This window comes from Flavobacterium sharifuzzamanii, from assembly GCF_003254585.1.
GTDB lineage: Bacteria > Bacteroidota > Bacteroidia > Flavobacteriales > Flavobacteriaceae > Flavobacterium > Flavobacterium sharifuzzamanii.
The window spans coordinates 1-57671 of record NZ_QJGZ01000039.1; the positions used below are offsets into that span (position 1 = coordinate 1).

Annotated in this window: 49 protein-coding genes (1 of these 49 running past the window's edge); 13 read left to right on the forward strand and 36 right to left on the reverse strand. The window is 33.2% G+C overall.

The window, feature by feature from the left end; translation table 11 throughout:
• Window positions 1-103 precede the first annotated feature (103 nt).
• Both DMA14_RS12815 and DMA14_RS12820 read right to left on the reverse strand, forming a co-directional pair.
• Window positions 104-1339 (reverse strand): ABC transporter permease, encoded by a 1236-nt coding sequence (locus tag DMA14_RS12815; RefSeq protein ID WP_111425050.1) that lies wholly within the window; start codon window positions 1337-1339, stop codon window positions 104-106.
• A 100-nt stretch (window positions 1340-1439) separates the two neighbouring features.
• On the reverse strand, window positions 1440-1934 hold the full coding sequence (locus DMA14_RS12820; protein WP_111425051.1) for a YkgJ family cysteine cluster protein: 495 nt from the start codon (window positions 1932-1934) through the stop codon (window positions 1440-1442).
• A 72-nt stretch (window positions 1935-2006) separates the two neighbouring features.
• Here DMA14_RS12820 and DMA14_RS12825 point away from each other — a divergent pair, with 72 nt between their 5' ends.
• Together DMA14_RS12825 and DMA14_RS12830 are read left to right on the forward strand one after the other, a co-directional pair.
• A complete protein-coding gene (locus DMA14_RS12825) occupies window positions 2007-2714 on the forward strand; it encodes a class I SAM-dependent methyltransferase (RefSeq protein WP_111425052.1) in 708 nt (235 codons plus the stop codon).
• Between the two features lie 16 nt (window positions 2715-2730).
• Window positions 2731-3276, forward strand: coding sequence for a YfiT family bacillithiol transferase (locus DMA14_RS12830; RefSeq protein ID WP_111425053.1), 546 nt, complete (start codon window positions 2731-2733; stop codon window positions 3274-3276).
• Between the two features lie 74 nt (window positions 3277-3350).
• On the opposite strand, the gene DMA14_RS12835 is transcribed toward DMA14_RS12830, so the two are convergent.
• The 8 genes from DMA14_RS12835 to DMA14_RS12870 form a co-directional block, all read right to left on the reverse strand.
• The gene (locus DMA14_RS12835; protein WP_111425054.1) at window positions 3351-3983 is read right to left on the reverse strand and encodes a 7-carboxy-7-deazaguanine synthase QueE; all 633 of its coding nucleotides are present in this window, start codon (window positions 3981-3983) and stop codon (window positions 3351-3353) included.
• Between the two features lie 103 nt (window positions 3984-4086).
• Window positions 4087-5754: a tetratricopeptide repeat protein gene (locus tag DMA14_RS12840; protein ID WP_111425055.1), complete on the reverse strand. Its 1668-nt coding sequence runs from the start codon at window positions 5752-5754 to the stop codon at window positions 4087-4089.
• 16 nt (window positions 5755-5770) lie between these two features.
• Window positions 5771-6694 (reverse strand): PstS family phosphate ABC transporter substrate-binding protein, encoded by a 924-nt coding sequence (locus DMA14_RS12845; RefSeq protein ID WP_111376542.1) that lies wholly within the window; start codon window positions 6692-6694, stop codon window positions 5771-5773.
• Window positions 6695-6696: 2 nt separating this feature from the next.
• A complete protein-coding gene (locus tag DMA14_RS22990; protein WP_111365906.1) occupies window positions 6697-6927 on the reverse strand; it encodes a hypothetical protein in 231 nt (76 codons plus the stop codon).
• Window positions 6927-7727, reverse strand: coding sequence for an energy transducer TonB (locus tag DMA14_RS12855; protein WP_111425056.1), 801 nt, complete (start codon window positions 7725-7727; stop codon window positions 6927-6929). Before DMA14_RS12855 ends, DMA14_RS22990 begins: the two co-directional genes overlap by 1 nt.
• A gap of 39 nt (window positions 7728-7766) precedes the next feature.
• Complete coding sequence (locus DMA14_RS12860; RefSeq protein WP_111425057.1) at window positions 7767-8327, reverse strand: ExbD/TolR family protein; 561 nt, start codon at window positions 8325-8327, stop codon at window positions 7767-7769.
• A 19-nt stretch (window positions 8328-8346) separates the two neighbouring features.
• Window positions 8347-8958, reverse strand: a complete 612-nt coding sequence (locus DMA14_RS12865; RefSeq protein ID WP_111376539.1) for an ExbD/TolR family protein — start codon at window positions 8956-8958, stop codon at window positions 8347-8349.
• A 42-nt stretch (window positions 8959-9000) separates the two neighbouring features.
• On the reverse strand, window positions 9001-9825 hold the full coding sequence (locus tag DMA14_RS12870) for a MotA/TolQ/ExbB proton channel family protein (RefSeq protein ID WP_008464979.1): 825 nt from the start codon (window positions 9823-9825) through the stop codon (window positions 9001-9003).
• A 381-nt stretch (window positions 9826-10206) separates the two neighbouring features.
• On the opposite strand from DMA14_RS12870, the gene DMA14_RS12875 reads away from it, so the two are divergent.
• The gene (locus DMA14_RS12875; protein ID WP_111425058.1) at window positions 10207-11724 is read left to right on the forward strand and encodes a helicase HerA-like domain-containing protein; all 1518 of its coding nucleotides are present in this window, start codon (window positions 10207-10209) and stop codon (window positions 11722-11724) included.
• A gap of 113 nt (window positions 11725-11837) precedes the next feature.
• Here the strand turns inward: DMA14_RS12875 and DMA14_RS12880 are convergent, their stop codons facing one another.
• Window positions 11838-13181 carry an FAD-dependent oxidoreductase gene (locus DMA14_RS12880; protein ID WP_111425059.1) on the reverse strand — a complete coding sequence of 448 codons (1344 nt, stop codon included), beginning with the start codon at window positions 13179-13181 and terminating at the stop codon, window positions 11838-11840.
• 217 nt (window positions 13182-13398) lie between these two features.
• Here DMA14_RS12880 and DMA14_RS12885 point away from each other — a divergent pair, with 217 nt between their 5' ends.
• The 5 genes from DMA14_RS12885 to DMA14_RS12905 all read left to right on the forward strand — a co-directional run bounded on the left by DMA14_RS12885 (window position 13399) and on the right by DMA14_RS12905 (window position 18809).
• Window positions 13399-13992 (forward strand): GNAT family N-acetyltransferase, encoded by a 594-nt coding sequence (locus DMA14_RS12885; protein WP_111425060.1) that lies wholly within the window; start codon window positions 13399-13401, stop codon window positions 13990-13992.
• 62 nt (window positions 13993-14054) lie between these two features.
• The gene (locus DMA14_RS12890) at window positions 14055-14846 is read left to right on the forward strand and encodes a helix-turn-helix domain-containing protein (RefSeq protein WP_111425437.1); all 792 of its coding nucleotides are present in this window, start codon (window positions 14055-14057) and stop codon (window positions 14844-14846) included.
• A gap of 75 nt (window positions 14847-14921) precedes the next feature.
• Window positions 14922-16430: a serine hydrolase gene (locus tag DMA14_RS12895; RefSeq protein ID WP_111425061.1), complete on the forward strand. Its 1509-nt coding sequence runs from the start codon at window positions 14922-14924 to the stop codon at window positions 16428-16430.
• Between the two features lie 326 nt (window positions 16431-16756).
• A complete protein-coding gene (locus tag DMA14_RS12900) occupies window positions 16757-18205 on the forward strand; it encodes a serine hydrolase (protein WP_111425062.1) in 1449 nt (482 codons plus the stop codon).
• Between the two features lie 160 nt (window positions 18206-18365).
• Window positions 18366-18809, forward strand: a complete 444-nt coding sequence (locus tag DMA14_RS12905) for a hypothetical protein (RefSeq protein WP_111425063.1) — start codon at window positions 18366-18368, stop codon at window positions 18807-18809.
• An 84-nt stretch (window positions 18810-18893) separates the two neighbouring features.
• Here the strand turns inward: DMA14_RS12905 and DMA14_RS12910 are convergent, their stop codons facing one another.
• The gene (locus DMA14_RS12910) at window positions 18894-21284 is read right to left on the reverse strand and encodes a penicillin acylase family protein (protein WP_111425064.1); all 2391 of its coding nucleotides are present in this window, start codon (window positions 21282-21284) and stop codon (window positions 18894-18896) included.
• A 107-nt stretch (window positions 21285-21391) separates the two neighbouring features.
• Between DMA14_RS12910 and DMA14_RS12915 the strand changes: the two genes are divergently transcribed.
• Both DMA14_RS12915 and DMA14_RS12920 read left to right on the forward strand, forming a co-directional pair.
• On the forward strand, window positions 21392-22948 hold the full coding sequence (locus DMA14_RS12915) for a hypothetical protein (RefSeq protein WP_111425065.1): 1557 nt from the start codon (window positions 21392-21394) through the stop codon (window positions 22946-22948).
• A gap of 361 nt (window positions 22949-23309) precedes the next feature.
• Window positions 23310-25106, forward strand: coding sequence for a hypothetical protein (locus DMA14_RS12920; protein ID WP_111425066.1), 1797 nt, complete (start codon window positions 23310-23312; stop codon window positions 25104-25106).
• A gap of 58 nt (window positions 25107-25164) precedes the next feature.
• On the opposite strand, the gene DMA14_RS12925 is transcribed toward DMA14_RS12920, so the two are convergent.
• From DMA14_RS12925 to DMA14_RS13030, 22 genes are all read right to left on the reverse strand, one after another.
• A complete protein-coding gene (locus DMA14_RS12925; RefSeq protein WP_111425067.1) occupies window positions 25165-25590 on the reverse strand; it encodes a YMGG-like glycine zipper-containing protein in 426 nt (141 codons plus the stop codon).
• Window positions 25591-26004: 414 nt separating this feature from the next.
• Window positions 26005-27279 (reverse strand): kynureninase, encoded by a 1275-nt coding sequence (gene kynU / locus DMA14_RS12930; RefSeq protein ID WP_111425068.1) that lies wholly within the window; start codon window positions 27277-27279, stop codon window positions 26005-26007.
• A 309-nt stretch (window positions 27280-27588) separates the two neighbouring features.
• On the reverse strand, window positions 27589-28638 hold the full coding sequence (queA, locus tag DMA14_RS12935; protein WP_111376525.1) for a tRNA preQ1(34) S-adenosylmethionine ribosyltransferase-isomerase QueA: 1050 nt from the start codon (window positions 28636-28638) through the stop codon (window positions 27589-27591).
• Between the two features lie 405 nt (window positions 28639-29043).
• Entirely contained in the window at window positions 29044-30273 is a 1230-nt protein-coding gene (locus DMA14_RS12940; RefSeq protein ID WP_111425069.1) for a 3-phosphoshikimate 1-carboxyvinyltransferase, read from the reverse strand.
• Window positions 30274-30371: 98 nt separating this feature from the next.
• The gene (locus DMA14_RS12945) at window positions 30372-30698 is read right to left on the reverse strand and encodes a nucleotide pyrophosphohydrolase (protein ID WP_012022600.1); all 327 of its coding nucleotides are present in this window, start codon (window positions 30696-30698) and stop codon (window positions 30372-30374) included.
• 3 nt (window positions 30699-30701) lie between these two features.
• A complete protein-coding gene (locus DMA14_RS12950; protein ID WP_111425070.1) occupies window positions 30702-32690 on the reverse strand; it encodes a DUF3857 domain-containing protein in 1989 nt (662 codons plus the stop codon).
• Window positions 32691-32693: 3 nt separating this feature from the next.
• Window positions 32694-34709 carry a DUF3857 domain-containing protein gene (locus DMA14_RS12955; protein ID WP_111425071.1) on the reverse strand — a complete coding sequence of 672 codons (2016 nt, stop codon included), beginning with the start codon at window positions 34707-34709 and terminating at the stop codon, window positions 32694-32696.
• 30 nt (window positions 34710-34739) lie between these two features.
• On the reverse strand, window positions 34740-36647 hold the full coding sequence (locus DMA14_RS12960) for a DUF3857 domain-containing protein (RefSeq protein WP_111425072.1): 1908 nt from the start codon (window positions 36645-36647) through the stop codon (window positions 34740-34742).
• Window positions 36648-36711: 64 nt separating this feature from the next.
• Window positions 36712-37164: a D-aminoacyl-tRNA deacylase gene (gene dtd / locus DMA14_RS12965; RefSeq protein WP_111425073.1), complete on the reverse strand. Its 453-nt coding sequence runs from the start codon at window positions 37162-37164 to the stop codon at window positions 36712-36714.
• Between the two features lie 92 nt (window positions 37165-37256).
• Entirely contained in the window at window positions 37257-38234 is a 978-nt protein-coding gene (gene rsgA, locus DMA14_RS12970) for a ribosome small subunit-dependent GTPase A (RefSeq protein ID WP_111425074.1), read from the reverse strand.
• Between the two features lie 140 nt (window positions 38235-38374).
• The gene (locus DMA14_RS12975) at window positions 38375-41770 is read right to left on the reverse strand and encodes a VIT domain-containing protein (RefSeq protein ID WP_111425075.1); all 3396 of its coding nucleotides are present in this window, start codon (window positions 41768-41770) and stop codon (window positions 38375-38377) included.
• 219 nt (window positions 41771-41989) lie between these two features.
• A complete protein-coding gene (locus tag DMA14_RS12980) occupies window positions 41990-43072 on the reverse strand; it encodes a bifunctional 3-deoxy-7-phosphoheptulonate synthase/chorismate mutase type II (RefSeq protein ID WP_026728420.1) in 1083 nt (360 codons plus the stop codon).
• Window positions 43073-43084: 12 nt separating this feature from the next.
• Window positions 43085-43942: a prephenate dehydrogenase gene (locus DMA14_RS12985; RefSeq protein ID WP_111425438.1), complete on the reverse strand. Its 858-nt coding sequence runs from the start codon at window positions 43940-43942 to the stop codon at window positions 43085-43087.
• A gap of 254 nt (window positions 43943-44196) precedes the next feature.
• A complete protein-coding gene (locus DMA14_RS12990; protein WP_111425076.1) occupies window positions 44197-45342 on the reverse strand; it encodes a pyridoxal phosphate-dependent aminotransferase in 1146 nt (381 codons plus the stop codon).
• A gap of 83 nt (window positions 45343-45425) precedes the next feature.
• Entirely contained in the window at window positions 45426-46265 is an 840-nt protein-coding gene (locus DMA14_RS12995) for a prephenate dehydratase (RefSeq protein ID WP_111425077.1), read from the reverse strand.
• Between the two features lie 536 nt (window positions 46266-46801).
• Complete coding sequence (locus DMA14_RS13000; RefSeq protein WP_111425078.1) at window positions 46802-47971, reverse strand: DUF1501 domain-containing protein; 1170 nt, start codon at window positions 47969-47971, stop codon at window positions 46802-46804.
• A gap of 12 nt (window positions 47972-47983) precedes the next feature.
• Window positions 47984-49381, reverse strand: coding sequence for a DUF1800 domain-containing protein (locus DMA14_RS13005; protein ID WP_111425079.1), 1398 nt, complete (start codon window positions 49379-49381; stop codon window positions 47984-47986).
• Between the two features lie 272 nt (window positions 49382-49653).
• Window positions 49654-49908 (reverse strand): hypothetical protein, encoded by a 255-nt coding sequence (locus DMA14_RS13010; RefSeq protein WP_111425080.1) that lies wholly within the window; start codon window positions 49906-49908, stop codon window positions 49654-49656.
• 7 nt (window positions 49909-49915) lie between these two features.
• On the reverse strand, window positions 49916-50293 hold the full coding sequence (locus DMA14_RS13015) for a hypothetical protein (protein ID WP_157957706.1): 378 nt from the start codon (window positions 50291-50293) through the stop codon (window positions 49916-49918).
• 119 nt (window positions 50294-50412) lie between these two features.
• The gene (locus tag DMA14_RS13020; RefSeq protein ID WP_111425082.1) at window positions 50413-52806 is read right to left on the reverse strand and encodes a ribonucleoside-diphosphate reductase subunit alpha; all 2394 of its coding nucleotides are present in this window, start codon (window positions 52804-52806) and stop codon (window positions 50413-50415) included.
• 264 nt (window positions 52807-53070) lie between these two features.
• On the reverse strand, window positions 53071-54048 hold the full coding sequence (locus DMA14_RS13025; RefSeq protein ID WP_111425083.1) for a ribonucleotide-diphosphate reductase subunit beta: 978 nt from the start codon (window positions 54046-54048) through the stop codon (window positions 53071-53073).
• A gap of 338 nt (window positions 54049-54386) precedes the next feature.
• Entirely contained in the window at window positions 54387-54956 is a 570-nt protein-coding gene (locus DMA14_RS13030) for a DUF3109 family protein (protein ID WP_111425084.1), read from the reverse strand.
• A 356-nt stretch (window positions 54957-55312) separates the two neighbouring features.
• On the opposite strand from DMA14_RS13030, the gene DMA14_RS13035 reads away from it, so the two are divergent.
• The 3 genes from DMA14_RS13035 to DMA14_RS13045 all read left to right on the forward strand — a co-directional run bounded on the left by DMA14_RS13035 (window position 55313) and on the right by DMA14_RS13045 (window position 56809).
• On the forward strand, window positions 55313-55891 hold the full coding sequence (locus DMA14_RS13035; protein WP_008465051.1) for a MarC family protein: 579 nt from the start codon (window positions 55313-55315) through the stop codon (window positions 55889-55891).
• A gap of 107 nt (window positions 55892-55998) precedes the next feature.
• Complete coding sequence (locus DMA14_RS13040) at window positions 55999-56202, forward strand: hypothetical protein (protein ID WP_095928256.1); 204 nt, start codon at window positions 55999-56001, stop codon at window positions 56200-56202.
• Window position 56203: 1 nt separating this feature from the next.
• The gene (locus tag DMA14_RS13045; protein ID WP_111425439.1) at window positions 56204-56809 is read left to right on the forward strand and encodes an FAD-dependent oxidoreductase; all 606 of its coding nucleotides are present in this window, start codon (window positions 56204-56206) and stop codon (window positions 56807-56809) included.
• A 171-nt stretch (window positions 56810-56980) separates the two neighbouring features.
• Here the strand turns inward: DMA14_RS13045 and DMA14_RS13050 are convergent, their stop codons facing one another.
• Together DMA14_RS13050 and DMA14_RS13055 are read right to left on the reverse strand one after the other, a co-directional pair.
• On the reverse strand, window positions 56981-57298 hold the full coding sequence (locus tag DMA14_RS13050) for a hypothetical protein (RefSeq protein WP_111425085.1): 318 nt from the start codon (window positions 57296-57298) through the stop codon (window positions 56981-56983).
• A gap of 143 nt (window positions 57299-57441) precedes the next feature.
• Window positions 57442-57671 carry the 3' portion of a nuclear transport factor 2 family protein gene (locus DMA14_RS13055; protein WP_111425086.1) on the reverse strand. The gene runs 136 nt beyond the window's last position, so the window shows 230 of its 366 coding nt (coding positions 137-366); its start codon lies off the right edge, out of view; its stop codon occupies window positions 57442-57444.

The window sequence follows — 57671 nt, forward strand, 5'->3', positions numbered from 1 at the left end:
CGCTCAGACTGGCAACCGAGGTTTTCTCCTTGATATATGCATGCAAAAAATAAACCCGACAGGTTTCCAAGACCTGTCGGGCTGTATATAATAGTTTATTAATCTAATCGAAACGAATGGCTTTTACAGGGGATATTTTTGTTATTATATAAGAAGGAATTAACAACACTAAGAAACAAACTGTAACAGTAAGCAGATTCAATAAAAGTATATAAGTCCAATTTAGATAGACTGGAGCTTCATTGACATAATAATTTTCAGGGTTGAGCTGAATTACTCCAAACTGCTGCTGGATTAAAAGAATTGAAATACCTATTAGATTCCCCCAGAATAATCCGCGAAGAATTAAGTAAAAGGCGTTATACAAAAATATTTTACGAACTGACCAGTTATTTGCTCCCATCGATTTTAGAATTCCTATCATTTGCGTTCTTTCTAAAATAAGCACCAAAAGCGCTACTACCATATTAATTGTCGCAACTAGAATCATGATCCCCAAAATGATTACAATATTAAAATCAAATAATTGGAGCCAATCAAAAATGTAGCTGTATTTTTCTATAATGGTTTTTGTATCGAGATTAGACGAAGTTGATTCGTAAACTTTGTTCCCTACTGCTTTAATTTCGTCAAAATCATTGACAAAAATCTCGAATGCTCCAATCTGATCCTCGCTCCATTTATTAATTCTTTGAATGTGGCGAATATCTCCTATAATATATGTAGCATCAAAATCCTGGAAACCTGAGTTAAATATTCCTGCAATTTTAAATCGTCGGATGTTTGGAAGCTTTCCTTGTTCTTCTTTTATAAAAAAGGTATTGAATTGGTCCCCGATTTTCAGATTCAAACGATCTGCCAAGAATCTCGAAATAATAACATCTTGATTCAATTGTTTTGAAAAATCTGGCAGCTTACCTTCTACAATGTACTCTTTAATATTGTTCCAATCGTAATCCGCCCCTACTCCTTTAAATATAATCCCTTCAAAAGCGTTTTCTGTTCGAATTATTCCAGCTTTACTTGCCACTGCTTGAATATGGCTTACTTCTGGTACTGACTTAAAATTAGGATAAAAATCTTGTTTCTTCGAAATTGGAACTGTGGTAACTTCTGAATTATTATTATCATAATTAGAAATTATAATTTGACCATTGAATGCAGAGACTTTATCACGAATCTTTTTCTGCAAACCAATTCCAGTTGCCACAGAAACAATCATCATAATAATTCCGATCGCTATTGCAGAAATAGCAATTTTTATAATAGGTGCCGAAATACTGCTTTTGTAATCTTTGGCAGTAATAAGTCTTTTGGCTATAAAATATTCTAAATTCAAATTATAAGTTTTCTCTAGGTTGATTAATTATTCCTTTCTCAAAAGTACACCTTAAAAAAGGAAAACTGTGATATTCTCGCTAACAATTGTTCGTTTCTATTTATAATGGTAATTTCTTTTTCATTTCCTCTACTATATTATATGCCGCTGGACAAATTTCGACATTTTTCAAAGTTAGGTTTGAAATCTGATAAAATTTATTCCTATCTGTATGAGGAAACTCTCGACAGGCTTTTGGGCGAACATCATAAATCATACAATAGTTTTCATTATCCAAAAAAGCACAGGGAACGCTTTTCAAAACATAGTCTTTATCCTCATCAATTCTTAAATACTGATCGATAAATTGTTGTGGCTTTTGTCTAAAATGTTTTGAAATTCGCTCAATATCTGCTAAAGTAAATAATGGCCCAGTTGTTTTGCAGCAATTAGCACATTTTAAACAATCCGTTTTCTTAAATTCAGCATCATGCAAATCCTGCATAATATAGTCTAAATTTTTTGGCGGTTTCTTTTTAAGCTTATCGAAATACTTTTTATTCTCGTTATGCTTATCTTTGGCTAACTTACTTAAGTTATTTAAAATCTGTTTCAAGTTTAAAATTTAAAGTTGATCTGCAAAATTAAGCAACTTTGAACTTGAAACCTTAAACTTTGAACTAAAACAATGAAAGATCTTTTTGGGAAAGCAATATTTGATTTTTACACCAAAAATTCGCCAGAAGATATTATCACCGAAACTTCGATTTCTGAAGAAGACGAAATGAGTGTTGAATATCTTTTCCGAACTTATAATGAAATGCCTAAAATTGAACAAAAGGCTTTACAATTGGCTAAAGGAAAAATATTAGATGTGGGATGTGGCGCCGGCAGTCATGCTTTATCGTTACAAAATGAACGCAATCTAGAGATAACCGCGATTGATATTTCAGAAAAAGCAATTGAAACCTGTCGCCTTAGAGGAATAATAAATGCTAAAGTTGAAAATATTTTAGATTTTGAAGGAGAAAAATTTGATACAATCCTCCTTTTAATGAATGGTACAGGTATTTTTGGCCAGTTAAAAAACTGTAACAAATACTTATCTAAATTAAAATCCCTTTTAAATCCTGGAGGGCAAATTTTAATTGACAGTTCTGACATCATTTATATGTTTGATGAAGATGAAGATGGCGGCAAATGGATTCCGTCTGAAAATGATTATTATGGTGAACTTGTTTTTAATATTAAATATAAAGGAGAAAAAGAAGAACCTTTTGACTGGTTATATCTAGATTATAATACGCTTCAAAATGCAGCAGTTGCAAATGGTTTAAATTGCGAACTTATCCTTGAAGGCGAACATTACGATTATTTAGCTAAACTTTCCATTTAAAACAAACCATAAAACCATGAATGAACTAGATTTAGAGAAATTAAAATATCCGATTGGAAAATTTACAGCTCCAGAACAATATTCAACAGAATATATTTCTGAAAAAATCAAAGAAATTGAAACTCTCCCTGAAAAACTAGCAAAGGAAACGATTCATTTAACCGACGAACAACTGGACACTCCTTATAGGCCTGGCGGATGGACAGTAAGACAAGTTATTCATCATTGTGCCGAAAGCCATATGAATTGCTACGTTCGTCTAAAATGGGCTTTGACAGAAAACAATCCTGTAATTAAACCTTATGACGAAGTTCTTTGGTCTGAATTAAGCGACAATCTGACAATGCCAATCCAACCAACTCTAGATTTACTGAAAGGACTTCATTTCAGATTGGGCTATATCATGCGAAGTTTATCAACATCTGATTTAGAAAAAACTTTTATACATCCTTCTGATAATTCAGAAATTAAACTCAAAAGAATGATTGGAATGTATGCTTGGCACGGAAACCACCACTTGGCACACATTACTACTTTGAAAAATTATAAAAATTGGCAATAACCAACTGTAAATTTTTTATACATCTGAATACTTTATAAACAAAAAAATCTCTTCAAATGAAGAGATTTTCTGTTTTATGGGATATTAAGATATTTATGTGTCTGCAATGAAACCCTCCATTTTGGATTATTCATAACATAATCAACAATAAGCGGAGTCATTTCTTCTTTTTTACTCCATTCTGGCTGAAGAAACAAAATCGCATCATCATTTACTAATTCTGCTTGTTCTTCCGCAAAAATAAAATCATGCTTGTTGTAGATAATCACTTTTAACTCATGAGCATTGTCATACACTGTTTGAGTTGGCAGTTTATTCTTTTTAGGTGAAAGACAAATCCAGTCCCAAGTTCCTGATAATGGAAAAGCACCTGAAGTTTCAATATGCACTTTTAAATTTTTCTCTTTTAAACGTTTTGTCAAAAAAGTCATATCCCATGACAAAGGTTCTCCACCAGTTACAACAACTGTATCAGCATATTTTGCAGCATTTTCCACAATTAAATCTACTTTCGTTGGAGGATGAAGTTCAGCATTCCAGCTTTCTTTAACATCACACCAATGACAACCTACATCACACCCACCAATCCTAATAAAGTAAGCAGCTCTTCCTGTATGTGAACCTTCTCCTTGAATGGTGTAAAATTCTTCCATCAACGGAAGCATGGCTCCTTTATTTACTTCTAATTGTATTTCTTTTGGTAACATTATACTATTTTAAAAGTGCAAAGATAGTCAATAAAATACGGAACAAAAAAACCGATAGTTTTTTAGAACTATCGGTTTTTATATTCTCTTTAAAATCTTCTAATTATTTTAAAGCTTTTATAGATTGTGTAGCATATGAATTAGCTGGATCTAAAACTAAAGTTTTATTAAAATACTCAATAGCCTTAGCTTTATCTGTATTAGCATAAGCAGCACCAATACCATTGTAAGCTTCAACAAATTTTTTAGCTACAGCTGGCTTAGCCACTTCTTCTGCACCTTTTGCTGAAATTTTAGCAACATACTCTTCGTAGTTTTTAATAATCATATCATCTTTATCTAATAAAGAGTTGATTCTAGCTTTATACAAATATGCTTCATCATAGCTAGGAGCAGTAGTTAAAATTTTATCGAAAACTGCATCTGCTTTTCCTAAAGCAACAGCATCACGGCTTTCTTTTGGTTTACTAGCATTACCATAGTATAAAGAAATTCCATAATAAACACTGTCATCTAAGTAATTTTTAGACTCAGGGTTGTTTGCTCCAAGTTCAAAAATAGACGCTGCCTGTGCATATTGTTTTTTACCGAATAATTCTTTTCCAAAATCTGCGAATTCTTCAACTACTAGAGGCTCTAATTCAATCGCTTTTTTGATATCAGCCAAACCAGAGTCAAAAGCTGCTTGATTTACTGTACCATCTGCTCCAGTTCCTTTTTTAATTTTAGAAAGTCCTAAATAGTAGTAATCTCTACCAATTACTTTGTTTGATGGTGTATTAATATAATCTTGAAGAGATTTAATAGCTACATCAACATTTCCATTTTCGTAAGCAGCATATCCTAAATATCTGAAAATTCTAGGATTTACTTTATCTTGAGCGATCATTTTGTTAGCTACAGTTTCTAACTGTTTGTAATCTTTAACTAAGATCAAGAAATCTGCATGACGCATTTTAGAATCAAGAGAGTAATCTGTCAAACTTAAGTACTTCTCATAATTTGTAATTGCATTTTGCAAGTTAACTTTAGCAGTAGAAGGTTTATTTCTTGCCCATTTGTAATATGTTTCAGCAAGCTCTCTGTAAACTGGCCCGTAGTTAGCATCTAATGCGATAACTTCATTGAATGATTTAATTGCTTCATCATAAGATTTAGCACCTTTTAATAAAACTCCCAATTGCATTTTTGCTCTCAACAAAGTGTTGTCAGCAGTAAAAGCATCACGGTAAGCTTTGTAAGCATCATTTTGGTTGTTTGCTCCGTAGTAAGCATCTCCAATCGCTAATAATGCTTGTGCATTTTGAGGATCAACTAATAAAGCTCTTTTCAAAACTTCAGTAGCATTTTTATAATCTGGATTCTCAGAATTCATGTAGGCTCTTGCGATGTAAATAAATTCATTTACATCTTTTTTCTTCATGTCTTTGGTTGCCAAAGCGAAATTAGCTTGAGCAGCAGCACTATTCTTAGCATCAAGATCTAATTGTCCTAAACCGATATAGCTTAAGTTTTTCTTGTCTGAAGCTTGCAATCCATTATTGTAATAGATTTTTGCAGAATCGACAACAGATTGGTTTAAATAAACATTACCTAAAACAAAATTTGCTTCCCCATCTGAAGGTTTACTTTTGATGATTGATTTAAGGATTGTTTTTGCTTTATCAAATTGTTCAGCATCAATTGCCTTCTTTGCTTGGTTGATATCTTGCGCTTTTGCTGCGGTAGCCGAAGCAACTAATGCAAGACTTAAAATTTTAAATTTATTCATCTTTATTGTAATTAATTTATTCTTTATCTTTTATAATTTCACTTCTAATCTTTAGTTTTCGCCCTGGAGTTTTATATGGCAGCAATCCAGATTTTAAAACTATTCGCTGTCCGATATCGCCTGCTATAAATGAAGCAAATCCCATTCCAAGTCCCGAATAACCTTGACAATTGATAATAAACAAATCACGTGCCAAAGGATATTTCCCAATTTCTAAGTCATTCTGAGTAGGACTGTAATATTCATTACTATTCAAACCTTTAACATAAAGGACGTTTATCTTATTAATAGTCTCAGTCATATCAGGTGTTGGCTGATAAAACCAATTAATACCAATAACCCCAATCATTCCTTCGTTTTCTGAAACAAATTTGATTACTTCATTATTTGTTTTAAATGAGAAAACTCCTGATTTAGGTATTTCCTTCACCTTCGCTAATTCCTTCATGTAACGAACAGTACTTGAATTAGGATTATCGAAAACTAGTCCTTTAATTTTACCATCTGTTTTACCTTGCATGAAATCAATAACACTTTTCAACGCAATTAAAGTATCATTATTGCTTTTGTTTGAAATAAAAGCAATAGCGTCATGGGCAAATGGAGTTACTCTCGGATTAATTTTACTTTTATCAAAACGAGCTCTTTCTTCTGCAGTTAAATCTCGAGTTGTAATTGCAACTTTAGTTTTTTGATTTAATAGATCATTAATTACTTCAGCTTCTGAATTTGGCTTTACTGTTATTTTTGCATTATAGTAAGTACCTTCAAAAACAGCAACCTGATCGTCTACAATTTGCTTTACTGTTTCGTCAACCGCAATATCAAGTGATCCTTTCAAAATGGTCTCTTTTTCAGTTTCACTTTTGCTTTTTTGGTTGCACATGGCAAACAAAAAGACAAAAACAACCAAACCCAAAGCCTTACTATATTTCAACATAATTATTCTTCTTTTGAATTAATTAATCTTAAAAATCTTATTCCCGAATATACAATTAGTAGTCCTCCAAAAGCATATCTGTATTTCCATTCCATGTTTAGCGGGAGTTTCTCCCAGAACATAATCATTAAACCGAGCACAAGATAAATTAAAAAAAACAGTATTCCTAAAACAAGAAGAAATCGCTCTTTGAGCGATTTCTTCTGAATATTATTAAGCATATCTTTTAACATTATTCTGCAGATTGAATAGTAATAGGAAGAGAGTATAATACCCTAACTTTTTTACCATTTTGCTCGCCGGGAGTCCATTTTGGACATTTTTTAAGAACACGAATTGCTTCTGCTCCTGTACCATAACCGATATCTCTTAAAACTTTAATATCTGTTAATGACCCGTCTTTTTCAACTACAAACGTAACGTAAACTTTACCTTTTAAACCTTCTTCTTCTGGAGTTTTGTAATTGTTTCCTACGAATTTGTAGAATTTATCAATACCTCCTGGGAAATCTGGTTTTACTTCGATACCAGCTGTATTATATACAGTATTATCTTCTTGTACCACCTCTGCTACTGGTCCTTTTCCAACTGGCTCATCAACAGTTAAAACTGCATCTGGATCTCCTTTGATAGTCTCAGCACCAACTTTTTTGTCTTTTAAATCAACAATTTTTGGTGGGTCTTCAGTTACTTCTTCCGCTTTTGCAACCACAGGTTTAACGAATTTAACCTGATCCACTTTAGGTGGCGGTGGTGGTGGCGGTGGCATATTAGGCTTAACTTCCTCTTTTTTAGGAGGTAGTTTTACTGCAGCCATCTTAACCTCTTTAACCTCTTCTTCTTCTGCTGAGTCTGGTAACAAACTCGCAATAAGAGGAGCGGCAATAGCAGCACTAAAGATAAGAGAACCAATAACAAGTGCTTTCACAGTTGTTTTTCCGTTTGATTTTCTCAGCTCGTATGCTCCATATATCTTATTACGTCCTTCGAATACGATATCAAGCCACTGATTTTTTATAATATCTAATTTCATACTTCTTGATTTTTAAGTCGATAAAATTTAAGATTGCTCTTATTTTTTATCTATCACTTTTGTTTCTTCTGGTGTAAACTCAGGAACAATCGCATACGTATCAACTCCAGTGATAGCCATTTCGTCCAAGATATCAACCAAATTACGGTAATTTGATTTTTTAGTTGGTTTAATGATCACAATGATTCCGTTTTTAGGTTTCCCTAAAGCTGCAGAATAAGCCAAAACATTTTTCTTTTGTTTTAGTAATTCTCTACGAATACCATCTTTACCATATGCAATATCTTTTGGTCCCACTTTTGGTGATGCCAATAATCCCATATAGTAAACCATTTTATTATCGCCACCTAACATTACTGTCATAGTACGATTCTCGTCTACTTTGGTATCCTCAGTTTTCTTATTTGGATCATCATCTTTATTTGGCAATGATAAATCCATCGATTGAGGTTTTGACAACGAAGTAGTTAACATAAAGAATGTAATCAATAAGAATGCCAAATCCACCATCGCCGTTAAATCGACTTTCGAATTCTGCTTTTTACTTCTTACTTTACCACCTTTACCACCACCGCCGTCGCCGGTATTTAATTCAGCCATCTTAGTGTATATTTTTTAATTAAAAGTCTCTTCCTCTCTTACCTGTAACTAAGTTAAAGGAATTGATTTTCTGATCTTGCAAAATATCCATAATTTTTCTAATTCTTGGATATTCTTCTTTAGCATCTCCTTTAATCGCAATCTGCAATTCTTTGTCATCCAAATCAATAGTAGCTCTTCTAGAAATTAGAAGCCATTCTTTTAATTGATTATCTAATGAGTCCAAAGGAATTCCAGGCTGGTTTGCTTTGGTTCTGTCCGCCGCTTTCATATCAATGATTTGCTTCAAACCTGTAATTGGCACACCAAAATCATCCATAAGAGCAAATTTGGTTTTATCTTCTTCTGAAAATTCAATACCATATTTTGCACCCATTCCTTCAAGAGTTCTTTTACGAACTTCTCTTCCTTTGATGTCAAAAAATACTTTCCCTTTTCCTACTGTAATAATAGCCAAATCAGTATCTGGCAGTTTACTTATCGCAACAGAAGCAGGCATATCTACAGGCAATGCCTCAGGCACTTTAGCAGTAGCGGTCAAAATAAAGAACGTTAGCAAAAGGAACGCTACATCACACATCGCAGTCATATCTGTCGATGTAGACTTTTTTTTCATTTTTATTTTAGCCATTATCTTTTATTTTATTTTTTTGATTATAAAATCAAAAATTAATTATTGTCTTAAACTTCCTCTGAATTTTCTGTAAGTATTAACGATTGTAGTACCAGCCTCATCGATAGAGTAAGTTAAATCGTCAATTTTAGCAGTAAAGAAGTTGTAAGAAACAATTGCTAAGATAGAAGTAGAGATACCTGTAGCAGTGTTGATAAGTGCCTCAGAGATACCTGTTGCAAGAGCAGCTTGGTCAGGAGTACCAGCAGAAGCTAACGCACCAAACGCTTTAATCATACCAGATACAGTTCCTAATAATCCTCCTAATGTACCTAAAGATACTAAAGTAGAGATAATAGTCATGTTTTTCTCTAACATTGGCATTTCTAATGAAGTTGCCTCTTCAATTTCTTTGTGGATTACTTCTGAAGCTTCTTCGCTGTTGAATCCTTCTTTTTTAACATCTTGGTATTTTACCAAAGCAGATTTAATTGCGTTTGCAACTGAACCTTGTTGTTTGTCACATGAAGCGATAGCAGCTTCGATGTTTCCTTCTTTAATACTACCTTGAACACTTTTCATGAATTTGTCAAGGTTAGTTTTTCCTGCAGCTTTACCGATAACAATAAATCTTTCAATAGAAAAAACAACAACCATTAAAAACATACCTAATAATACTGGTACGATGAAACCTCCTTTATATACTTGTCCTAATGTATTGATTGGATGTCCTGTTTCTGGATTACCTCCTTCGAAGTTCGCAGAATCCCCCATGATTACTTTCCAAATAAACACCCCTACTAAGATACACGCTACAATAATGATTCCTGTGATCATTCCTCCGCCATTTGAAGTGCTTTCTTTTTTAACTTTAACGTTTGCCATTTTTTTTAATTTTAATAGTTTTAAATAATTTTTATTTTTTAGTTATATTTAACTTGTAGAGGAGCAAATTTATACGTTTAGTTTAAATAAAAAAACTTTTTTTAATTTAATTGACCGAAATTTAACTTCAAATTAAAAAATATCTCATTAAATTGGTCACGTCATTTTTTAGATAAAACAAAAAAAAGGAGGATAATTAGAAAAATTACAACGTTTTAGTAAATATTCAAAGATTCCTTTGATATCTTCTTAAAAAGTTGCGAATTTTTTTTTTATTAAATTTTCAATCAAAAAAAGCTTTTTCTTACTAAAAAAAACCACATAAAAAGCACCCAAAAACAAAGCAATACTCATATAACAATCTAAATTACAAATAAAAACATGAATAAAAAAGAGAATTTTATTTCAGATATAACTACAGGGTATTCTTCGAAGGGAGACAGTATTATACTTGGAGGCGCAATGCTTGACGGTGAGCCAATTGCAGAAGCCCATGTAAAAATTCCGCTAAAAACTTTAAACCGACACGGATTAATTGCTGGTGCAACTGGAACAGGAAAAACTAAAACAATTCAGGTTTTTTCTGAGCAGCTTTCTAGTGCAGGAATTCCTGTATTAATGATGGATATTAAAGGGGATTTTAGCGGTATAGCCAAAGAAGGTAAAGAAGAAGGTTTTATTACAGAACGTCATGCTAAAATTAATATACCTTATAATGTATCTGCATTTCCTGTTGAGTTGATGTCTTTATCTAAACAAAATGGTGTTCGCCTTCGTGCTACAGTTTCTGAGTTTGGACCTGTTCTATTTTCACGAATTTTAGATCTGAATGATACTCAGGCTGGAGTTGTAGCGGTTATCTTCAAATATTGCGATGATAACAAAATGCCTCTACTTGATTTAAAAGACATTAAAAAAGTAATCAATTATATTACTGAAGAAGGTAAGGATGAAATTGCTGCTAGTTATGGTAAAATCTCAACTGCCACGACAGGAACCATTCTTAGAAAAATAATAGAATTGGAACAGCAAGGCGGCGACTTATTTTTTGGCGAACTGTCTTTTGAAACGGATGATTTAATGCGAATTGATGAAAACGGCAAAGGTTACGTTAATATCATCCGCTTAACGGATATTCAGGATAAACCAAAATTATTCTCGACTTTTATGTTGAGTCTTTTGGCTGAAATTTATCAGAAGATGCCAGAAAAAGGAGATGCAGATCAGCCTGAATTGGTGATCTTTATTGACGAGGCGCATTTAATTTTTAATGAAGCCAGCAAAGCACTTCTGGAGCAAATCGAAACTATTGTAAAGCTAATTCGTTCTAAAGGTGTTGGAATTTATTTTGTTACGCAAAACCCAATGGATGTACCAAGCGGTGTTTTAGCTCAGTTAGGACTAAAGATTCAGCATGCGTTAAGAGCTTTTACAGCAAATGATCGCCAGGCAATTAAAAAGACAGCCGACAACTATCCTACTTCTCCTTATTATAAGACTGATGAATTATTGACGAGTCTAGGAATTGGGGAAGCTTTGGTCACAGCGCTTAACGAAAAAGGCATTCCAACTCCGCTTGTGGCGACTATGATGCGTGCGCCAATGAGCCGAATGGATGTTTTATCTCAATCTGAAATTGATGAGATAAACGGCAAATCGAAACTAGTTAAAAAATATGCTGAAGAAATTGACCGCGAAAGTGCGTTTGAAATTTTAAACAAAAAACTGACGGAAGCCGCCGAGGTCGCAGCCCAGCAAGAAGAACAAGCTCCTGCCAAATCATCAAAAGCCGGTCCAAGCACTACAGAAGTTGTTACAAAATCTGTTTTGAAAGTCGTAACAAGCGCTACTTTTATAAGAGGTGTTTTTGGTGTCTTGACTAAAATCTTTAAGAAATAAAAAAACTAAACCATCTAAAATATAAAACCCGACAGATTCTTAAAAAATCTGTCGGGTTCATTATTATATGTAAAGTTTATATTTACTTATATAATTATAATAGGTATAAAAACTTAAGCCTGTTCTAATAATGCTAGAATTTTGTTTTCAACTTCTGAGCTGTCCCAGATCTTTTCTATATTTTCCATTCGAAGGATTTCTTCCATAATTCCGTTTTGATAATCCCCAATTGCCAAAGCTTCGGCATAAGGGCGATCACTAAAAGTAACGCGGCTGTAAAGCGGAATCCATTTGTCTGGGTGTTTATCTGAGAAAACTTTTTCTATTTTCTTTTGCAACAAGAATTTTTCATCAGCCGTTTTAGTACTCATTTCTAAGAAATTTCGATACGAAAGTTCTGCAATGGCATCTGCATTTGGTTTTCTTGAGATCTGATATTCTGAGAATATTTTTTTCCAATCGTCTTGGTACTTTTCAATCATTTCACTTAGAACCGTAATATCTTCAAAACCAGCATTCATTCCTTGCCCGTAAAAAGGAACAATGGCATGACAGGCATCTCCGATTAAGGCAATTTTATTTTCGTAAGTCCAAGGGAAACATTTCATGGTTACCAAAGTACTGGTTGGATTTTTAAAGAAATCATTTGCTAGTTCTGGAATTACTTCGATTGAGTCTGGGAAATTTTTCTCAAAGAAATCTTCAACCATTTTGCGGTCCGTTAATGATTCAAACGAATTTTCTCCTTCAAAAGGCATAAACAAGGTACATGTAAAACTTCCGTCAAGGTTAGGAAGTGCAATTAACATGTACTCTCCTCTTGGCCAAATGTGAAATGAGTTTTTATCTAGTTTATGAGTTCCGTCTGGATTTGCTGGAATGTTCAATTCTTTATACCCCATATTCAAAAATTCCTGCGAATAGTTGAACATGCTCTGACGCTGCATTCTGTGACGGATTCTAGAAAAAGCTCCATCGGCACCAAAAACCATATCGAACTTTCTTTCTTCCCACTCTCCTCTTTCACTTTCGCCGATATGAAGCGTAGCGTCGTTCAAGGTAACGTCCCAAACTTTTTGTTCAAAATGAAATTCGGCTCCAGCTTCTTCAGCAAGATCGATCATCTTTCTGTTTAGTTTTCCTCTTGAGATAGAATATATAGATTCGCCTTCTTGACCGTAATTCTGAAAATTTAATTTGTCTACCAAGTGAATGGCGCGTTTATCCATCGGAATTGCAATTTCTCGAACCGAATCTCCAACACCAACTGCATCCAAAGCCTTCCAGCCACGGTTGGACATTGCTAGATTAATAGAACGGCCAGAAAAATTTATTTTTCGGATATCTGGGCTACGATCATAAACATGAACGGTATGACCAGCTTTTTTAAGATAAATTGCCAGAAGTGACCCTACAAGTCCAGAACCAACTACAGCAATTTTTAATGATGTTTGCATCGAGGGAAAATCTAATATTGGGTCGTAAAAATAACTAATAATTGTACATGACCCTTAAAATAAATGAACAAATTGTTTGTAAATAGTGATTCACGTAAATTACCCTTTTTTAATATTTTAAAATATATAACAAAATGTTATTTTATTAAATTTATTTACAGAAATTAAACAATTAATTTTGTCTTAGATTTATTTCATTAGCTAAAACCTAAAATTTATGAACAGCGAAATTTTACAATCAGAGATTGTTCTAGAAAACGAAAAAGTTCTTTTAATCCCTTTTGAAAGCAAAAGAAATATAGAGCTCAAAGAAATCATTTTTGATGAGGAAATTTGGAAATATATGGGAATGTACGTTCGAAATGATCAAGACTTTGAAAACTATATTAAAAATACATTACAACAAAAAGCAGACGGAATTTGTTATCCTTTCCTTATTATAGATAAAGCTACAAACAAAGTTGCAGGAAGCACTCGTTACGGTTACTTAAACCATTCAAGCCAAAAATGTGAAATTGGCTGGACTTGGTACGGAAAAAAGTTTCAGGGAACTGGTTTAAATAAAGCATGCAAATATGAATTATTGAATTTTGGTTTTGAGAAAATTCAGTTTAGAAGAATACAATTCAGTGCTGATCTTGAAAACACAAGATCACAAAAAGCTATTGAAAAATTGGGTGCTGTAAAAGAAGGCGTTTTTAGAAACAATTATGTCGATTCTGAAGGAAAAAGTAAAGATGATGTTTACTTCAGTATTATATCAGAAGAATGGCAGAATACTAAACGAAATAATTTTAGGGAGTTTGTTTAAACAATACCCCAGAAAAACTTTATTTTAGTCTTCGATTTTAAATGATGAAATCGAAGATTAAAATGCAGTTATACTCCGAACATTATGTAAACCCTAAAACTGAACGATTCGTCAACAAAATCTGGTGCTTGGACAATAGCATAGGCGAAAGTTCAATAGAAAACAAACTGGTTTTACCAAATGGCTGTTTCAATCTTGCTTTTGTAACTGGAAATTCTATTGAAGTTCATACCAGTAAAGCCAAATATGAGATGAACGCAGGTGTTTACTTCTGTTCGCAAATGACTAATAAAGTTTTAGTCAACATCCATCCGAAAACTACAGTTACAATTGTTCAGCTTCACACTTGGACACTTTCAATGTTTCCAAAATACGATTTAAGCGATTTTACAGATTCTATTCTCAAAATTAATCCTGATGAACTGCCTTTTAAAATTCAGATTGATTCTGATATTGAAACTATATTAAGTATAATAAATACTTATTTTGAAGCATTGTCTGACTCGAATTTGGAGAAAAATGCAATTGAAAAAGTCTGCGAAATCATTAAAAGCAAAGAAGAAGTATCTGTTTCAGAAATTAGTGAAGCTTTAAAATCTTCGCAACGTTCACTTCAAATTAAGTTTAAAACTGCAACTGGCTTAACAATTAAAAAATACATTCAGATTTTGAAGTTCAGAAAAACGGTCGATCAAATGGTGAATTCTGATTTAGAAAAGCTAAAACTGACCGATGTTGCGCTTTATAATAAATATTTTGACCAATCACATTTTATTAAAAAATTTAAAGATGTGACTAAAACCACGCCGAAAACATTCGATCCCAATTCTTATTTTCTTTCTCATAAAAGATAAGTTTTCGCATTTGTACAATTTTGTGAGTTTTGATTGATTTACTTTTGCAGAATCATCAATCAAAATCAATTACAAATGAAAATCAATCAATTCTTTTTTCAGTTAAAATTTCTTTTAATTGGAATTTTATTCTTTCAAATCCAGCTTGGATTTTCTCAAGAAGCTAAAAATTCAGATCTATATAAAACCATTATGTCAAAAGACAGTCTTCTTTTTGACATTGGTTTTAATACCTGCGATGTAAAACAATTTGAAAATCTTTACACGGAAGATTTTGAATTTTATCACGACAAAGACAGTATTTCTGATAAGGCGAAGTTTTTAAAAACGTTTCAAAACGGAATCTGTTCTCCAACAAGAAAATATAATTACCGAAGAGAATTAATAGACGGAAGCACAGAAATTTATCCTTTATATAAAAATGGTGTTTTATATGGTGCTATTCAAATGGGAACACATCGTTTTTATGAAAGCTCTGCTTCAAATGCAGAACAGGCAGGAAGTTTTGCCAAATTTACCCATTTATGGCTTTTAAAAAATAAAGAATGGAAACTAGCTAGATCGCTTAGTTATAATCATCAAATGACAAGTTCTAGTGCTGGAATATCAAATCTTTTTGACCATGATTTGGAAACCGAAAAATGGCTGAAAGAGAATAATGTTCCCGCTTTAGGAATTGGAATTATTACTGACGGAAAACTAAAACAGGTAAAAGTTTTTGGCGAACTTAAAAAAGGTGTTTCCGCACCTTATAATACTATCTGGAACGTAGCTTCGTTAACAAAACCCATAACTGCCATAACCGTTTTAAAATTAGTAAGCGCAGGAAAATGGGACTTAGACGAACCGCTTTATAGATATTGGATTGATCCTGATATTGCAAAAGATCCTTATTTAAAGTTACTGACCACGAGAATTGTTCTAAGCCATCAAACAGGTTTTCCGAATTGGCGATCTTTTAATGAGTTTAATAAATTAGATTTCAAATTTAAACCTGGAACACAATACCAGTATTCTGGAGAAGGTTTTGAATATCTGCGAAAAGCACTAGAGAAAAAATTCCACAAAACATTGGATCAATTGGCTTCAGAATTAGTTTTTGAACCATTAAAAATGACCGATTCTCAATTAATCTGGAATGATAAAATAGATCTTTCGAGATACGCGGTCAATTACGACAAAAACGGAAATGCTTACGAACCAACTAAAAATAAATCTGCAAATGCTGCCGACGATTTATTAACTACTATTGAAGATTACGGCAGATTTTTATCTAGCATAATGAACAATGAAGGATTAGGCAAAAAAGTTTTTGACGACATGAAATCGCATCAGATCTCGACTAAAAAAAATAAATATTTTGGCTTAGGCTTCGAAATTTACGATTTAGGAAATGAAAATTATGCTTTGTCTCATAGCGGTGCAGACAAAGGAGTTCAGACTATTTTTGTTTTGCTTCCCAAAACAAAACAAGGTTTAGTCATTTTTACCAATGTTGATGACGGCTATAAAGTTTATGAAAATATTGTGGTGCATTACTTGGGAGAAAATGGGCAGAAAATTGTTGATATTGAAACCAAATAATTTCCACTTCAATCAGATATTAACTTTAATCTGAAGACATGCTAAAATTATTTATCCTTCTATTAGTATATATAAGTAAAATTTTAACTGCTTAATTGCATTAAAAATATTTGTTAGTTATGAGCATAGGCCAACTTTTAAAGTAACTGGTCTGTGCTCTTACTTTTTTATATTCTGAAAAAAATAAAAAAAATGGATTAATCGTGAAACCAAATCGCAAATCAATCGTCTAAGACTTTAGAGCATCTTTTTTATTTCATTTAAGAAGTTTCAATCATCAATCAAAAACGAATCATTCATTAATCTTAAACCATAATCAATCTATTATGAAAAAATCAATCAAACTTATTGCACTTTTTGTTGCTTTTCAATTTTCATCCTTTAGCACTTTTGCTCAAGATAAAGCACAACAAATTGAGCAGCTTTTAAACAAATACAACGAATACGGACAATTTAACGGTTCGGCTTTGGTGGCAGAAAACGGAAAAGTAATTTTCAAAAAAGGTTTCGGTTCTGCCAACATGGAATGGAATATCCCGAACCAGCCTGACACTAAATTTAGATTAGGTTCTATTAGCAAACAATTCACCGCACTTTTAATTGTAAAACTGGCTGAGGAGGGAAAAATAAAACTGGATGTACCTATTACTACTTATCTTCCAGATTATCCAAAAGAAAATGGCGATAAAATCACAATCCATCATTTATTGACGCATACATCTGGGATTCCAAATTATACCAGCGCTCCAAACTTCCTTAAGGATAAAGCAAAAAATCCTTATACGCCCGAAGCTTTTGTAAAAACTTTTTCTAGTCTGCCACTTGAGTTCGCTCCAGGTGAAAAGTTCAATTATAGCAACTCAGGTTATTTCTTATTAGGTTACATTATCGAAAAAATTACGGGTAAAACGTATGAGCAGAATTTACAAGAAACTATTTTCATGCCTTTAAAAATGGTTAATACTGGTTACGATCATAGTGAAGTTATTATAAAAAACAGAGCTGCTGGTTACGAAAAAGAAGGTAAAAAATTTGTAAATGCCTCTTACATTGACATGAGCATTCCGTATGCTGCAGGATCTTTATATTCTACTGTAGAAGATTTGTATTTATGGGATCAGGCGCTTTATACTAATAAATTACTTTATGAAAAATCAATGGAATCTCTATTCAAACCTTACATTAAAGCATGGAATGGTTTTTACGGATACGGATGGTCAACTTATGAAGTGCCAAACGGAGACAGCAAGCTAACTGTTGTTGAGCACGGAGGTGGAATCAACGGATTTAATACCATTATTTCGCGTATTCCTAAAGATAAAAACCTTGTTGTTTTGTTGAATAATACTGGCGGAACTGTTTTAGGCGAAATGAATACTGCAATTCGCAATATTTTATACAATCAGCCATTTAATCAGCCAAAAAAATCTCTGGCTCTTGATCTATTAGACGTTTATACTGAAAAAGGTGCAACAGCAGGAACAGAAACTTACAAAAAGCTAAAAACCGATCCAACTTATGCTATTAAAGAGGGCGATATGAACCGAGTTGGATATCAATTATTGCAAACTGGAAAAAAGAAAGAAGCCATTGAAGTTTTTAAAATCAATGTTGATACTTTTCCAAAATCTGGAAATGCTTATGATAGTTTAGGCGAAGCTTATTTGGCTGATGGAGATAAAAAACTGGCAATGGTTAACTACAAGAAATCTGTTGAACTAGATCCTACAAATGAAGGTGGAAAAAAGGTTTTGGAAGAACTTTCTAAAAAATAAAGGCATACTATTGTAGATCAAATTCTTAAAATGGCTCCGAAAAAGTAGATTTAAAATCTATTTTTTCGGAGCTTTTTTTGTTACAACTTGGGACATTCAAACCTGATGATTTATTTTTCTAAAGTACTATTTTAGCTCACCCAAAATAATTGAATAACCTATGAAAAATCTAAAAAATCACGGTTTCTTAGCTGTATTATTATGCCTTTTTATTTCTTCTAAATCTTTATCTCAAAACAATCAGCCGCTGATGCCAAGTCAGCAAAACAAAATTATAATTGATAAAATTGTTGAAGCAACTCGCTATAAAAACTATGTTATTGATTTTTGCCTTTCAAAAATAAGTGAAGCAACAGCAAAAGAAGGCTGGAACGAACAAAAAGCAATGGAAATTACCCAAAGCATCAATTACAAAAATTTCAGAGATGCGATTTACAACAGTCTTGTTGTTTTTGATGAAGTTGAACTGGAAACTTTATTGAAAGCCTATGAAAAAGACTCAGCTTATCAAACACAAAATGTAATGACCAATAATAAAGTGCTTATTAATAATCTGAACATTTTTGCTGATGATATTGTGAAGGGGAAATATATTTCTAAATAAGGTGCTAAGTTTTTTTTAGCCTTTGTCAAAGTTTAAAACTTTGACAAAGGCTAAAACTTGAAACATTAAACTTGAAACAAAATTTTATTCTTTCGGTTTCAAAACCAATTTTGTAGATGTTTTTATAATCTCCTCTTTATTCAATTTCATTTTTCTGAACTTTCCTGCGTTGTACATTTCGGCTTGATCGCTATAATGTTTACTGAAAGGATTTCCAGATTGTCCTGTTGGCAAAATACTCCAGCTATTTTCTACATCGGCAAAATCGACAATTCTTCTTGTTGAAGGTCCGCCTCTGGTATAATACTTTCCTTCATCATTAAATCCGAAGAATAAATTATTAATTACTTCATTTGAACCTGGAGAATTAAATGGTCCAACATTAAATAATCCGCGAAGCGCTTTAACTTTTCCTAATGGATGTTCGTGTTCTACAGTATGCACTTTCCCCCAATTCCATTCTGAAATATTTTCTCCTAACTGATTTTGCAAAGCAATAACAGCGTCATGAAAAGATTTTGAAACAACTTCTTTTCTTGTTTCTTTTACATTTTTGGTTTTGATATTATCCCACCAAACCGAATTTTCATTTTTAATTTGATTCGCGATAACTTGCTTCCCTAAAGAAATTCCTAAAAATAAATTGAAATTGTCTTTGCCCATCTCGTCCTCAAATGTATTTTTCAAATACAAATAAATCCATTTATTATACATCGTTGGCGCAATGTCGTCAATATTTGTTGTTCCTTTCCAAGACTTTAAAACTCCCAAAATCTCTTTTTCATTATAGGAAAGCGGTTTATTATCTAAAGCTGCAATTAAGTTTTTAGTCGTTTCGACAGCAACATCAGAAGTATTATCGTAAATCATTTTACTGATGGCTACTTTGTCCCAATCTGATTTTGCATCTAGAATTCCAGAAATTCTTTTGGCGCGATCTTCTGGCAAATAATATCCTGGATATAAATAGCCATTGTCTATAGCTTCCGGCTGATTATTCGCAGAATATACATATCCCCATTCTGGATTTTCAGCTGATGGATTTTTTTCAAAATCTAAAAACTTCGTAATATCATCTTTTCCGCTTGAACCGTCCAAAATCAAATGTGTATTAACACCTTCATTATGTCGGTACAATTTCCCGCTTGCCCACCAAGCTACATTCCCTTTGGCATCGCCATACATTACATTCAATCCAGGCGCGGCGATTAAACTAACAGATTTTTTAAAGTCAGTTGTATTTTCAGCATGCGAAAGACCATAAGCCGCGTCTAAAATCAAGATTGGTTCTCTTGTATACGTCCAAGACATTGCGATTGGGTTTTTCTTTTCTAAACGATCTATAAAATCATTCATAACTGGGCCATGACGCGTAATCTTTATTGTCAAGACAACATCTGAAGAATCTTTTACTTTAATTGTTTTTTTTCTGATTTCGTATTTGCTGAAACCTGTCGGTGTCTGATATTGAGAAGCATCGTCTATTTTGTTTTTTTCTTGATAAAAATCGATATCATCATTTTCAAACATGGTCAAACCATAAGCATAATCCCTATTGTGCGCCAAAAGCGGAAATGGAGTTCCTGCCAAATAACAGCCATATAATTCATGTTTTGGAGTAACAATATGCGCTTCGTACCAAGTTGCAGGTTGCGAAAATCCAATATGCGGATCATTTGCAAAAATAACTTTTCCCGTTTTCGATTTATGAGGCCCAACAACCCAACTGTTGCTTCCAACAAATGGAGGAATCGGAGACTGATCCAGCATTCCGGTTATAGATTTTGAGATCTCCGTGTATTCTTCAGTTTTCTCTTTTGAGATTTTAATTCTAGTATTGTTGAATTCTCCTTCAATACCTAAATCTTTCAAATAAGCAACACCATATTTGTTTTTTATGTCTGTCAACAGCGGATCTGTTTTCTGCGCCATAGCGAAACTAAAAGACATGTATCCGAAAATATTATAAACGTCTTTTATGGTAAATTTTTGCTTTTTTACACCAACCAAAGTAAATTCTATTGGCGTAACACCTTCATCCAAGTATTGATTAATTCCATCCAGATAGGCTTGAGTCAGTTTATAGCTTTCGCTGTTTTTATCCAATTTTACAATGGCTTTCGCCGAAGCTTCTTCAATTCCTATTCCAGCAAAAAACTTGTCGTTTTTAAGCGCAACACCACCAAAAATTTCAGAAAGGCGTCCCGGCGCAATTCGGCGTAACAATTCCATTTGCCACAATCTTTCCTGCGCATGCACATAACCAAGTGCTCGCATAGCATCTTTTTCAGAATCTGCATAAATATGAGGTACGCCAAAATCATCAAAATAGACTGTGGTTTCTTTTTCCAGATTATTCAATTGTACAGAACCTTCATATTTCGGTTTTAAATGAAAAATATAAGCGCACAAACCAATCGCAAGAATCACAATAAGAACCAATAATGTCAACAGGATTTTTTTAATTATTCTCATATTCTAAAAAAAATGAAATTTGTAATGATATAACTTTTCCGCAAAATTTTATAAGAGACAACCGTCTTTAAAACTCTAAATTTATGTATTTAAAATTAATACTATAAATGTCCATCTATAAAAAAATAGCTATTGTAGTAATTTCTCTGCTTGCCATTGTAATTCTTGCCAATATCGGGTTGAATTACTGGATCAAAAAACAGCTTCCGATCATTATTCACGAAAAAAATAAAACAGCTTATAATATCAATTACGAAAAAATTGAAGTCTCTCTTTTTTCCAGGAATATCAATGCGCAGACTTTGCTTGTAAGTCCTAAAAATGCGCCAAAAGACAGCAAAAATGGGCTTTTTTCAAAAATCGAATCCATCACCATAAAACATTTCAATATTTGGGATCTGGCTTTTCGTGATATCATTCAAGCAGAAAGTATTATAATTAATAAACCGCGAATCATTTTATACAAAAAAGGTGAAAAATTAATCAATAACAGCAAAAGTATTGAGAAAGAAATTGTTGATCCTTTTAGAAAAATTATTGCAGTTTCTAATATCTACCTCAACGAAGGATCTATTGATGTTGTCTCTTTAGATACAGAAAAACCTATTTTCAGCATAAAAAAAATCCTTTTAAAACTAGAAGGCATTTTAATTACTGATGCTACTTTAAAAGAAAAAATTCCAATTCGATACAAAAAATATGCTCTTGTTTGCGACAGCTTGTTTTATAGACCAAATGGTTTCTATTATATCAATATCGGAAAAATAAGCACTGAAAAGAATTTTTTAAAAATTAATAATTTCTCAAATCTTCCTCAATTTGAACGACGAGAATTTGTACAACGTCTTGAAAAAGAAAAAGACATTTACAATCTAAAGTTTGATTCGGCACAAGTTGCAAAAATGGATTGGGGTTTCAAAAATGACCATTTTTATTTCAAAGCAAATTCGCTTGTAATTCATCATTTTGATGCCAATATCTACCGCGGAAAAATGCTAAAAGACGATCCAAGCAAAAAATATCTTTACAATCATTTATTGCGAAATCTAAAATTTCCGCTTCAAATTGACACATTGCAAGTTTTAAAATCGAAATTGGTTTATGAGGAAGAACTAGATTTTGCTAAAGGCCCAGGAGTTTTAACTTTCGATAAATTCAATCTGCAAGCGACCAATTTAAAAAGCGGTTTTGGCTTAACAAAAACAGATGATGTAAAAATAAAAGTCAAATGTATTTTTATGAAAAATTCCCCTCTTGATGTCGATTGGAGTTTTAATGTTCTAGATAAAAGTGACGGATTTCATATTCAAGGCGTGATTTCGAATTTTAACGTTCAAGGAATGACAAGATTCACAAAGCCATATATAAACACGACTTTTACTGGAACTTTCAATAAATACCGTTTTAATTTCTACGGCAACGATAATGGCTCAAAAGGAAATGCTTCTCTGGATTATGATGACCTAAAAGTCAAATTATATAAAAAGAATAAACCAGAAAAAGAGGCAAAACTCAAAACTGCTGTTGCCAATTTATTAGTCAAAAACGATTCGAAAGACGGAGCCAAAACAGCCGAAGTTGAAGTAGAACGGCTTCAAGATAGATCGTTCTACAATCTTTTGTGGAGAAGCATTGCAGAGTCTTTGAAGAAGATTTTGATTTAATTTTTTTTCGCCACAAATTACACGGATTTGCACAAATTGCTTTTTAAAATCTTTCTAGCCAAAATTCAATTTCGAAGGATTTAAATTGTCAACATAGCCTGCGGTTTCAACCGCAGGAACGTAATGGATTTTCATTATGCATTTCCAAAAAAACGTTCCCCGTGGTTGAAACCACGGGCTATTTTTATTTATGATTCGTAATTTGTCGCCAATAATTACACGAGTTTTTATTTGGCGCATTTAAAAAATCAATTCGTGTTAATTCGTGTAATTCGCGGCAACCAATCTGCAAACCTGACATTTATCAGGTTTTAGGAGAAAATATTTTTTTTCATTTGTCTCTATTTTAATCCGAATACAAATGACAAAAAATAATCTGCATACTTTTCATATTCCGGTAATGGGACTTGCTTATACCATAGACAGTCCGATTCGAGTAGCGCAGTACGGAATTTCATCGGTTGTTGCTTTAGCAGACGATGATCTGATTGAAAAGATGCGTAATTTTTACAGCACAAAATTCAACATTCCTTACAAAGAAATTACTCAAAAATTTCACGACTACCGCGCTGAAAGAATTACCTCTTATTTAAATTTAGTTGATAAAATCGTAAAAGAAAAATTCGAAAAATTCAAAACAGAATTGGCAGAAAGCAAAACTGCTTTAGAAAATTTCATGGAAATGCTGCCGAATACTTCTGATATTAAAAAGGGATTTCAGAATCTATTGGATGACGGAATTGCTTTTAAAGAAAACATTCAAAGTTATATCGAAACCCACCTTTTTCCAGGAGAAATTGATGTCAACATCATGACGAAATTAGACAAAGATAATTTCATCAAAAACGAACAGCTTCCAATTGAGTTTAATGATGCTCATGCTGCTTTAAGAGGTTTTGCTAATAGCAATCTGGAATCTTCTGTTGTACTTTCTGCTGGAATGAATCCGAGATTGTTTGGTTACTTTGAAAACTTCAAAGATTTTTTCCCGAATGAAAATAACGAACTGAAAAAGAAAATCATCCTAAAAGTAAGTGATTTTAGATCAGCAATGATTCAAGGAAATTTCTTGGCGAAAAAAGGACTTTGGGTTTCAGAATATCGAATCGAATCGGGATTGAACTGCGGCGGACATGCTTTTGCAACTGACGGACTTCTTTTGGGTACTATTTTAGAAGAATTCAAGCAGAAAAAAGATCAATTGATACAATCTGCCCACGAATTAATGATTAAAGCTTTACAAGCCAAAAATCAGCCTGTTCCTGAAAATCCTTTAGAATTAAAAATTACGGTTCAAGGCGGTGTTGGAACTGCAGCTGAACATGAATTTTTACTAGACGAATACAATGTTGATTCTGTAGGTTGGGGCTCACCTTTTTTATTAGTTCCAGAAGCAACATCTGTAGATAAAGAAACTCGGAATTTATTGATGAATGCCAAAGAAGATGATTTTTACTTAAGTAATATTTCGCCTTTGGGAGTTCCTTTTAATACTTTGAAAGGAACAACTAATGAATTTTTAAAACAAAAGCGAATCCATGAAAACAAAGCCGGAAGTTCTTGTCCGAAGAAATTTTTAGCATTAAGCAAAGAATACGACCCACACGGAATTTGCACGGCTTCAAAAAAATATCAGGATATAAAACTCGAAGAATTAGAAGCAAAAAAAGATTCATTATCTATTAATGAGTTTGAGAAAAGCAAAATCAAAATCACCGAAAAATCGTGTTTATGCGTTGGTTTAGCCAATGCTTCTTATCTAGAAAATGATATAAAAGTTAAAGGCCAAGCTCAAGGTGTAGTAATTTGCCCTGGACCAAACTTAGCTTATTTTGATCAGGAAGTTTCCTTAAAAGATATGATTCAGCATATTTATCAAGGAAAATCAATTATTAGAACTGAACGTCCAAACTTGTTTATAAAAGAACTTAAAATGTATGTTGAATATTTTAGAAATGAAATCCAATCTGTTTCTGGAGAACTAACAGCAGCTCAGCTTAAAAAATGGAATACTTTTAAATCTAATCTGTTGGATGGAATTGAGTATTATAAAAATTTATTTGAATCGACGTCAGTCTTTAAGGGTCATCTTGATCAACTCGATTCTTGTAAATCAGAATTAGTTGGTATAAAAATTCCCGTTTCAGAGTTGGTTTAAAATTGAAAACCCCAAATTATCATCTAATTTGGGGTTTGTTTTATCTATAGAATTTAAACTATTCTTTCTTCTTGTTTTTGCTATCAATAACAGCTCCTGTTCCAGTTCCGACTGCAGCTCCGGCTAAACCACCAATAATGGCACCTTCACCTTTTTTCTTACTGACAATTGCGCCAGTTGCCGCTCCCACTCCAGCACCAATTACAGCCCCTTTAGCGGTTGCGCTCCAACCTTTCTTTTTAGCTGGTGCAGCTGCTGTTGCATCTTGTTGATGTACTACAACGACTTTCTCTTTTTGAGCTTCGATCTTCTCTTCATTCATTTTAGCCATTTCAGTTTTCATCGAATCGATAACACGCTGTTTGTTAATCTCAACTTTCATTGAATCAATGCTGGCTTGTTTGGCTTTATTTATATCTTCTTTGCTTTGTTGCTGGCAAGAAGTTAAAAATATCACGGTCAATAAAATATATAAGCCTTTCATGATTATAAGTTTTTAAATAATTATACATCACAAAGTTCTTAATATCTGCCATAATAGTTATTACAGAATTTTTCAGAAAGTTTATAAGATTTGAAGATTTCATCGTATTTCTCGCTAAATTATTTTTTTAAGCTGTATGATTTAATCTCGCAATCCCGATAGCTATCGGGAGAAGTTTTTAATCTTTTAAATTTAATAGCGTCCAGCTGTAGCTGGATGAAAAAGCGATCAAAAGAAAAAGGCTTTAACCAAACTGAACTCGTTTGGCTAAAGCCCTCTTAACTTAATCTTTAATACCTCCAGCTAAAGCTGGAGGCTATTGAGAAAAAAATCTTTTTAATCCTTTTAATCTGTGGCTTCAAAAAACTTTGCGTCTTCGCTCCCGATCGCTATCGGGATTGCAAGATTACTTTTTTATTTCCCTAAAATTCCTTTTTTCAGGATTTGTCCAAAATCATACATGTCTTCATAAGAACAATATAAAGGAACAGGTGCCAGACGAATTACGTTTGGTTCACGCCAATCTGTAATTACTCCGTTTTTCATTAAATAATCAAACAATGCTCTTCCTTCTCCGTGAAGAAAAACAGATAATTGTGAAGCTCTTTCTTCTGGATTTGTTGGTGTAATGATCTCAAAAGTACTTTCTACTTCTTTATCAATTTCGTGAAGAATAAATTCCAGATATGAAGTAATATGATCACGTTTTGCAATCAAAGCATCCATTCCAACCTCAGCAAACATTTCTACAGAAGCCAAATATGGCGCTAAAGATAGAACTGGTAAGTTACTAATTTGCCATCCATCTGCTCCGTGAACAGGATCAAAATTTGGTTCCATTTTAAAACGACGCTCTTTGTTGTGTCCCCACCATCCTGCAAATCTTGGCAGATTTGAATTATGATGTTTTTCGTGAACAAAACATCCAGAAGCATTTCCTGGCCCTGAGTTCATGTATTTATAACTACACCAAGCAGCAAAATCAACATTCCAATCGTGAAGTTCTAATTTTATATTTCCAGCAGCATGTGCTAAATCCCATCCTACTTTTGCTCCAACCTTTTGCCCAGCGGCAGTTATGGTTTTAATATCAAAAACTTGTCCGGTATAATAATTTACTCCACCAATTAAAACTAAAGCCAATTCATCACCAACTTCTTCAATTTTTGCTAAAACATCTTCTAGACGAATATTATGTTCTCCTTCTCTACGTTTAATTTCTACAATCGCATCTTCAGATTTGTATCCGTGAAAGTTAACTTGGCTCTGAAACATATATTGATCTGATGGAAAAGCTTTTTCTTCGCAGATAATTTTATAACGTTTGCCTTTTGGCTGATAAAAAGAAACCATTAATAAATGAAGATTTACTGTCAAAGTATTCATCACCGTAACTTCAGACGGAAGTGCTCCAACAATCTTACTCAACGGTTCAGCAAATCTTTCCTGATAATCCCACCAAGGTTTTTCAGCATAAAAATGGCCTTCGACAGCAAGTTCTGCCCAATCATTCATTACTTCGTCAATATATGCTTTAGTACGTTTTGGCTGTAATCCTAAAGAATTTCCTGTGAAATAAATTACTCGTTTATCATTTACTTTAGGAAAAATAAATTCTTGTTGATAGTGATTTAATGCGTCTTTCGAATCTAGCTCTCGTGCAAATTCGCGTGTATTTTGAAAAGTCATTGTGTTTTTGTTTTGGATGCTAAAATAACAAAAATTGTTTGTTTTGTTTCAGATTGATATGCTTTGTGTATTTTTTAACGCAAAGTTCGCAAAGTCTTTTTTTATCAAGGCTAACGTTTACAAACGCTAAGTTCGCAAAGCTTTGCGTTCTTTTTGTTTCTGGCAAACACATACTGAGCAAAAAACCTTTGCGCTCTTTCCGTTTAAATTTCTCAACAAATGTCCAACTTGAAACCTGAAACTTGAAACAAATAAAAAACCCGACAGGTTATAAAAACTTGTCGGGTCTTTTTATATGACAAATGCTAATTACAAGATTAACATCGCGTCTCCGTAAGAATAGAATTTGTATCCTTCTTTGATTGCTTCTTCGTATGCTTTTTTCATTAAATCGTGACCACAGAAAGCAGAAATCATCATTAATAATGTTGATTTTGGTGTGTGGAAGTTTGTAATCATACAGTTTGCAATACTGAAATCGTGAGGAGGGAAAATGAATTTATTCGTCCAACCTTCGTATGGATTCAAAGTATTAGCAGAAGAAACAGAACTTTCAATTGCACGCATAGAAGTTGTTCCTACAGCACAAATACGTTTTTTCTTTGCTTTTCCTTCGTTTACAATATCACAAGCTTCTTGAGTAATGATTAATTCCTCAGAATCCATTTTGTGTTTAGATAAATCTTCAACCTCAACTGGGTTAAAAGTTCCTAAACCTACGTGTAAAGTTACTTCAGCAAAATTCACTCCTTTGATTTCTAATTTTTTCAAAAGGTGTTTTGAGAAGTGTAAACCAGCAGTTGGTGCCGCTACAGCTCCTTCTTCTTTTGCGTAGATAGTTTGGTATCTTTCAGCATCTTCAGCAGTTACTTCTCTGTTGATGTATTTAGGAATTGGAGTTTCTCCAAGTTCTGTCAATTTGTTTCTGAATTCTTCATAAGATCCATCGTATAAGAAACGTAATGTTCTACCACGAGAAGTTGTATTGTCAATTACCTCAGCAACTAACGAATCGTCATCACCAAAATAAAGTTTGTTACCAATACGGATTTTTCTAGCTGGATCTACTAAAACATCCCAAAGGCGTTGCTCTGAATTTAATTCTCTTAGTAAGAAAACCTCAATTCTAGCTCCAGTTTTTTCTTTGTTTCCGTACAAACGTGCAGGGAAAACTTTTGTATTATTAAGAATTAAAACGTCTCCGTCATCAAAATAGTTGATCACGTCTTTAAACATTTTATGTTCGATTGTGTTTTTTTTACGGTCAATTACCATTAAACGAGACTCATCTCTGTTTTCTGCTGGAAATTCAGCCAAAAGTTCTTTCGGTAAATTGAAATTGAAGTGTGATAATTTCATATTTGAGTTGTTGATTTTAGAGTGTAGCTTTTAGATTTGTTTATCCAAAAATTTAAATCGGTTGCAAATATACGATTGTGAGATAGGCGTTGTCAAGTGTTTTGATGTTTATTTTCAAAAGTCCTTGATTTACTGCACTTTCAGATTGACTTAAAAAGCTATTCTTTAAGTCAATTTTAACTTTTTCGAACTATATAAGAAATATAAGTTCATTTAAAGCAAACCTATAATTTGGCTAAATCCGAAAAAAACATCTTTGAAAACCTCAGTTAAAGCTGAAGGCAATTCATTTACGAAAAAAAATATCTAAAATTCAACCATAAAAAAACCTCTGGTTGAAACCAGAGGCTATGTTTTATTATGCTTGAATTTAAATGAACTTATATTTCTTATATGGTTCAAAAACTACAATTCTGAGATTTGAAAGTTCAAGGCTTTTAAATCGTTCCAGAAATCTGGGTAAGATTTGGAAACTACTTCAGCATCATCAATAATAATTGGAACTTTAATTGCTAAAGGTGCAAAAGCCATTGCCATACGGTGATCGTTGTATGTCGCGATATGAATATCATGCTTAATATCTCCCGAACGCTCTAAAGTCAAACTGTCATTAGTTACAGAAATATTTGCTCCTAATTTTGTAAGCTCAATTCTTAAAGCTTCTAGTCGGTCAGTTTCTTTAATTTTTAAAGTATGAAGTCCTGTTAGGTGACACCCAATTCCTAAACCTAAACAAGTTACTACAATTGTTTGAGCGATATCTGGTGTATTATTTAATTCAAAATTTACATCTTGATAATTAAATCCTGCTACTTTTTCCAAAGTCATTTTGTTGTTTTGGAAAGTCGTTTTTACACCCATTTTTTCGTAAAGAGAAACTAATTCAGAATCTCCTTGAAGACTGTTTTCTTTGTAACTGCTCAAAGTAATTTTTGCTATATCGGCCAAAGCAACTAAGCTAAAGAAATATGAAGCAGAGCTCCAGTCAGACTCAACAACCATTTCTTTAGTTTCAACTGATTCTTTAGGAAATACTTTAATTACATTTCCTTCAAAACTTGTTTTAATATCTAAATCATTTAGCAGAGCCAAAGTCATTTTGATATAAGGAATTGAAGTAATTTCTCCTTCCAAAGTCAATTCTAAACCATTATCTAATTTTGAAGCCACTAATAAAAGCGCCGAAATATATTGGCTGCTGACATTCGCTGCCAAGTTTACTTTTGAAGCGGTAACTTTTTTTCCTTTAATTCGAATTGGCGGATAACCTTCTTCTTTTTCATAAGAAATCTCAATTCCCAATTGTCTCAAAGTATCAACCAAAATTTTTATCGGACGTTCCTGCATTCTGCTAGAACCTGTCAAAACGACTTCTCTACCTTCGTTAACCGAAAAATAAGCCGTAAGAAAACGCATTGCTGTTCCTGCGTGGTGAATATCTACAATTTCGTCATTTCCCGCCAAGGCTTTCTGCATTACTTCGCTGTCGTCTGAATTTGAAGTATTGGCTAAAGTAATATTTGGAAATAATGCTTTTAATAACAATAAGCGGTTCGTTTCACTTTTAGAACCTGTAATATTTAGTTGCGAATCATCAATTGTGAATGGTGAATTCGTCGTTAATTTTAAATTCATGATATTAGTTATGAGTTGCGAATTATGAGTAACATAATCCAAGCGTGCAATTTACCACTCCTCGCCCGTAAATCAAAATTCACGCTGAAATTTCACAATTATTTCAATTTATCATTGTTTTTGTGACGATCTTTATCTCTAACTGATTTTAGATCCATTTTTTTGTCAAAAGCAGCCTGTAAATCAATTCCTGTTTGATTGGCTAAACAAAGCACTACGAAAACAACATCTGCCAATTCTTCTCCTAAATCTTTGTTCTTATCACTTTCCTTTTCAGATTGTTCTCCGTAACGGCGCGCAATAATTCTGGCAACCTCACCAACTTCTTCTGTAAGCTGTGCCATATTTGTCAATTCGTTGAAGTAACGAACTCCGTGTTCTTTTATCCAGGTATCAACATCTAACTGTGCATTTTTCAAATCCATCTTCTATATCTTTTTAAGAATTATTTTTTCATTTTGGCTTGCGATCATCTTTTGAAAAAACTCTTTTATCATTCCGTAATCCGCTGCTGCAAAAATACTATTGTTGATTTCTTTTTGGCTTACAATTTGAATTTTGTTTTCTGTAACTGAAAAATTTAAGATAAAGGACATCTGTTTATCTTCTGACATTATCTTTACTGGTTTTGGAATAGATTCTACAGCATAGCCTTCTGGAATCTGAATACTAAAATTGTACTTTTCCATGTTTTTATATCCGAAATAAACTGGCATTTGTCTTTTTTCTTGATTGAAAGGATTTTTACTTCGCGTAAAAAACAATAGTGGATTGACAAAAATCTTACCCTGGATAATATCCGAACGACTGCCTGAAGCAAAAGAAAAAGTTTCAATAACAGACTGATCTAAATTTGATTTCTGATTCTCTATTTTATAATTTGAAATCTCTACATCTCCCAAATTATTTTCAAATTTTTCTAAATAAGCGTCTTCAGTTTTAGTTTTGTTTTCTTCTCTAAAACTATATGCATCATATTCTGTTCGCTGAACTCTACCCTGCCCGTTCATTTTTCCATCAGGGTCAATTTTGACTACAAGGCTGTAAATCTCTTTCGACTGTATTGCAGGATCTAATTCAATTTCTTGCGAATTTCCATCTTTCGTAATTAGCCTCCCTTTCCAATTTAAAACATTTAATGGCAAAATGTTAGGAGCTGTAAGCTTACGAGTTGCATCCAAAAGAATTCTTTTACCATCAATTTCGGCTGCCGCTATAACGTAATTGAATCCTGTTCTTGTGGGATAAACCGGAAGTCCATTTTGAATTGTACTTACCAAAACAGGATTTGCTTCTATACCTGCTGCGCGAAGCATGTTTATCAAAATAAAATTTATTTCTGCAACATTTCCAGTTTGTTCTTTATAAGCTTTTTCAACTCCTTTTTCTGTGTAACAACTATTAATTTCGTTCCAATTCATTCGATTTTTGACATACGTAAAAATTAGATTCAATCTTTCTTTTTTATCCTCTACGTTAGTCAATAATGTATTCAAATCATCTGTAAATAAAGCGCCTTGATTAAGCTGTTTTCCAAAACTTTCGTCTTTAAAAATAGTTTTCGCAACACCTTCCCAAGTTAAACTGTAGTCTTTTACAGGCTGATCAGGAAGACGAACCCTTTCAAGTTCTTGCTGAATGCTTCCACGATAATTTTCAAGATTATTAATATAAGGTTCTTCTTTTAATGCTGGAACGTCTTTTCCTGTATAAAAAGTTTCAATTTGTTTATAGCTAAATGAACTTGTCTGACTGTAAGCATTATCAAAACTCTGACTACCATTTGTAAATTTAGATTCGGTTTCAAGCGGAATTCCTCCAATTAAAAGCGGTTTATAAATGTAAAACTCTGGAATCTGTGTTTTATAATAAAAATAGTTAAGAGGAATGTCAAACTGAATATCGAAATCAGGAAATTTCACAAGATTTTCTGACCTTAAAAGATATTTGTACTCAATAATAGACCCTACTTTTACATTTGGCAAAGTAATCGTCTTTTCTTTCCAATACTTATTAATCTTGGTTTTAAATTCTCCCTGATTATTTAGTTTTGTTTTTACAATGTTTCCATTCTCTAAATTGTAAGTCACTGCTTCTGAAAATTCTAAACGATCCTCATTTAAGTTTTCATACCCGATATAATAACGCACTTTCTGGTCTGCCCAACTTAAACCTTCTTTCTTATATATTTTGATTTTTACTTCACAGATATGATTAGCATAAAATCCAACGTCTTTGTTATAACCAAAATAAGTTCTTCCCTTTTTAAACAAGATAGCAGCGGGTGCGCTGCTATCTTTAGGGTGAACTTTCTCATTCAATTCTGCGATTGTTACTTTGCCCAATTCATAATTTTGAGCTTGAATTGTTATTGTACTCCAAAAAAAGGCAATACATATTAGGAGAAATCTAGACATAATTTAAATACGTTTTAAAACGATCTTTTCAGTTTCTTTTGCAATCATTCCCTTATAATACTCTTTTAGCATATCGTACTTTTCGGCAGAAACAATCGCTTCATTAATCTGATGCAAAATAACCAATTGTAAAGTATCTCCATTCGCTACGATATTAAATTTAAAAGCGCCAAGGTTATCTTCCATAGTCATTGCCGCAGGAGCTGGTAATGTTTCAACTGTAAATCCTTCTGGAATTTTAATTGTAATATTATACTTATCAGCAAAAGGATAACTAAAATCAACTGGATATTCTCGTACTTCCTGCTTGAAAGGGTTTTTATCGTTCGTAAAAAATAGCATCGGATTTACGTATATTTTATCGCCAATCAACTCACATAAATTATTTCCTGTAAAAGAATACGTTTCTATAATAGGAAGAAGTATATCTTTTTCATTTGTTTTTGAGTACTCGCTAATTTCTATTTTATTATTTTGGTTTTCTAGCTTTTCTAAATACTCTTCTTCTTTTAAGCTTTCAATATTACTTCGTGTAATCATTGCATTGTAATCCATGCATTGTCTTCTTGTTTTTCCAGTAATTTTTCCAGTACTATCAATACTATAATTCATAAAAACATTATCAGCAGAAGTTTTTTCTGGCATCAGATTAATTTCTTCTGATGATCCGTCTTTTCTAATCAATCTTCCTGACCAATTTAAAACTCTTAACGGTAAAACATTTGGAATCGAAAATTTTTCTGAAGCATCTAGTAAAATATTTCCGTTCGGAGTTTCGACAGCAGCAATTACATAATTAAATGCCGTTCTGTTTGGAAACAGAGCAATTCCGTTGGAACGCGTACTAACTAAAACTGGATTTGCAGTTAAACCAGAATAACGCAGCATTGCTGTAAGCATCAAATTTATATCGGCAATATTTCCTGTTTTTTCCTTGTATGCTTTTTTAACACCATTATCACAGCTATAACCTGTATAATTGTTCCATTTTACGTTTGATTTTACATGATTAAAAATAACCCATATCTTTTCTTCTGGAGTTTTAGTATCTGCAAGCAGCTTTTTCACATCCTCTTCAAAATATCCCGTTTTATTTAATTCAGGGCCAAAATCGTCATATTCATAAATTGTTTTTACAACAGAATTCCAATCTGAAGAATATTCTTTCATTGAAGAATTTGGAAACTTTGTCAATGATAACTCATGAGAAACCGCTGACATATAGTTTTCTATATTATTTACATAAGACTCATCTTTCATTGCCGGTAAATCTACAGCAGTAAAAATGGTTTGATTCTCTATGTAATCATGTTTCTCTGTTGAAAAAGAAGTAGGTGCAGAACCAGGCCCAAAGTTTCTTTCTTTAACATTAAAAGTTATAGATTTTGGATTTTTTAATGTAGTTACTTTTGGAAAAATATATCCTTTTTGTCTTGAATTAAAAACATAATATTCAGGAATAAAAGTTGAGAATTCTGAATAATTAACAGGAATACTAGATTGAAAAGACCATTCTCTAATCATTCTATCACTAGGACATTTTATAGTGTATCGAAACTCTATTACAGACCCTTCTTTTACATTTGGCATTGTCATTTTCTTCTGACCTCTAAACTTATTCAAGACTTCATCAAAAACCCCATCGCTCTTTAGCTTTGTTTTCTCAATTTTACCATTCACTAAATTATATGTAACGGCATCATTAAAAAAAACTTTTTCTTTTAAATTAGTAGTATTGTAATACCATATTTCCTGATTAGCCCAATCGTATCCTTCTTTTTTATAAATTTTAATTCTAGTTTCCACATCAGTTAATGTGACAAAACCATCATTAGGATCATATTCAACTCTTGCGGTCCCTCTTTTATACAAAATCGCTGCTGCAGCTGTAGAGTCTTTCGGATGCACTTTTTGTTCTAATTCTGCAATGGATACTTTTCCTAATTTAAATTCCTGCGACATCGCTTTCGAAGCGATCAGTAAAATCACAGTTAGACTAAATAACTTAATAATTTTCATTGGTAATTTTTGATTTGCTTGGTTTACTTGTTAGTTTTTGGTCAATATTATTTTAGCGTTATCGTTTCGAGAAACTTGTTCCATAAACAAGCGATACTCATCGTATTCTTTGTTCGAATATTTTCCTTTATTCAAAAACATTGATCTTTTATAAGTCAATTTATTATTATCTTTTTTAATAATTTCTGTTTTGTACTCACCAAATTTTCCTTTTAACTCGTAGTTTGAAGGAAGAAATTCGATGTTATAACCTTCTGGAAGATTTATCTCGATTTCATCTGTATCTAAATAGCCACGCTGAATTTGAAATGGATTTTTACGGTTTCGAATTCTTTTTAAATTTCCTGTATACTGATTAAAAGCATCAACTACAAAGATCATTTTATTACCCGTCAGCGCTCCATAATTTGCAGCACTTAACTGAACGTCTTCAGTAAAACGAACATTTTCTTTATCGTTGGTAAAAGTTATTTTACCCAATTTCAAATTGCTGATATTATCCCAATAATCTTTGTAATGCTCTTCTTTTTCGTTTGGTTGCATGGTCTCAACGCGTAATTTAGTAGCATACTGGCTTCCCTCAGACGCTATTTTTAATGTTCCCGAAAAATTTCCGGCTCCATCAATTGTGTAAACTCCTTTACCAGCTTGAGTATTTCCTTTGTCATCATAGATTTTTGTACGAACAATTTCTCCACCTTCTGGCTTTACAACCAAAACATCACGATCATCGGTAAAAGTTCCTTGATAACCAAATGGATCATCCTGGCTTGTGCACTCTAGCCAGATGTATTTATCTTTATTTGGAATTGCGAGAATCATGTGGTTTCCTTGCATCGATACAAAATCAGACTGAATATCTGCTTTGTAACGATCACCATATAAAATAGTATTATAGGACGGAACATCTACAACTTGCAAAAGTGCTTTTGTATAATTTGACAATGCTTTACAATCTCCGTATCCTAAACGATCAACATCATTGGCTTGCATAGGTTTCCAGCCACCAATACCAACTGCGATGTTTACATATCGGGATTTTTTCTGCACATAATCGTAAATGATTTTGGCTTTCTTGACAGGATCTTTTTCATCCCCAACAAGAGCTTTGATTTTTGTTTTGGTTTCTTCGGGCAGAATAGTTGTGCCTGTTAAGATTTTATCACCATACCATTTACCAAATGCTTCCCATGTGGTAGCATTTCCGTCAACTCCTTCCAAATGGAAATTTTCTAATCCCATCATAACTTTAGGAAAAAGATCTGAAGGAGAAGGACTAAGATCTTCTTGTTTTTGAGCAACTATATTCGTTGCTGTATAACTTAAATTGGTATCGGTATCGGCCGTTTTTTGTATATTAAAATTTTCAAATCGGAACTCTTTTTTCTTAAAGCCCAATCCTTTCGGAAAAGTAACATTCAAAATACATTTTTCTACGCTCAAGTTGTAGCCATCAATAAAATACCATTGCGGTATAAAAGCAGTATTTGAAGTTTCGGTCTCGCACGAAAAAGCAATTGTAAATGGATACGAAATTGGAGTATAATCCAAATAAAGCACGCGATTATCTGAAAAAAGAGTACTTCCGCTTACTGCACTTTGATCTCTAAAATCTTTTCTTTTTATTTTTTTGATTTCATTTCCTAAAGCATCATAAACTACGGCTTCAATATTATTTATTGACGTTGTTTTATCATAATGACTAAAGGCATCAATATCTTTTAAACCTTTTTCATTTAAAACCGAAACGACCCTTTGAATCTTGATATTCATACTTCTTTGTGAAGCAATGACTATATCCATTTGGTTTAAACGTAGAACAGCATTCCCATTTTGTTTTAAACTATCAGGAACGGCAGCTATAGGATATATATTCTTCTGGGCAGAAATATTGGCAGTAAGTAATATAAAAAATAATGTGCAAAACAGGTTTTTCATTAGTAGGTATTTTCGTCAAATATATATTATTTTCAGAAATCCTTAACAAATGTTTAATAATATTTTACTCCTTGTTTTTGCTATCCATTACAATGGTAACTGGTCCGTCATTTAGAAGACTGACTTTCATATCTGCACCAAAAATTCCGGTTTGCACTTTCTTTCCAAACTCTTTTTCTATTGCTTGAACAAAGTTCTCGTACATTGGAATGGCAAAATCTGGTTTGGCTGCTTTTATATAAGAAGGACGGTTTCCTTTTTTGGTTGATGCGTGAAGTGTAAACTGACTTACAACAATAATATCGCCGTCAATATCTTGAACCGAACAGTTCATGACATCATTTTCGTCGCCAAAGATTCTCATTTTTATGATTTTTCCAGCGAGCCAATCAATATCTTCCTGAGTATCGGCTTCTTCAATTCCAACTAATACTAATAATCCTTTTTGAATGTCTGCTGTTTTTTGGCCATCAACTGTTACTGATGCCTGGGAAACTCTTTGAATTACTACTTTCATTTATTTAAGTCTGAAAGCCGAAAGTCAAAAGTCAAAAGTCTAGTAGGTTGTAAAAAACTTTAAGACTTTTGGCTTTTGACTTTTGACTAAATTTATTTTCTCGTTTCATCACTCGCTGCACGATCTTCACCATATGTATCAGTACGATAGTGCTCATCGTCGCCTTCAAGGATTTTAAGATAACTGTTGTAGCGTGACCATGCAATTTCATCTTTTTCTAAAGCAGCTTTTATGGCACAATGCGGTTCTTCTTTGTGTAAACAGTTGTTAAACTTACATTGGTCTTTTAATCTGAAAAACTCTGGAAAATAATCGGTGATTTCTGTTGGTTCCATATCAACAATTCCGAAACCTTTAATTCCTGGAGTATCAATAATTCGGGCATCAAAAGACAAATCGTACATTTCGGCAAATGTTGTAGTGTGCTGTCCTTGTTTGCTTTGTTCCGAAATTACTGTTGTTTTTAAATGAAGACTAGGTTCCATTGCATTCACCAAAGTTGATTTTCCAACTCCAGAATGTCCAGAAAACATACTTACTTTTCCAACCATCATTTCTTTCAATTTGTCAACACCCTTATTTTCTGTCGAAGAAATTCGGAGACATTTATATCCAATTTCCTGATAAATGTGTTGCAAATAAAGCTGATCGTCTAAAGTCTGTTCTGTTAAAGTATCTATTTTATTAAAAATCAAAATAGCTTCAATTCCGTATGCTTCGGCAGTAACCAAAAAACGGTCAATGAAACTTGTAGTCGTTGGCGGATTATCAATTGTAATCAACAAGAAAACTTGATCAATATTGGAAGCAATAATATGAATCTGCTTCGATAAGTTAACCGATTTACGAACGATATAGTTTTTTCTTTCGTGGATATTATGAATCGTTCCCGTAACAGAATCAGAAGTTTCTTCCAATTCATAATCAACTATATCGCCTACAGCAATTGGATTGGTACTTTTTATACCTTTTATTCTAAATTTCCCTTTCATACGGCATTCTATAAAATCTCCTTTTTCAGATTTTACGGTGTACCAGCTTCCTGTAGATTTATAAACGGTTCCTGTCATTCTTTAATTTTAGATTTCTGATTTTAGATTTTAAATTACGTTTTAAAACCTAAAAAATAAAAGGCAAAATTACGTTTTTAGAATGGAACAACGCAATTTCGCCTTTTAAATTTGAAAGACATATCCTTAATTTGCAGACTTTACCAAACTATTTCGGCTAAAGTTTCATTTTCCTTTACCTTTCCTAACTGAATTGTTTTTAAAGTTCGAGATATTTTACCAGCTTTAGTGGTATAAATTTCAACCATAATAGTTGCTGGACCATTTTCGGTTAATTCAGTTTCTCCAAAATAGTTACTTTTAATTTGGTATTTGCCTTTTACTGCATTTCTGATCATATATTGTTCTGGACCATAACCTTCTGTAAAATCTTTAGAAAATCTTCCTCCAATTTGTGTAGAAGTGTGGCTGTAATAGCATTCTTCTCCAGTTGGTTCAATTACATGTAAATCTAAATCGACATCCATTTGGTTCCAGTTCATTATGATTCTGATATCAACTGGCATTTTAGTAATATATTTTTTGTCTAGCTTTCCTGTTTTTAATCCAGAATGCTCAGACATTAAACGATTAATATCCATTAAAACAATATCCTCAACGCCTTCATACTGTCCGCTCATTTCTCCATAATAATTTACTTCAAGTGATTTTATCAATTCATCAAACGCCTCTTGATACTTTCCTGCATCTTCAAGCGTTAAGGCATAATCTCTAAGACTTTGTGGCTCATGCTCTCTCCATTTTACAACCTGTTTTGCTGTAAACGCGGCATCATTATAATCTTTCCACTGACGTAAAGTATAAGTCAAAGTTTTATATAACTGATGATTCTCTAAACCTAAATCAGCAATGTTACTGACAATTAGCAATGCCTTTTTAATGTCGCCCTGATTGTAGAAAAAATGAGCCACATCAAAATAAAAACTCGGATTTCTTTCCTGCGCTTTTCGTAAATCAAGATACAAATCGTATTGCTTTTCTTTTGGCGCTGATGCTAGTGCTTTTAAATACAATCGATCTGGATTCCAGCTTTTTGTTTGAACAACTCCACTATTCGAAGACTTCTTTTTAGTTGTTATAATAATAACTCCATTTACTCCCCTGCTGCCATAAGTAGAAATTCTTGCAGCATCTTTTAAAACCTCTACCGTTTCGATATCATCTGATTCTAAATCGGTCACTTCACCCTCATAAAACTGACCATCAACTATAATTAAAGGTTTTTTTGAATCTCCAGCTAAATAACCTTTACTGAAAACTGAATCTTGCAAAAGATCTTTGTTTTTTGAAGTGCCTTCTGCGATCGCACCAGTAACATCAGATTTTTTTTGAGTTCCGTATCCTACAGTTATTGTGTCTTGTAATTTAGTAAAATCCGGATCTCCCTTAATTACTTCACTTCCAACTTTTTTATCTTTTATATCAATAATTTTTGGTGGATCTTCTGTAATCTCTTGCGATTTTGCTACAACTGGCGCTACAAATTTTACCTGATCAACTTTTGGCGCAGATGGCGGAGGAGGCGTATTATATACTGCATTATCTTCCACAACAACTGTTGATACTGGTGCAGCTCCAACTGGTTCATCTACTGTCAGTACTGCGTCAGGATCTCCTTTAATAGTCTCAGATGCTACTCTGCTTTCCATATTTCTAGCTCTATTTCTACCATTTGGAGGTGGCGGTGGCGGTGGAACTTGTCTATTGTACTTATACTTAGATGCTATTTTTTGTCCATTATACTTAGTATTCTTTTTCCACCAAGCATTTATATTTCCAAAGTAACTTTCAATACTTTCCCAATTATTTTTTTGCAGCGCTAATGCAGCGTCATGTTCCTGCTTTTTAATTCGATCAAATTCTTCACGCAATTCTGCTGGCGGCAAAATATCATACATAATATAATCACTAACATTTTCGAGAACAATCAATGACGTATTTTTGGTTACAATTCCGAATTTCTTCCCTAAAATCTCTATTTCATCTGCGTTTTTAGTGTATTGCAATTCAAGATTAGCAATTTTTTTCTGTGCCCAAAGTTTTTCAACATTGATACCAGTAGTATTCTGGATAGTTGCATCTAAACTTATTTTTCGCTCTAAAACAGCTTCATTATAGCCAAATAACAACGTAATTTCATTTTTCGGATTTAAAGAAATTCCCGAAAAACTAAAATTTCCTGAAACCGAAGTTCCTTCCATCGGAAATAAATCAGTTACAGTCAGATTTTCCTTTATGCCTAGAAATTTCAAATTTAAATTTGTCAATTTATCCAAAGCCGTTTCAGCATTAATCTGATTTAAATTAATGAAATTGCCCCCAGTTTTCATTGAAGAAAAATTCAGAAAAGCAAAATCCGCAGAAACTGAGGAAGTAATGGTGTAAACAGACTTTTTGGTTTTTGGCAAAAGATTTTCACTTAAAGATGATAATCCATCTGTAAAAAATAAATATTCATCTTGATTTTCAAAATTGATTTGCGAATAACGCGTTCCACCATCGTATTTTGTTTTTTCTAAAACTGATTTTAGTTCTGACCAATTTCCGTTCAAAATCACGAACTCTTTTTGTTTTTCGAAAGTATAGTTCAGAAAGTACAAAGTCACTTTTGTGTTTTTTATTTTCTGAAAATAATTTTCTAACAAATCTAATTCTTTCTTTAGATCACGATTCTGGCAACTTAAAGAATTATCCCAAATCAAACCAATTGAAGCTGGAGTTTTTTTAGCTGTTTTATTTCCTTCAATAAAAGTATTTCCGTAGAAATAATATTGACCTCCAGCATCCTGCATTACAACACTCGGAATATTTTGCTGAATCGGAATTTTAAAAACTAATTTTTCTTCAGGCTGGTAATTTTCTTTTTTAAGCGAAGCTTGAAAAGATTGATCCCATTTTGAAAACACAATTTCTTTTCCTGAATTTTCGGCAACAGTTGGCGTATTTGAAGCCCCTAAAACCGAAACATTAATTTCAAATTTATCCAACTTTTTTGGATAACGGCTCAAAAGCTGATACGACAAATTATCTTTATCCGAAGCCGAAAGTTCTTCTTCATAACCAATAACAACGATTCTTTCTCCATTTGGCATCAAAGGATAAATTCTGGTTTTAAAGTTATTCCCATCGACTTTTTCCAATAAACCTGGATCAACACGGCGATGTTCAATTGCTTCAAAGACTTGTTTCCCTTTATTTTTATTTACTGGAACAGCTTCGCGAAGTTTCCCATTAATATCAATCGCGTATCTCGAAACGGAAACATTTTCGGGAAGGGGAAAAATAAGTTCAGCTTCCATATGTCGTGTACCCGAATTAAAAAAATGCATTTCAGCTGTCGTGTAAGCAATATTGCCAACGATTTTCACATTGACTTTCAACTGACTCATTCGCACCTTCTCAGCTTCTTCCCCTTTAACGGTAAGTTCAGGACTTTGCGCAAAAGTTTTTGTGCCAATAAAGACTAGGAAGAAAAAGAATACGTTCAAATTCAGTTGAAAAATGTGTTGTACAGACGAAAACAATTTTAATTTCATGATACAAAAATTAAGGTTCATAATGTTATAGAGAACAAAAAACATTAAAAGGTTGGGAAGATAATATTTATTTTCAAAAAAAAATCTCCAAAGCCCGAAAGCAATGGAGATTTAATATAAAAAACAATCTAATTTTAAATGTGTGATATAATTAAATTCAACAACAAAGTTTTTAAAAAACCCAATTCATCTTATATCACTTATATGGTTTAAAGAAAATTATGCGTTGAAAATTTTCTCTTGGTGACCGATACTTTCTTGGTGAATAGCTTTGAACATTCTCAAAACGAATTCTTCAGTAAGGCCTTTTTTCTCACCTTCAAGAATCATTTTTCCTAAGATTTCATTCCAACGGTTGTTTTGAAGAATCGCAACGTTAGCGTCTTTTTTCACTTGACCAATTTCATCAGCCACTTTCATACGTTTTCCTAACAATTCTAATAAGTTAGCATCCAAAACGTCGATATTAGCTCTTAGTTTTTTCATTTTTTGGCTGTACTCATCTGTAGTATCATCCGTTTTTCTGATAGTCAAATCTTTGATGATTTGTTTCAAAGCATCAGGAGTAACTTGCTGTGCAGCATCAGACCAAGCGTTGTCTGGATCGATATGCGTTTCGATAATCATACCATCGTAGTTCAAATCTAAAGCTTCTTGAGTTACTTCGAAAATCATTTTACGATCTCCAGTAATGTGAGATGGATCGATGATTAATGGCAAATCAGGAAATTTATTTTGCAATTCGATAGCAATCTGCCATTCTGGAATGTTTCTGTATTTTGTTTTTTCGTAAGTAGAGAAACCTCTGTGAATAACACCTAATTTCTCAATACCTGCCATGTGTAAACGCTCAACACCACCTAACCATAAAGCTAAATCTGGGTTTACAGGGTTTTTCACCAAAACAATTTTATCAGTTCCTTTTAATGTATCAGCAATTTCTTGAACTGCGAAAGGGTTTGCAGTTGTACGTGCACCAACCCATAATACGTCGATATCGTGTTCTAAAGCTAATTTACAGTGCGCTGCAGTTGCAACTTCAGTTCCCATTAATAAACCAGTTTCAGCTTTAGCTTTTTGCAACCATTTTAATCCAATTTCACCAACACCTTCAAATCCTCCCGGACGAGTTCTTGGTTTCCAGATTCCAGCTCTGAATACGCTTACTTTTGAATCTTTCAATTCGTGAGCGATTTTCAAAACCTGATCTTCAGTTTCTGCACTACAAGGTCCAGCTATCACAAGTGGGTGATTTAAATTGAAATCTTCTAACCACTTTCTCATTTCTTTTTTATTTTCCATCGTTTTTATAGTTTACTTTTTTATAGTTATTCCGTTTAATATTTCTCTAATTTTATTTACACTTTCCATTTCTTCAAAAATGGCGTTGTAATTGTCGTCTGCCAGCAAATCTCTAAACTGAGTTAAATTTGCAATATAACCTTCTAAGGTTTCCAGAACGTATTCTTTGTTTTGTTTAAAAATGGGTGTCCACATTGCGGGTGAACTTTTTGCCAAACGAACAGTGCTTTCAAATCCACTTCCCGCCATATCAAAAATATCTTGTTCGTCTTTTTCTTTTATCATTACTGTTTTCCCGAGCATAAACGAACTAATGTGCGATAAATGCGAAACATAAGCAATGTGTTTATCGTGCGAAACAGGATCCATATATCGAATTCTCATTCCAATTGAAGTAAAAAGATTTAATGCTTTTTCCTGTAATTTAAAAGCAGTCTTTTCTACCTCACAGATAATATTTGTTTTTCCTTGAAACAAGCCTCTTATTGCTGCTGATGGACCCGAAAATTCTGTTCCTGCAATTGGGTGCGTGGCAATAAAATTTCTTCTTTTCGGATGATTAGCCACCACATCGCAGATTGGCTTTTTGGTCGATCCTACTTCAAAAACAATTGTCTTGTCTCCAACTGCATCCAAAACTTTAGGCAAAACTGTCAGCGCAACATCTACTGGAACCGAAACGATTACAAAATCTGCTTTTTGTAAATCTTCGAAGCTTCCCGCTTCGTCAATAACTCCAAGATCAATTGCTTCCTGCAAATGTTTTTCGTTATTGTCAATTCCTAAGATAGTCGCATCAGGATAACGTCCTTTGATGTCTAACACCATCGAACCACCTATTAACCCTATTCCTATTACGTATACTTTCATATTTCTTTTTATTAGAAGCTGTTTCCTGCTATCCGTTTCAATCTTTTCCGCCGAACCCCGGCGCAAAAGGATTTCCACTTCTATCAGGGCTAGGGCTTCTCGTTTTTTTCAAGACCTTTATTGTTCTCCGTCTTTTTTGTCATTTCGACGAAGGAGAAATCTTCGCAAGTAACTCGGCAACGAGATTCCAATCTTTGTCGATCTTGCAACGAAGATTTCTCCTTCGTCGAAATGACAAACTGTGGCGAAAAAATCTAAAATCTATCTATCGCTTCTTGTACTTTTTCTTCTTTTACACACAATGAGAATCTTATATACCCTTCACCGTTGCTTCCAAAAATGGTTCCCGGTGTAATGAAGATATGTTTCTCATATAATATTTCGTCAATGAACTTCTCTGCTGATTCGATTCCTTCTGGCAATTTTGCCCAAACAAAAAGTCCAACTCCTTCTTTATACACTTTACAGTTTAACTTTTCAGCTAATTTCTCCGTTAATTCTCTACGGCGTCTGTAAATTTTGTTTTGATCTTCGAACCACGATTTATCACATTTTAAAGCTGCGATTGCACCTTTTTGAATTCCGTAATACATTCCGCTGTCCATGTTGCTTTTTACTTTAAGAACCGCATCGATAATTTCAGGATTTCCCAAAACCATCCCGACTCTCCAGCCCGCCATGTTGAATGTTTTACTTAAAGAGTTCAATTCTAAAGCCACATCCTTTGCGCCTTCAACCTGCAATAAACTCATCGGATTATCATTCAAAACAAAACTATACGGATTGTCGTTGATTAATAATATGTTGTGTTTTTTAGCAAAAGCAACCAATTTTTCAAATAACGCTAAACTTCCTCGAGCTCCTGTTGGCATGTGCGGATAACCCAGCCACATAATTTTTACTTTCGAAAGATCCAGTTTTTCAAGAGCTTCAAAATCTGGTTCCCATCCGTTTTCTTCTTTCAAATCGTAATAAACCGGAACCGCCTGAACTAAATTGGTTACCGAAGTATACGTCGGATAACCCGGATTCGGAATTAAAACGTAATCGCCTTCATTTAAAAATGCTAACGAAATATGCATAATTCCTTCTTTCGAACCCATAAGAGGTAAAATCTCATTATTCGGATTCACTTCAACACCAAACTGATCACGATAAAAATCCGCCATCGCCTGTCTCATTTCTGGTAATCCCTGATAGCTTTGATAACCATGTCCGTTTTCGTCTTGAATTGCCGCAGCGACTGCTTCAATTACTGCTTTTGACGGACTCAAATCAGGGCTTCCAATTCCCATGTTGATGATCGATTTTCCTTCAGACATCAACTGACGAACTTCTCTAAGTTTTGATGAGAAGTAGTATTCTTCAACTGTGTCTAATCGTTTTGCTGTTGTAATCATTGTTTTTAATTTTTGCTATATGCTTTAAGCCTTAGGCTATATGCTTTTTCTTTTTTGACTTTAAGACTTTTGACTTTTCAACTTTATGACTCAGTCAAAGGTTTTGTGTTTTTATATTCTCCCAACACTTTAAAATATTCTGCCATTATATTTAATAACGCTTTGGCTTTTGCAAAATCTTCGTATTTCTCAAATGTTACGTCAACGAAGAATGAATATTTCCAAGGCGTTTCAATTTTTGGAAGCGACTGGATTTTTGTCAAATTCAGTTTGCAATCGCTCATTACATTCAAAACCGCTGCTAAGCTTCCTCTTTTATGATCTAATTCAAATTTTACAGAGGCTCTATTGATTTCGCTTTCTGGCAAAAATGAATTTTGCTTTTTAATGATTACGAAACGAGTCATATTGTTTTTAATCGTTTGAATCGATGATGCAATAATATCCAAATCGTACATTTCAGAAGCTGTTACACTTGCAATTGCAGCAATTCCGGTCAATTGTTTTTCCTGAATTCTTCTTGCTGTTTCAGCTGTATCTTTATCTTCAACCAATTTGATATTTGGATATTGTTTCAAAAAATCCATACACTGCAAAAGTGCCATTGGGTGAGAATGAACTTCTCTGATATCTTCAATTTTCTGACCTTTTAAAGCCATTAAATTCTGCTGAATATTTAAATAATGCTCTCCAATTATGTGCAGATTGTTCTTGTCAATCAATGCATAATTCGGGATAATCGGCCCTGCAATTGAATTTTCGATCGCCATAACGGCTTGATCAGATTTTCCGGCAATAAGGCTGTCAATCAATTCTTCAAAAGATAGACATTCATCAATATCCACATTTTCAGAGAAATACTCTTTTACAACCTGATGATGAAATGATCCTTTAATACCTTGTATCGCAATTTTCGTTGTCATATAGTCAAAAAAAAATCCTGATTTGCATCAGGATTGTATATTAGTTTTATTTGTCTTAAAATTTTTCTCAAATAACCATAGCACAATCCTCACTTCTACTAAAGAAGAAATAAAAAGAGTTGCTAAAATAAAAACGGTTACTTGCCATTTTGTTTGTGTTTTGTTTTAAATTCTCTGCGAATGTATAAATTATTTTTAGTGCACCAAAAAAAAGATTGCATTTTATGAAACAAAAAAGGATTTCTTAACAAATTTAGCAGGTTTTGTATGATAATATAAAAAAATCGGCTTAAAATGAGATATTTATAATAAGGTTCTGAGGTTCTAAGTTGCTGAGATGCTAAGTTTTTTTCGCCACGAATTCACGAATTAGCGCAAATCATTATGAATGATTAAATCCATTTGCAATATTAGTTCGCCTTTTTTGTCATTTCGAGGAACGAGAAATCTTCGCAAGCGGCTCGACAAAGATTGACGATTTTGATTGTAGAGTTACTCGTGAAGATTTCTCGTTCCTCGAAATGACAAGATTGCGATTATCCAAACAATCCTGAAACTGGTTTATTCAAAATTCCGATTTTTGAATAATCGAAGTTCATTTTTTCTTTTAATAAAGAAGCGTACACACTTCTAAAATCAATTTCGTATTTTAAATCGCCATTATCTAAGTCTGCCAGATTTGGATTTCTTCCTAAAATAGTTCCTTTATTATTTCCTCCGATTATAAACATTGGAGCTGCGGTTCCGTGATCGGTTCCGTTGCCGTTGTCTTTTACTCGTCGCCCGAATTCAGAGAAAACTACAACTGTTACATTCTGTAATAACTGTGACTGCTTTAAATCAGAATAAAAACTATATAAGGAATCGTTTAAATCAGTTAATTTCCGTTCGTGGATAGAAAGCTGATTGTCGTGTGTATCAAATCCGTTAAGAGACGTATAATACACTTTTGAATTAAGATTCCCTTTTATCAATCGCGCAATCCATTCGAGATTTTTGGATAATTCTGTTTTCGGATAACTGATTTCTGTTTTAGATTTTGCCAAAGCTTTCTGAATCTCATCTGAACCTTCGGTAACTGAGTTTGCAATTTTACGAACAAAATCTAAATGTGGATTTTTGGATAAAGTCACATCTTCTTCTTTATCTGATTTTACTTTAAATCGGTTCGGATCTTTTACTGTTATAAAATTCGGCTCCACTCCTTTTAAAGCCAAATTATCAATCGAATCTAAGTTGATTCCCGCAGTCGCCTGATGTCCGTTGCATTGCAAATCCAAAAATCTTCCGAGCCAGCCTTCATTTATATATTTATTAGAATCGGTTGCAGTCTGCCAAATTTCTTGACTTCTAAAATGGGAACGAATTGGTTCTGGATAACCCACATTCTGAATTACCGTTAAATCCCCGTTTTGTTGCATTTGAGCGAAATCTTTCAACGAAGGATGAAAAGCCATTCCTTTATTTTTACTAATCACCAAATCTTTATTTAAAGCTATTTTGGTTCTATAGTCGTAATATAAAGGATCATCGTACGGGATAAAAGTATTTAAACCATCGTTTCCACCATTCAGCTGTACAAAAACAACACATTGTTCTCCCATAACCAAATTGTTCTGAGAACCAAAAGCGTGTAAAAAATCAGGAAGTACAAGCAAGCCGCCTGTAAAAGTTCCCGTCAATGTTAGAAAATTTCTTCTATTCATGATTACTGCTTTTTAGATTAATTGATATTCGGGAAGTTTGGTGATGTAATTAAAAAGTCTGACGACAGCAAATTCAGCGTGAGGATCTTTGGGATCAAAATCGTATTTCAGAAGATTTTCCATGTCTTTTTGCATCGATTCGTTTACATCAAATAAAAGTCTATTCGATAATTCGGCAATAATGGTTTTATTGTTTCCGCTGGAATCAAAATCAATCTTCACATCATTTTTTTCGAATTCTGCTTTTGGCGACTGAATTTGCCCATCCATTGTGTTTAATATTTTTCTCGAAATTGTTCTTCCATTACAAAGTAAATCTGAGGTATTATTTCGCTGCAAATAAACCTGAGAAGTCAACCATGAATTTCCGCCATCCCAGCCTTTTACATTTACCTGATTATACAAATCCATTCCTTGCTGTCTCAAGAAAAGCGCAATCATGGCATTGTCAAAATCTTTAATTTCTAACTCATCAATAAGCTGAATAATATAAACCAATGGATCTTTGATTTTGTTTCCGGCATTTTCTTTGGCATATTCTTCTGTGAAAATTTTGGTCAGCAAAGGTTCAATTTCAAAGTTTTTCTTTCGAAAGTAATCGCCATAATGAACCACCAAATCTTCTGGCGGATTATCATAAACAAACCATTTAAGAATTTTTCGCGTGATTAAATATGGAATGTTTTTCTGTTCGAAAATAATATCGACTAAGTCATCTGCTTTCCAGTTTCCGGTTTTTCCGAAATAAATTTTATCGCTGTTATCTTCTATATTTTTTCTATAAACTGCGCCATCATCACCATAATTTAACCCCGCCAAAGCCCGTGCACCGTTCTTAATATCGCTTTCAGAATAATTCCCAATTCCGATTGTGAATAATTCCAACAATTCCCGACTTAGATTTTCGTTGAATTTGCCTTTTTTATTATCGACATTATCCAGATATTTAATCATGGCATTCGATTTTAGAATCTGCTTGGTTAATTCCTTAAAATTACCAAAAGCATTTTCGCGCAAAATCATGTTGTGCTGATAAATCCAGTAATTGACTTTTACTTTTTGGGTTGTCGACACGAAGTGATTGTGCCAGAAACAGACCATGTTTTCGCGAAGCGGAAATTCATCCGTCCGCATTTTATCAATCCACCACTTTCTGAATTCTATAGCCGAATAAATTTCTCTTTTCAGAACTTTTTTCTTAGCTACTGAATCAGCATCTTTAATGGATTGTTTTAATTCCTTTAGCTGAAGAAGTGTTTTAGGATCGTCTTCTAAAAAAGCGGGGAGTTGTTTATCAACTTTTGAAGCATAAGATTTTTTCAGAAATTTTTCAATTCCCAATTTCTCGATTTCATCGGCTTCTTTTCCTGAGAAGCCTAATCGTAAGGACCAAAGACTGCTTTTTTTCATCGTTCAGAAATTATTACAATAAGACTTGAATTTCTTTTAAAGGTTTAATTCTTTTAAAGATGCTAAGTCGCTGAGATTCTAAGGTGCTGAGTTTTGAAAAGTCTTTGGTAATAATTAGAACGGGGAATTTTTGGGGATATTGTTTCTTTAATATTAATAATCATAATCAAACATAGCCCGTGGTTTCAACCACGGGAAACGGATTGGGGCAACGCATTGTGTTCCTGTGGTTGAAACCACAGGCTATATTCAAAAAAAATCACTAAACCTTCTTAATATAAAAATTCATCTACGAATTCTTTGTTTTCATTTAGATATAAAAAATAATTAGCTGTCTTTTTTTCACCTTTAGAAAGCTCTAATTTGATTTCAATACATGGAGTTGGAATAAAATCATGGTCGATTACGATTGAAATAGATTTTGGAATAATTTCAAGAATATTCAAATCTACAAAATCAATTTTCTTCAAATATTCTTGAGCTAACTCATAATATTCGTTTTTATACTGAACAATATTTAAATCCATTCGAATATCAATATTTTACTTTTTTCCAATAATACCTCGATCTGTCAACATCATCAAATATATAAGCTATTCTTTTATCATCTACTTTAAAAAATTTCATAGGATGCCTGTTATTATCATAAAGCAATAATGTATCTCCATACACTATCCATTTGCCATATTCATCAGTAGAACTTCTTAAAACATTTTTTCTTGCCATTCTTCTAGAATTATACTTTTGAAATAAACATTTATAGGTATTATCATCTCTTAAATATAAAACACTAATATCATACGAATAACCAATTGCGGGATAAGAATCATAAGTGATTCTATAAATAACATCTCTCTTCTGAGCAAATGCAGAATTGATCAAAAAGAAAACTAAGATTAAAGCTTTATTCATAATAATTATTCTATACGTGTCTAACAACAAATAAACAAAAAAAGCAGTTATCATTACGACAACTGCTTTTCATATATCAATTTAAAAATCTAAAATCTCAGATCTAAATTCTAAAATCATTAAGACCCACACATCTCACAATCCTCAGGATCTGCTGCTTGTGCTTTTAAAAGCATCGCTTTGTAATCCTCAACGCTGATTGCTTCAGTTTCTGCAACTAAAGATGGAGCTGTTTCTTCTTTTTTATCATTGTTTAATGTGAATTTAATCGCATCTACAGCCGCTTTTGTTCTTAGGTAATACATTCCTGTTTTTAAACCAGATTGCCAAGCGTAGAAGTGCATTGACGTAAGTTTAGAATAGTTTGCATCCTGCATGAACAAGTTTAACGATTGAGATTGGTCAATGAAATATCCTCTTTGACGAGACATATCGATAATATCTTTCATCGACATTTCCCAAACTGTTTTATAAAGATCTTTCAAGTCTTGTGGAATTCTATCAATATTTTGAACAGATCCATTATGACGCATAATTTCTTGTTTCAAATCTTCGTTCCATAAACCTAGTTTTACTAAGTCTTCTAGTAAGTGTTTGTTTACTACGATGAACTCCCCAGACAATACACGACGAGTATAAATGTTTGATGTATATGGTTCGAAAGCTTCGTTGTTTCCAAGAATTTGTGAAGTCGAGGCAGTTGGCATTGGCGCTACTAACAATGAATTACGAACTCCGTGTTCCATAACTTCTTTTCTTAATGAAGCCCAGTCCCAACGACCAGATAATTCTTCATCTTTCATTCCCCACATATTGTATTGGAATTCTCCTTGAGACATTGGCGAACCTTCGAAAGTTGAATATGGCCCTTCTTCTTTTGCCATTTCCATAGAAGCGGTTACAGCAGCAAAGTATAAAGTTTCGAAAATCTCTTGGTTTAATTTTTTAGCTTCATCGCTTGTAAACGGCATACGCAACATAATGAAAGCATCTGCTAAACCTTGCACACCTAAACCTACTGGACGGTGACGCATATTAGAGTTTTCTGCTTCTTTTACTGGGTAGTAGTTTCTGTCGATTACTTTGTTCAAGTTACGAGTTACACGTTTTGTAACATTGTAAAGCGCTTGGTGATCAAATTGTCCATTATCAATAAACATTGGTAATGAGATAGAAGCCAAGTTACAAACTGCGATTTCATCTTTAGAAGTAAACTCCATAATCTCTGTACACAAGTTTGAAGAACGAATTGTTCCTAAATTCTTGTGGTTCGATTTACGGTTTGCTGCATCTTTGTACAACATATATGGCGTTCCAGTCTCGATTTGAGATTCTAGGATTTTCTCCCATAATTCACGAGCACGGATTGTTTTTCTTCCTTTTCCTTGAAATTCATAATCCGTATATAATGCTTCAAATTCATCTCCATAAACATCATATAACCCTGGACATTCGTTAGGACACATCAAAGTCCAAGTTGAATCTTCCTGAACACGTTTCATGAATAAATCTGAAGTCCACATAGCAAAGAATAAATCTCTTGCACGCATTTCTTCTTTTCCTGTATTTTTCTTTAAATCCAAGAAATCGAAAATATCAGCATGCCAAGTTTCGATGTAAATCGCAAAACTTCCTTTACGTTTTCCTCCACCTTGATCTACATAACGAGCAGTATCGTTGAAAACTCTCAACATCGGAACAATTCCGTTTGAAGTTCCATTTGTACCGCGAATGTATGATCCAGTTGCACGAACGTTATGAATAGAAAGTCCGATTCCTCCCGCTGACTGCGAGATTTTTGCTGTTTGTTTTAATGTATCGTAAATACCGTCAATACTATCATCTTGCATTGCTAAAAGGAAACAAGAAGACATTTGTGGTTTTGGAGTTCCCGCGTTGAACAACGTTGGCGTTGCGTGCGTAAAGAACTTTTTAGACATTAAGTCGTAAGTTTCAATAACCGATTTTAAATCATCTAAGTGAATACCAACAGAAACACGCATTAACATGTGCTGCGGACGTTCCACTATTTTTCCGTTTATTTTAAGAAGGTAAGAACGCTCTAAGGTTTTAAAACCAAAATAATCGTAATTAAAATCTCTTGTATAAATGATATGAGAATCTAAAAAAGCAGCGTTTTCCTGAATCACTTTGTAAACATCATCAGCAATCAATGGCGCATCTTGACCATTTCTTGGGTTTACGTAGTGATACATATCTTTCATCGTTTCTGAGAAAGATTTTTTGGTATTTGAATGCAGGTTAGAAATTGCTACACGAGCTGCCAATTGAGCATAATCAGGATGCGCAATTGTCATAGAAGCCGCCGTTTCTGCTGCAAGATTATCCAATTCAGAAGTCGAAACCCCATCATACAATCCTTCGATAACTCTCATGGCTACCTTAACTGGATCTACGAGCTCATTCAAGCCGTAACACAATTTTTTGATTCTTTCTGTAATCTTATCAAACATTACGGGCTCTCTGTGGCCATCTCTTTTTACTACATACATAAGCTTACCTTTTATAGTTATTGAAAAAATGAAAGTAACTAGAGAACGGACTCCAGCACTTAAACATTGCGTGTTTTTAAATTAATTTTTGAGAATTACCAAATTCTCAATAGTTACTCGTTTCAAATTCGAAAATCGAACTTAAATACGTCAAAAATTGTTATTGAATCTACGATTTGGGGAAAGAGACTCAACCTAAAAATATTCTGTTAATCTTTTTTCAGCATTTCTTGAGGAAGTAAATGCTAAAAGTATTTTTGTTGTCTAAAAATCTGCATCAAATGAAATTTTCTGAGCATCACTATCTGTGTTCATAACTCCAGATTTTTGATACTCTGCAACACGTTTTTCAAAGAAATTAGTTTTTCCTTGAAGAGAAATCATGTCCATGAAATCAAACGGATTCGCTGATCCATACACACGCTCGCAACCTAATTCTACTAATAATCTATCAGCAACAAATTCTAAATATTGCGTCATCAAAGTAGCATTCATACCAATTAAACTTACCGGAAGAGATTCTGTAACAAATTGTCTTTCGATATCTAAGGCATCAACAATGATTTCTTTGATTCTATCTTTTGGAACTTTGTTAACCAAGTGATGATTGTGCAAGTGAACTGCAAAATCACAGTGTACACCTTCGTCACGAGAAATCAGCTCATTAGAAAAAGTCAAACCTGGCATCAAACCACGTTTTTTCAACCAATAAATTGAACAGAAAGCTCCTGAGAAAAAGATTCCTTCAACTGCAGCAAAAGCAATAAGTCTTTCAGCAAATGAATCAGACTCGATCCATTTTAAAGCCCATTCTCCTTTTTTAGCAATAGCCGGGAAAACTTCTAAAGCATTAAACAACTCTGTTTTCTCAGCTTCATCTTTAACGTAAGTATCAATCAATAAAGAATACGTTTCACTGTGAATGTTTTCCATCATGATTTGGAAACCATAGAAAAACTTCGCTTCAGCATATTGAACTTCGTTTACAAAGTTCTCAGCCAAATTCTCATTTACGATTCCGTCAGAAGCAGCAAAGAATGCTAAAATATGTTTAATGAAATATCTTTCGTCGTCATTCAATTTATTGTTCCAATCTGTCAAATCTTGGTGCAAATCGATTTCTTCAGCAGTCCAGAAACTAGCTTCCATTTTTTTATACCATTCCCAAATATCATGATGTTTGATAGGAAAAATAACGAAACGATTTTTATTTTCTTGTAAGATTGGTTCTACTTGAGACATGACAATTTTTATTTAATTTTTATACCGAATTTTTTGCTAATTCAATAGACTACAAAGATTGTCAATTAACGCCAAAAATGAAAGTCAAACTTATTCACAATTTGCTGTAGTTTTTAACAACGTTAATTTTTTGAGAAACTTTTCATACAATAATTAATTTACTGTAAATGAAACATTTAAAACCTACAATTACACCTGAAAGCCCCGTAAAATATAGACTTTTAAATATAAAAAGCAAGAAATTTTAAATAGTTTTAAAAAGTTTTTTTTGAGTTAAAACTTTGTTTTTTTGAGTCAAAAAATGAAGTCAAAAAAAGGTATAAATTACACTTTAAATTTTAAGAATTTTTAAGTTCTTCAGCTACCTTTTCAAGTTCCAAATACCAGTCCTCTCCAAAACGGCGAATCAGCGCTTCTTTTACAAATTTGTAAACCGGAACCTCTAACTCTTTTCCTAAAGAACAAGCGTCATCGCAAATATCCCATTTATCGTAATTTACCGCTGCAAATTCTGTAAAGTCTTTTACACGAATTGGATATAAATGACAAGAAACCGGTTTTTTCCAGTCAACTACTCCTTGATTATATGCTTGCTCAATTCCACAAAGCGCAGTTTTTCCGTCAAATATTACGTAAGCACAATCTTTATTGTCAATAAGTGGGGTTTCAAGATCACCATCAGTTCCTTTTACCCACGTTCCTTGCGCTTCGATTGCTTCAATTCCTTCTTTTCGTAAAAAAGGTTTTACTTTTGGATAGATTTCTTCTAAGATTTTAGTTTCAGCCTCATTCAAAGGCGCGCCCGCATCTCCATCAACACAACATGCTCCTTTACAAGCAGACAAGTTGCACACAAATTCTTTTTCCAGAATGTCCTCTGAAATAATAGTTTTACCTAACTGAAACATGATATTTAATACTGTAATTTATAAAGTGCAAAGATAGTCAAAGAAAGGAGATAAAATAGGATGAAAATTTAACCGCAAAGTTCGCAAGGATTTACGCAAAGGTTCGCAAAGTTTACATCCACACATTTCAATTACCTATTCTAACTTTGCGAACCTTGCGAATTAACTTTGCGTGCTTTGCGGTTAAACCTATTATAAGTTTTACTAAATGCAAAAGAAAACAACAATTGTTACAAATATCACTTTTTTAACCAATAAAACATGTTTTTATAACAAAAATACATTGTATCGAAAAAACACCTAACTTTATTAACTACTTTTGCAGCAGTTTTTTAAACCCTAAAAATCAAAGCGATATGTTAGAAATCGATTTTAAAGAAATCATTACCGTTAGTATGGTGCTTTTTGCCGTAATTGATATTGTTGGTTCAATTCCGATTATTGTAAATTTAAGAGCTAAAGTCGGACACATCGAATCTGAAAAAGCTTCTATTGTGGCAGGTGCCATTATGATTGTTTTTCTTTTTGTTGGGGAAGGTTTGTTAAATTTAATTGGTATCGACGTTCATTCGTTTGCCGTTGCGGGATCTTTCGTTTTGTTCTTTCTGGCTTTAGAAATGATTTTAGGAATCAGAATTTATCGTGATGAAGAACCAGGATCTGCCTCTATTGTACCCTTGGCTTTTCCTTTAATCGCCGGAGCAGGAACCATGACCACTTTATTATCGCTTCGATCTCAGTTTCATACCATTAATATTATCATTGCAATTGTACTAAATATCATCTTGGTTTACATCGTTTTGAAGTCTTCTAAAAAAATCGAAAATCTATTGGGAGAGAACGGACTTGGTGTGGTTCGCAAGACATTTGGAGTAATACTTTTAGCAATTGCTGTTAAATTATTCGCTGCTAATGTTAAAGGTTTGTTTGTCTAAATTTTATTTTTATAAATTTACCCCGTAAAATTTCTAAAATACAACTTTAAGGCAATTTCCCCATAAAGTTCTACTTTATATTTTTAGACAAAAACAAAAACAACCTTATGAAAATTTTCACTTCAATCTTAGTGCTTTTGGCATTAGCTTTAATCGTTTTTAATATTACGCTATTAGACTTTCAAAACCCTTTTCAAGGAGATAGTATGGTAGCTTTTATTGGAATCGCCGCTTCATTTTGCGCTGTTTTGATTCTTTTGATTTTTAGAATTTCAAAAAGAATTGAAGAAAAAATGAATGACAACAGATAATATGTTTGATGTTTTAATTATTGGCGGAGGAGTATCTGGCATGTCTTGTGCTCTTGTCTTAGGGTCCGCAAAAAACAAAACTTTTGTTACTGATAAAAAAATCGGAATTTTTACCCACCAGAAAAATTCTTCTTTACAAGAGGCAATATTTTATAACGCTTACGGAATTACACCAGGAAAATTAGGTTCTGAACTTTTAACTGAAAGTACACAGGATTTAGCAACAACTTACCCACACATTACTCAGATTCCAAATGAAAAAGTAATAAAAATCGAGGGCAGTTATCCTGAATTTACAGTAGTAACCAACAAGAATTCATACCAAACAAGAAATATCGTAGTCGGAATTGGTTCAGCCAATACTTTTGACATCGAAGGTTTAATGCAATTTGTTGAACCTCATAAAAAAGCTCTTCCAGAAAAACAGCGAATTCAACTTAAAAACGACGATCATAAAGTTGCTGACGGGATTTATGCAATCGGTACTTTAGCTGGTTGGAGAAGCCAATTGGCAATTGCAGCTGGAAGTGGTGCAGCTGTAGCAACAGATATTCTTACTTTATGGAATAACGGTGTACAGACTCACGCTCACGATAGTATTCGATAATTTTTTTGTTTTTAACATTAAGGGATTAAGAAAAATTAAGTTTTATTCTGATACAAACTTTATCAAGTTTCATTAAGAAAAAATTCCAAACAAAAACCATTAAGAGATTAAGAAAACAAGCTAAATAGCTTAATAAACTTAATCTCTTAATGGTTTAATTATTTTGTTGATTTATTTAACCGAAACGATCTCTGTTACTTTGATATGGTTTTCTTCTTCGGTTTTCCATTTTTCTCCTTTTACAGATACCACATCTCCAATTTTTAATTGTTTGTAGTTTTGAGGCCCTCCCACGTTTACAATACTAATTGTTGCAAAGTATACTTCTTTGGCGTCTGTTGTAATTTTGGCTGTGTAGCCATCTTTACCCGCTTCTATACCGTCTACTTTTCCTGAAACTACAGCATTTGCATCGTTTTTCATAGTTGTGCAAGAGATTATAAAAGTCATTAGAAGCACTAGAAAACTTATTCTTTTTAGATTTTTCATTTTTAAATATTTAAATGTGTAATAATCTCCAAGATTACTATATTTTCTTTAGCCACAGATTAAGAAGATTAAAAGGATTTTATAATCTGTGTTATTTTTTAATCCAATAGCTATCAGGAGTGGCTTTATATTTTATTCCAAAATTATGCCAGCTGAACACAGCTTCCTGCTATAACTTTTAGATTTTTCCCTATTTTTTTCCAGACTCTTACATACTTAAAAACTCCGTTAATCGGATTACCATCATAAGCCCCTTTTAACGCGACTGTAACCGTAACTACAGCCGAATCACCAATTATATTGACGATTTGATCTGAACCTTCTAAAGAATCAATTTTAATCTTTCCAGAACGGTATGTCTGCAAATCGAAAT

Coding starts and splice junctions, on each gene's coding strand:
- DMA14_RS12825 (WP_111425052.1), top strand. CDS start 2,007: ATGAAAGATCTTTTTGGGAAAGCAATATTTGATTTTTACACCAAAAAT.
- DMA14_RS12830 (WP_111425053.1), top strand. CDS start 2,731: ATGAATGAACTAGATTTAGAGAAATTAAAATATCCGATTGGAAAATTT.
- DMA14_RS12835 (WP_111425054.1), bottom strand. CDS start 3,983: ATGTTACCAAAAGAAATACAATTAGAAGTAAATAAAGGAGCCATGCTT.
- DMA14_RS12840 (WP_111425055.1), bottom strand. CDS start 5,754: ATGAATAAATTTAAAATTTTAAGTCTTGCATTAGTTGCTTCGGCTACC.
- DMA14_RS12845 (WP_111376542.1), bottom strand. CDS start 6,694: ATGTTGAAATATAGTAAGGCTTTGGGTTTGGTTGTTTTTGTCTTTTTG.
- DMA14_RS22990 (WP_111365906.1), bottom strand. CDS start 6,927: ATGTTAAAAGATATGCTTAATAATATTCAGAAGAAATCGCTCAAAGAG.
- DMA14_RS12855 (WP_111425056.1), bottom strand. CDS start 7,727: ATGAAATTAGATATTATAAAAAATCAGTGGCTTGATATCGTATTCGAA.
- DMA14_RS12860 (WP_111425057.1), bottom strand. CDS start 8,327: ATGGCTGAATTAAATACCGGCGACGGCGGTGGTGGTAAAGGTGGTAAA.
- DMA14_RS12865 (WP_111376539.1), bottom strand. CDS start 8,958: ATGGCTAAAATAAAAATGAAAAAAAAGTCTACATCGACAGATATGACT.
- DMA14_RS12870 (WP_008464979.1), bottom strand. CDS start 9,825: ATGGCAAACGTTAAAGTTAAAAAAGAAAGCACTTCAAATGGCGGAGGA.
- DMA14_RS12875 (WP_111425058.1), top strand. CDS start 10,207: ATGAATAAAAAAGAGAATTTTATTTCAGATATAACTACAGGGTATTCT.
- DMA14_RS12880 (WP_111425059.1), bottom strand. CDS start 13,181: ATGCAAACATCATTAAAAATTGCTGTAGTTGGTTCTGGACTTGTAGGG.
- DMA14_RS12885 (WP_111425060.1), top strand. CDS start 13,399: ATGAACAGCGAAATTTTACAATCAGAGATTGTTCTAGAAAACGAAAAA.
- DMA14_RS12890 (WP_111425437.1), top strand. CDS start 14,055: ATGCAGTTATACTCCGAACATTATGTAAACCCTAAAACTGAACGATTC.
- DMA14_RS12895 (WP_111425061.1), top strand. CDS start 14,922: ATGAAAATCAATCAATTCTTTTTTCAGTTAAAATTTCTTTTAATTGGA.
- DMA14_RS12900 (WP_111425062.1), top strand. CDS start 16,757: ATGAAAAAATCAATCAAACTTATTGCACTTTTTGTTGCTTTTCAATTT.
- DMA14_RS12905 (WP_111425063.1), top strand. CDS start 18,366: ATGAAAAATCTAAAAAATCACGGTTTCTTAGCTGTATTATTATGCCTT.
- DMA14_RS12910 (WP_111425064.1), bottom strand. CDS start 21,284: ATGAGAATAATTAAAAAAATCCTGTTGACATTATTGGTTCTTATTGTG.
- DMA14_RS12915 (WP_111425065.1), top strand. CDS start 21,392: ATGTCCATCTATAAAAAAATAGCTATTGTAGTAATTTCTCTGCTTGCC.
- DMA14_RS12920 (WP_111425066.1), top strand. CDS start 23,310: ATGACAAAAAATAATCTGCATACTTTTCATATTCCGGTAATGGGACTT.
- DMA14_RS12925 (WP_111425067.1), bottom strand. CDS start 25,590: ATGAAAGGCTTATATATTTTATTGACCGTGATATTTTTAACTTCTTGC.
- kynU (WP_111425068.1), bottom strand. CDS start 27,279: ATGACTTTTCAAAATACACGCGAATTTGCACGAGAGCTAGATTCGAAA.
- queA (WP_111376525.1), bottom strand. CDS start 28,638: ATGAAATTATCACACTTCAATTTCAATTTACCGAAAGAACTTTTGGCT.
- DMA14_RS12940 (WP_111425069.1), bottom strand. CDS start 30,273: ATGAATTTAAAATTAACGACGAATTCACCATTCACAATTGATGATTCG.
- DMA14_RS12945 (WP_012022600.1), bottom strand. CDS start 30,698: ATGGATTTGAAAAATGCACAGTTAGATGTTGATACCTGGATAAAAGAA.
- DMA14_RS12950 (WP_111425070.1), bottom strand. CDS start 32,690: ATGTCTAGATTTCTCCTAATATGTATTGCCTTTTTTTGGAGTACAATA.
- DMA14_RS12955 (WP_111425071.1), bottom strand. CDS start 34,709: ATGAAAATTATTAAGTTATTTAGTCTAACTGTGATTTTACTGATCGCT.
- DMA14_RS12960 (WP_111425072.1), bottom strand. CDS start 36,647: ATGAAAAACCTGTTTTGCACATTATTTTTTATATTACTTACTGCCAAT.
- dtd (WP_111425073.1), bottom strand. CDS start 37,164: ATGAAAGTAGTAATTCAAAGAGTTTCCCAGGCATCAGTAACAGTTGAT.
- rsgA (WP_111425074.1), bottom strand. CDS start 38,234: ATGACAGGAACCGTTTATAAATCTACAGGAAGCTGGTACACCGTAAAA.
- DMA14_RS12975 (WP_111425075.1), bottom strand. CDS start 41,770: ATGAAATTAAAATTGTTTTCGTCTGTACAACACATTTTTCAACTGAAT.
- DMA14_RS12980 (WP_026728420.1), bottom strand. CDS start 43,072: ATGGAAAATAAAAAAGAAATGAGAAAGTGGTTAGAAGATTTCAATTTA.
- DMA14_RS12985 (WP_111425438.1), bottom strand. CDS start 43,942: ATGAAAGTATACGTAATAGGAATAGGGTTAATAGGTGGTTCGATGGTG.
- DMA14_RS12990 (WP_111425076.1), bottom strand. CDS start 45,342: ATGATTACAACAGCAAAACGATTAGACACAGTTGAAGAATACTACTTC.
- DMA14_RS12995 (WP_111425077.1), bottom strand. CDS start 46,265: ATGACAACGAAAATTGCGATACAAGGTATTAAAGGATCATTTCATCAT.
- DMA14_RS13000 (WP_111425078.1), bottom strand. CDS start 47,971: ATGAATAGAAGAAATTTTCTAACATTGACGGGAACTTTTACAGGCGGC.
- DMA14_RS13005 (WP_111425079.1), bottom strand. CDS start 49,381: ATGAAAAAAAGCAGTCTTTGGTCCTTACGATTAGGCTTCTCAGGAAAA.
- DMA14_RS13010 (WP_111425080.1), bottom strand. CDS start 49,908: ATGGATTTAAATATTGTTCAGTATAAAAACGAATATTATGAGTTAGCT.
- DMA14_RS13015 (WP_157957706.1), bottom strand. CDS start 50,293: ATGAATAAAGCTTTAATCTTAGTTTTCTTTTTGATCAATTCTGCATTT.
- DMA14_RS13020 (WP_111425082.1), bottom strand. CDS start 52,806: ATGTATGTAGTAAAAAGAGATGGCCACAGAGAGCCCGTAATGTTTGAT.
- DMA14_RS13025 (WP_111425083.1), bottom strand. CDS start 54,048: ATGTCTCAAGTAGAACCAATCTTACAAGAAAATAAAAATCGTTTCGTT.
- DMA14_RS13030 (WP_111425084.1), bottom strand. CDS start 54,956: ATGTTTCAGTTAGGTAAAACTATTATTTCAGAGGACATTCTGGAAAAA.
- DMA14_RS13035 (WP_008465051.1), top strand. CDS start 55,313: ATGTTAGAAATCGATTTTAAAGAAATCATTACCGTTAGTATGGTGCTT.
- DMA14_RS13040 (WP_095928256.1), top strand. CDS start 55,999: ATGAAAATTTTCACTTCAATCTTAGTGCTTTTGGCATTAGCTTTAATC.
- DMA14_RS13045 (WP_111425439.1), top strand. CDS start 56,204: ATGTTTGATGTTTTAATTATTGGCGGAGGAGTATCTGGCATGTCTTGT.
- DMA14_RS13050 (WP_111425085.1), bottom strand. CDS start 57,298: ATGAAAAATCTAAAAAGAATAAGTTTTCTAGTGCTTCTAATGACTTTT.